The sequence below is a fragment of the Rubricoccus marinus genome (assembly GCF_002257665.1).
In the GTDB taxonomy this organism is placed as follows: Bacteria; Bacteroidota; Rhodothermia; order Rhodothermales; family Rubricoccaceae; genus Rubricoccus; species Rubricoccus marinus.
In genome coordinates this window covers 2,709,771-2,765,119 of the sequence record NZ_MQWB01000001.1, presented here as the reverse complement: position 1 = coordinate 2,765,119, position 55,349 = coordinate 2,709,771, and the positions used below count along the sequence as shown (strand labels likewise).

Annotated in this window: 42 protein-coding genes; 18 read left to right on the top strand and 24 right to left on the bottom strand. The window is 69.1% G+C overall.

All coding sequences use genetic code 11. The annotated features are described in order from the left end of the window. Positions 1-469 precede the first annotated feature (469 nt). On the bottom strand, positions 470-1,849 hold the full coding sequence (locus BSZ36_RS11665; RefSeq protein WP_094549130.1) for an acyclic terpene utilization AtuA family protein: 1,380 nt from the start codon (positions 1,847-1,849) through the stop codon (positions 470-472). 204 nt (positions 1,850-2,053) lie between these two features. On the opposite strand from BSZ36_RS11665, the gene BSZ36_RS19000 reads away from it, so the two are divergent. Further along, positions 2,054-4,675, top strand: coding sequence for a T9SS type A sorting domain-containing protein (locus BSZ36_RS19000; protein ID WP_143536878.1), 2,622 nt, complete (start codon positions 2,054-2,056; stop codon positions 4,673-4,675). A 100-nt stretch (positions 4,676-4,775) separates the two neighbouring features. Here BSZ36_RS19000 and BSZ36_RS11655 read toward each other — a convergent pair whose 3' ends face one another. The 4 genes from BSZ36_RS11655 to BSZ36_RS11640 all read right to left on the bottom strand — a co-directional run bounded on the left by BSZ36_RS11655 (position 4,776) and on the right by BSZ36_RS11640 (position 10,043). Further along, positions 4,776-6,548 (bottom strand): carbohydrate-binding domain-containing protein, encoded by a 1,773-nt coding sequence (locus BSZ36_RS11655; protein ID WP_094549126.1) that lies wholly within the window; start codon positions 6,546-6,548, stop codon positions 4,776-4,778. A 344-nt stretch (positions 6,549-6,892) separates the two neighbouring features. Beyond that, the gene (locus BSZ36_RS11650) at positions 6,893-8,413 is read right to left on the bottom strand and encodes a sensor histidine kinase (RefSeq protein WP_094549124.1); all 1,521 of its coding nucleotides are present in this window, start codon (positions 8,411-8,413) and stop codon (positions 6,893-6,895) included. After that, a complete protein-coding gene (locus BSZ36_RS11645; protein ID WP_094549122.1) occupies positions 8,413-9,090 on the bottom strand; it encodes a response regulator transcription factor in 678 nt (225 codons plus the stop codon). Before BSZ36_RS11645 ends, BSZ36_RS11650 begins: the two co-directional genes overlap by 1 nt. Before the next feature lie 179 nt (positions 9,091-9,269). Further along, positions 9,270-10,043, bottom strand: coding sequence for a DUF6503 family protein (locus BSZ36_RS11640; protein ID WP_094549120.1), 774 nt, complete (start codon positions 10,041-10,043; stop codon positions 9,270-9,272). A 132-nt stretch (positions 10,044-10,175) separates the two neighbouring features. Between BSZ36_RS11640 and BSZ36_RS11635 the strand changes: the two genes are divergently transcribed. Then, positions 10,176-10,646 carry a DinB family protein gene (locus BSZ36_RS11635; RefSeq protein WP_094549118.1) on the top strand — a complete coding sequence of 157 codons (471 nt, stop codon included), beginning with the start codon at positions 10,176-10,178 and terminating at the stop codon, positions 10,644-10,646. 46 nt (positions 10,647-10,692) lie between these two features. On the opposite strand, the gene BSZ36_RS11630 is transcribed toward BSZ36_RS11635, so the two are convergent. From BSZ36_RS11630 to BSZ36_RS11620, 3 genes are all read right to left on the bottom strand, one after another. Further along, positions 10,693-11,922 carry an acetate/propionate family kinase gene (locus tag BSZ36_RS11630; protein WP_094549116.1) on the bottom strand — a complete coding sequence of 410 codons (1,230 nt, stop codon included), beginning with the start codon at positions 11,920-11,922 and terminating at the stop codon, positions 10,693-10,695. A 130-nt stretch (positions 11,923-12,052) separates the two neighbouring features. Further along, positions 12,053-14,296 (bottom strand): PAS domain-containing protein, encoded by a 2,244-nt coding sequence (locus BSZ36_RS11625; RefSeq protein ID WP_179271160.1) that lies wholly within the window; start codon positions 14,294-14,296, stop codon positions 12,053-12,055. Between the two features lie 53 nt (positions 14,297-14,349). Then, positions 14,350-14,820, bottom strand: coding sequence for an NUDIX hydrolase (locus BSZ36_RS11620; RefSeq protein ID WP_094549111.1), 471 nt, complete (start codon positions 14,818-14,820; stop codon positions 14,350-14,352). Between the two features lie 53 nt (positions 14,821-14,873). Between BSZ36_RS11620 and BSZ36_RS11615 the strand changes: the two genes are divergently transcribed. Together BSZ36_RS11615 and BSZ36_RS11610 are read left to right on the top strand one after the other, a co-directional pair. After that, positions 14,874-15,062, top strand: a complete 189-nt coding sequence (locus BSZ36_RS11615; RefSeq protein ID WP_094549109.1) for a hypothetical protein — start codon at positions 14,874-14,876, stop codon at positions 15,060-15,062. Between the two features lie 117 nt (positions 15,063-15,179). Continuing rightward, positions 15,180-17,381 (top strand): RecQ family ATP-dependent DNA helicase, encoded by a 2,202-nt coding sequence (locus BSZ36_RS11610; protein ID WP_094549107.1) that lies wholly within the window; start codon positions 15,180-15,182, stop codon positions 17,379-17,381. 147 nt (positions 17,382-17,528) lie between these two features. On the opposite strand, the gene BSZ36_RS11605 is transcribed toward BSZ36_RS11610, so the two are convergent. Beyond that, on the bottom strand, positions 17,529-18,632 hold the full coding sequence (locus BSZ36_RS11605) for a hypothetical protein (RefSeq protein ID WP_143536876.1): 1,104 nt from the start codon (positions 18,630-18,632) through the stop codon (positions 17,529-17,531). A 112-nt stretch (positions 18,633-18,744) separates the two neighbouring features. Here BSZ36_RS11605 and BSZ36_RS11600 point away from each other — a divergent pair, with 112 nt between their 5' ends. Next, positions 18,745-20,283, top strand: coding sequence for an oligosaccharide flippase family protein (locus tag BSZ36_RS11600; RefSeq protein WP_179271159.1), 1,539 nt, complete (start codon positions 18,745-18,747; stop codon positions 20,281-20,283). An 86-nt stretch (positions 20,284-20,369) separates the two neighbouring features. Here BSZ36_RS11600 and BSZ36_RS11595 read toward each other — a convergent pair whose 3' ends face one another. Beyond that, the gene (locus BSZ36_RS11595) at positions 20,370-21,026 is read right to left on the bottom strand and encodes a hypothetical protein (protein ID WP_094549101.1); all 657 of its coding nucleotides are present in this window, start codon (positions 21,024-21,026) and stop codon (positions 20,370-20,372) included. A 216-nt stretch (positions 21,027-21,242) separates the two neighbouring features. On the opposite strand from BSZ36_RS11595, the gene BSZ36_RS11590 reads away from it, so the two are divergent. Beyond that, the gene (locus BSZ36_RS11590; RefSeq protein WP_094549099.1) at positions 21,243-23,084 is read left to right on the top strand and encodes a Xaa-Pro dipeptidyl-peptidase; all 1,842 of its coding nucleotides are present in this window, start codon (positions 21,243-21,245) and stop codon (positions 23,082-23,084) included. Positions 23,085-23,158: 74 nt separating this feature from the next. On the opposite strand, the gene BSZ36_RS11585 is transcribed toward BSZ36_RS11590, so the two are convergent. Genes BSZ36_RS11585 through BSZ36_RS11575 form a run of 3 tightly spaced genes read right to left on the bottom strand, consistent with a single transcriptional unit; the run spans position 23,159 to position 26,266 of the window. Beyond that, complete coding sequence (locus tag BSZ36_RS11585; protein WP_094549097.1) at positions 23,159-23,572, bottom strand: ATP-binding protein; 414 nt, start codon at positions 23,570-23,572, stop codon at positions 23,159-23,161. A gap of 4 nt (positions 23,573-23,576) precedes the next feature. Next, positions 23,577-23,984, bottom strand: a complete 408-nt coding sequence (locus BSZ36_RS11580) for an STAS domain-containing protein (RefSeq protein WP_094549095.1) — start codon at positions 23,982-23,984, stop codon at positions 23,577-23,579. 2 nt (positions 23,985-23,986) lie between these two features. Continuing rightward, positions 23,987-26,266, bottom strand: a complete 2,280-nt coding sequence (locus BSZ36_RS11575; protein ID WP_094549093.1) for a PP2C family protein-serine/threonine phosphatase — start codon at positions 26,264-26,266, stop codon at positions 23,987-23,989. A gap of 204 nt (positions 26,267-26,470) precedes the next feature. On the opposite strand from BSZ36_RS11575, the gene BSZ36_RS11570 reads away from it, so the two are divergent. The 4 genes from BSZ36_RS11570 to BSZ36_RS11555 are packed head-to-tail and all read left to right on the top strand — an operon-like array spanning position 26,471 to position 30,715. Beyond that, positions 26,471-28,303 (top strand): hypothetical protein, encoded by a 1,833-nt coding sequence (locus BSZ36_RS11570; RefSeq protein ID WP_094549091.1) that lies wholly within the window; start codon positions 26,471-26,473, stop codon positions 28,301-28,303. Next, on the top strand, positions 28,303-28,851 hold the full coding sequence (locus BSZ36_RS11565; protein WP_094549088.1) for a metal-dependent hydrolase: 549 nt from the start codon (positions 28,303-28,305) through the stop codon (positions 28,849-28,851). The genes BSZ36_RS11570 and BSZ36_RS11565 overlap by 1 nt, the downstream gene beginning before the upstream one ends. Positions 28,852-28,903: 52 nt before the next feature. After that, on the top strand, positions 28,904-29,767 hold the full coding sequence (gene prmA / locus BSZ36_RS11560; RefSeq protein WP_094549086.1) for a 50S ribosomal protein L11 methyltransferase: 864 nt from the start codon (positions 28,904-28,906) through the stop codon (positions 29,765-29,767). A gap of 45 nt (positions 29,768-29,812) precedes the next feature. Further along, a complete protein-coding gene (locus BSZ36_RS11555) occupies positions 29,813-30,715 on the top strand; it encodes a Ppx/GppA phosphatase family protein (protein WP_094549084.1) in 903 nt (300 codons plus the stop codon). 149 nt (positions 30,716-30,864) lie between these two features. Here the strand turns inward: BSZ36_RS11555 and BSZ36_RS11550 are convergent, their stop codons facing one another. The 9 genes from BSZ36_RS11550 to BSZ36_RS11515 all read right to left on the bottom strand — a co-directional run bounded on the left by BSZ36_RS11550 (position 30,865) and on the right by BSZ36_RS11515 (position 40,900). Then, complete coding sequence (locus tag BSZ36_RS11550) at positions 30,865-31,110, bottom strand: hypothetical protein (protein ID WP_094549082.1); 246 nt, start codon at positions 31,108-31,110, stop codon at positions 30,865-30,867. 59 nt (positions 31,111-31,169) lie between these two features. Continuing rightward, positions 31,170-31,658, bottom strand: a complete 489-nt coding sequence (locus BSZ36_RS11545) for a hypothetical protein (protein WP_094549080.1) — start codon at positions 31,656-31,658, stop codon at positions 31,170-31,172. Beyond that, complete coding sequence (locus BSZ36_RS11540; RefSeq protein WP_179271158.1) at positions 31,655-32,683, bottom strand: lysylphosphatidylglycerol synthase transmembrane domain-containing protein; 1,029 nt, start codon at positions 32,681-32,683, stop codon at positions 31,655-31,657. Before BSZ36_RS11540 ends, BSZ36_RS11545 begins: the two co-directional genes overlap by 4 nt. Positions 32,684-32,708: 25 nt before the next feature. Beyond that, on the bottom strand, positions 32,709-32,840 hold the full coding sequence (locus BSZ36_RS20020) for a hypothetical protein (RefSeq protein WP_281253151.1): 132 nt from the start codon (positions 32,838-32,840) through the stop codon (positions 32,709-32,711). A gap of 20 nt (positions 32,841-32,860) precedes the next feature. Further along, complete coding sequence (locus BSZ36_RS11535; protein WP_094549076.1) at positions 32,861-33,493, bottom strand: LolA family protein; 633 nt, start codon at positions 33,491-33,493, stop codon at positions 32,861-32,863. 197 nt (positions 33,494-33,690) lie between these two features. Beyond that, complete coding sequence (locus BSZ36_RS11530) at positions 33,691-34,869, bottom strand: energy transducer TonB (RefSeq protein ID WP_094549074.1); 1,179 nt, start codon at positions 34,867-34,869, stop codon at positions 33,691-33,693. A gap of 90 nt (positions 34,870-34,959) precedes the next feature. After that, positions 34,960-36,090: an alkaline phosphatase family protein gene (locus BSZ36_RS11525; protein ID WP_094549072.1), complete on the bottom strand. Its 1,131-nt coding sequence runs from the start codon at positions 36,088-36,090 to the stop codon at positions 34,960-34,962. 110 nt (positions 36,091-36,200) lie between these two features. Beyond that, positions 36,201-37,784 carry a glycoside hydrolase family 16 protein gene (locus tag BSZ36_RS11520; protein ID WP_094549070.1) on the bottom strand — a complete coding sequence of 528 codons (1,584 nt, stop codon included), beginning with the start codon at positions 37,782-37,784 and terminating at the stop codon, positions 36,201-36,203. 620 nt (positions 37,785-38,404) lie between these two features. Continuing rightward, the gene (locus tag BSZ36_RS11515) at positions 38,405-40,900 is read right to left on the bottom strand and encodes a glycoside hydrolase family 3 N-terminal domain-containing protein (protein WP_094549068.1); all 2,496 of its coding nucleotides are present in this window, start codon (positions 40,898-40,900) and stop codon (positions 38,405-38,407) included. A 210-nt stretch (positions 40,901-41,110) separates the two neighbouring features. Between BSZ36_RS11515 and BSZ36_RS11510 the strand changes: the two genes are divergently transcribed. The 8 genes from BSZ36_RS11510 to BSZ36_RS11475 all read left to right on the top strand — a co-directional run bounded on the left by BSZ36_RS11510 (position 41,111) and on the right by BSZ36_RS11475 (position 53,144). Beyond that, positions 41,111-42,727 (top strand): sugar porter family MFS transporter, encoded by a 1,617-nt coding sequence (locus BSZ36_RS11510; protein WP_094549066.1) that lies wholly within the window; start codon positions 41,111-41,113, stop codon positions 42,725-42,727. 54 nt (positions 42,728-42,781) lie between these two features. Beyond that, positions 42,782-44,149, top strand: a complete 1,368-nt coding sequence (locus BSZ36_RS11505; protein WP_143536875.1) for a glycoside hydrolase family 2 TIM barrel-domain containing protein — start codon at positions 42,782-42,784, stop codon at positions 44,147-44,149. A 161-nt stretch (positions 44,150-44,310) separates the two neighbouring features. Next, a complete protein-coding gene (locus BSZ36_RS11500) occupies positions 44,311-47,856 on the top strand; it encodes a hypothetical protein (protein ID WP_218827653.1) in 3,546 nt (1,181 codons plus the stop codon). A gap of 389 nt (positions 47,857-48,245) precedes the next feature. Then, positions 48,246-48,596: an ArsR/SmtB family transcription factor gene (locus BSZ36_RS11495; RefSeq protein ID WP_218827652.1), complete on the top strand. Its 351-nt coding sequence runs from the start codon at positions 48,246-48,248 to the stop codon at positions 48,594-48,596. Beyond that, positions 48,586-49,308 carry an MIP/aquaporin family protein gene (locus tag BSZ36_RS11490; protein ID WP_094549062.1) on the top strand — a complete coding sequence of 241 codons (723 nt, stop codon included), beginning with the start codon at positions 48,586-48,588 and terminating at the stop codon, positions 49,306-49,308. The genes BSZ36_RS11495 and BSZ36_RS11490 overlap by 11 nt, the downstream gene beginning before the upstream one ends. A gap of 19 nt (positions 49,309-49,327) precedes the next feature. Beyond that, positions 49,328-50,491 carry an arsenite efflux transporter metallochaperone ArsD gene (gene arsD, locus BSZ36_RS11485; protein WP_094549060.1) on the top strand — a complete coding sequence of 388 codons (1,164 nt, stop codon included), beginning with the start codon at positions 49,328-49,330 and terminating at the stop codon, positions 50,489-50,491. Positions 50,492-50,520: 29 nt separating this feature from the next. Next, positions 50,521-52,314, top strand: a complete 1,794-nt coding sequence (gene arsA / locus BSZ36_RS11480; protein WP_094549058.1) for an arsenical pump-driving ATPase — start codon at positions 50,521-50,523, stop codon at positions 52,312-52,314. Positions 52,315-52,340: 26 nt separating this feature from the next. Further along, positions 52,341-53,144: a metallophosphoesterase family protein gene (locus tag BSZ36_RS11475; RefSeq protein WP_094549056.1), complete on the top strand. Its 804-nt coding sequence runs from the start codon at positions 52,341-52,343 to the stop codon at positions 53,142-53,144. A 107-nt stretch (positions 53,145-53,251) separates the two neighbouring features. Here BSZ36_RS11475 and BSZ36_RS11470 read toward each other — a convergent pair whose 3' ends face one another. Continuing rightward, entirely contained in the window at positions 53,252-54,115 is an 864-nt protein-coding gene (locus tag BSZ36_RS11470; protein WP_094549054.1) for a glycoside hydrolase family 16 protein, read from the bottom strand. Positions 54,116-54,202: 87 nt separating this feature from the next. Further along, the coding region (locus BSZ36_RS11465) for a glycoside hydrolase family 2 TIM barrel-domain containing protein (protein WP_094549052.1) at positions 54,203-55,349 on the bottom strand (1,147 nt) is incomplete at its 5' end.

Here is a 55,349-nt window from a genome sequence, read left to right as displayed (position 1 = left end):
GGGCGTCGGCGGGGGAGAGGGGCACGGTGGGGAGGGGCAGTAGGGAGTGGCGAGTAGGGCGTTTCCAGTCGAGATGAGCTTCGACGCCTTACCCAAACCGGTTGTCATTGCGAGCGCCAGCGAAGCAATCTCGTGATGACGAGCGCTGAGCGGCGAGATCGCCGCGTCGCTGCGCTCCTCGCGATGACACCAGTGAGGCTTGGGTAGGCGCTCTTAGCCTCTGGCGGTGGACGCGGCGCCAAGGGAGCTGGGCGTGGCGGTGGGCGGGTATCGGTAGGGGACGTAGCGACCGGTTTCTCACCCCTCACGGAGCTACGCATCGCGTGCCGCCTCCAGCGCCAGAGGCCCGCGCTGCCGCCGTCCCTTTACGCAGTACGAATCACGCATCACCCCGCATCACCCCGGCGCCAGAGGCGAGCACAGGTCCAACAGAGAACTCCCTTACACCGTACGGACTACGCAGTACGGTCTACACCTCCAGGATCCGCACCTCCGTCTGGACGCGGTCTTTCGGGATCAGCGCGGGCCAGTAGGCGATCACCTCGCTGGGGCGCGGGCGGCCTCCGGCGAAGCCCGTGACCGCGCTCGGGCCGGTCAGGATCAGCGGTGCGATCTCGCGGCCGAACTGCTCGATGGCGGCCTTGTCCTGGCCGCGGACCGAGACGCGGAGCTGCACCTCGTCGAGGTCCTCTGGCGCGTCGATGTCGTCCACCTCGGAAAGCGCCGAAAGGCCGAGGATCTCGGCGCGGTACTCGTCGAACTGCAGGCCGAGGTTGTCCAGCCTCTGGCGGAGGATCTCGGCGGCGGCGCGGGCCTTTTGGGCGGCGTCGGGCCAGGCGTAGACGAGCGTGCTGGTGGACTTCCAGCCGTCGGCGTAGGCGCCGGAGACCTTGAGGAACGGCGTGTCCGCGAGGCCTTCGATGCCGTGGACGCGCACGCGGTCGCCGCCCTCGTCCTCCAGGTGGATGCTCGTAAAGTCCGCGATCACGTCCGGCGTGATGTAGTCCTTGGGATCGCCGATCTCGTAGAGGAGCTGCTCGCTCACCGTCCCGCGGTTGACGACGCCGCCGGTCCCCTCGTGCTTGGTGACCGTAAACGTGCCGTCGGGCTGCGCCTCCACAATGGGGAAGCCGATGCCGGCCATGTCCGGGACGGTCTGCCAGTCGGTGAAGTTGCCGCCAGAGGACTGCGCGCCGCACTCCAAGATGTGCCCGGCGACGGTCCCGGCGGCCATCTTGTCCCAGTCGCCGGCCTCCCATCCAAAGGCGTGCATCATGGGCGCGAGGGTCAGGCCCGTGTCGGTCGTGCGGCCGGTCACGATGATGTCGGCGCCCATCTCCAGCGCCTCCACGATGGGGCCGGCGCCGAGGTAGGCGTTCGCGCTCACGATCTGGTCCCGCACCTCCGCCAGAGGCTGGCCGGTCTCCATGTGCTTGAGCTCGACGCCGTCCGCGAGGAGCGCGTCCAACTGGTCCAGCAGGTCGTCGCCCGTAACGACGGCCACCTTCAGGCCACCCGCGCTGCGCGCACGGGCGCCCTCGACGATGGCCTCGGCGCAGGCGACGGGGTTCACGCCGCCGGCGTTGGAGATGATCTTGAAGCCCTTCTCCATGATGTCGGGCGCGAGCTCGGTGCAGACCTCGACAAAGTCCCGCGCGTAGCCCATCTCGGGGTTGCGCAGCTTCTGCTTCTGCATGATGGACATGGTCACCTCGGCGAGGTAGTCCATGACGAGCACGTCGATGGGGCCGTTGCGGGCTTGGTCGATGGGCGCGCGCTGCAAGTCGCCCCAGAAACCCTGCCCGGAGGCAATGCGGAGGGACGAGCGGCCTTTGAGGGAGCGAGACATGGGCGTAGAGGGGCGGATCGGAAGCGTTTCCGCCAAGCTACCGCGCCGCGCCAGAGGCCGCGTGGAGGACCGGGCGAAGACGGCCTCTGGCGTCGGGACTGTGAAATGACGCGCGCCCAGTGATTGTGATTTGACGGCGTCAGGGGATGACGTTTCTTCGGCCGCTTTTGCTCTCTCTCTGTCGCCCCCTTTCCCCCGGCGGTTATGACCCTACGCGCCTCTCTATTCGCTCTCGTACTGCTCGCCGCGCTCCCCGTCAGAGGCCAGGAGGACCGCTGGTCAGGCGTGTTCTCTTACCCAGGGATTGCGGGGTACGGCGAGGCTGTGTACGCCGTTGAGCCCGATGCGGCAGGAGGATTCTTTGTCGGGGGGCGGTTTGCATCCGTCGACGGAGTGGAGGTGCAAAGCCTCGCGCATTGGGATGGCTCTCGGTGGTCGCCGTTGGGACGAGGCCTGGGCGCGTCATCGGTGGACATGGTCTCGGTGTCAGATATCCTCCTCGCCTCGGATGGGTCACTGTACGTGGCGGGGTCGTTCCAGGAGGCGTACCAGAGCAACGGTGCGGCCGTCTCGGCCTCTGGCGTCGTGCGGTGGGCCAACGGACGATGGCACGCTGTCGGTGGAGGGCTCCGCATCGGCAACTCCCCAGGGTTTGGGGGCAAACTCACCGAGGCCCCCGACGGAAGCATCCTCGTTGCAGGAACATTCAGGAGCGTGGTTCAGCCTTCAGGTACATCCGTTTCGGCGTATGGTCTCGTCAAGTGGACCGGGTCCGAGTGGGTGGACTTTGGTTTCCGATCCGCCTCCGGGTACACGAGTTCTGGATCTGCAGTTGCCGTCCATCCCGATGGGCGCATCGCCTTCAGCATCAGCAGCGTGCAGCATTCAGACGCTCAGGGATTTTTCTCGGGCGTGCTCCTGTGGAATGGGACCTCGTGGACGCCTCTGCAGAGCAACGGTGGAAGCGACGTGCCTGCCGCGCTAGCGTGGGCGGGAGACGATCTATACGCGGGCGGGTTTTTTAACTGGAGCGAGCTCGGGGACGGGTTCCAAAACGCCGCGCGTTGGGATGGGTCCACATGGCACACTCTTGGGAGCGGTCTCAGTGCAAGCGTGAGGGATATCCTCATCGATGCAGACGGCTCCGCTGTGTTCGGTGGCTTCTTTAAGGCGGGCATTCAGAGCGGGAACACACCGGTCGTATCGGGAGGCATCATTCGATGGAGGGGCGGATCTTGGGAGCGCATCGGTGATGTTCTGCCTCTAGGTAGCAGCGAGAGCGCCTCTGGTGGGGGTGTGTACGTTCTCGCACGAAGCGCGAACGGGCTGGTAGCAGGTGGCGAGTTCGTCGGCGCTCAGTCCCACGATGGCCGCGTCGCCAGGTCATCTGGAATAGCGCAACTCGGACCCAGCGGGTGGAACTCACTCAGCGCCTATAGTGGGCAAGACGCGATCGGTTGGAGAGTCCGTGACGACGTGTATTCCATCGCCCACCAGATCGTCGCGTCGCCGTGCGGTGAAGGCGTCATTGTAGTGGGCGGGTTTGAAGGCGCAGGGGACGCGTTTGTGCACAGCGTCGCGCTGTGGTCACAAGGGGAGTGGCGCGCCTTCGGGGGAGGACTGCGCTCTATCGGCTGGAATCAGGACGCGATCGGGACTGTGGAGGCCATCGCCTCTGCAGGATGCGATGGGGGGCTCCCGCAGTTCTATGTCGCCGGGACGTTCACGTCTGCTATTCAGCCTGACGGGTCCATGATCGATGTAGACCGGATCGCGTTATGGGACGGGACGGCGTGGCAAGCCCTGAGTACACCTCTGCCTCAGGGCTACCCGCTGACGCTTGCGTATGGAAATGGAACGCTCTACGTCGGTGGCTCGATCTACAGCGAAGCCCAGTCGGAGTACGTCGGAGCCATCAAGATGTCTGACGGGCACACCTGGGAGGTCCTGGGTCGAGGAACCGTCGGGGTTGTGAACGAGATCGTAGCGGACGGTAACGGTGGCGCGTACGTCAGCGGTGGATTTCAAACCGTTCGGCAGTCCAATGGGTTGACGCTCGTCGTTAACGGTCTCGCACACTGGACTGGGACGGAGTGGGCGTGGATCGGTGGGCCTGAGGCGGATGGGCCATACTCTACCTCGACCATCACCGCCATGACGCTCGGACTCGATGGCGCGCTGTATGTGGGAGGAGACTTCGAGACATTCGCTCAGCCCAACCGTCCTGTCACACCGGCCCGGCACCTCGCGAAATGGTCCGGGAGTGTATGGGCGGACGCCGGACCGATGGAAATTTTGCCTCGCTCCATCGCCTTATTGCCTGACGGACGGGTCGTAGTTGGCGCTTCATCTGAGGTGTATCCACCCCGCCCACGTGACCACCTCTTTATCCATGGCGAGACGGGCTGGGAGACGCTGGGCAATGTAGGTGGCTCCGTCTACACGCTGGCACTCGCAGACAGCCGGCTCTACCTCGGGGGCGACTTCAGGGCAGCAGGTGGAATGCCCAATAGCACCGTCGCAGCGTACGAACTCGCTCAGGGTACGCCCACCGAGCGCCCATCCGCAGCCTCTGGCACCACCCTCCGCGCCACACCTAACCCCGCCAGAGACGCGACGACGCTCCGCTTCGATGCCTCTGGCGAGACGCGCCTTGCCGTGTTCGACGCGCTCGGCCGCGAGGTAGCCGTGTTGCTCGATGGGCCTCTGGCGCCGGGCGCGCACGAGGTTCGGTTCGCGACCGGCGCGCTGCCCGCGGGCGTCTACATCGCGCGGCTGGTGACGGGCGCAGGCGCGCAGAGCCGGACGCTGACCGTCGTGCGCTGACCGTCGTGCGCTGACCGTCGTGCGCCTCTGGCGCCAGAGGCCTACACGCGCCGCGCCCGCCTCTCATAAGGCGGGCGCGGACTCGGACGGGCCGTGCGGCTCAGGACGTGACGGCCGTGATGATGGAGGAGAGCGTGACGGTTTCGAGCAGCGTCGCGCCGTTTACCGCCCCGCCATCGAACAGGACCGGGGTGGCGCTGCCCGAGACGCTTCCGCCCCGGTAAAGCGAGACCTCGCCGCCGGTGGAGAGCCACGGCGCCGAGACCACGAGCGACTGGAACGTCTTGCCCGGCGCCACCGCCAGCGCGCTGCCGCCATCGAGCGCGACGACGGTCCCGGCCGCCTGCGGCGATGAGAACGTGACGGCAAGCGTGGGCTGCGTCGAGGCCGTGCCCGGCGTCTGCGCCATCCGGCCTGCCGCGCCTGCGGCGACGAGCACGCCGCCGGTGATCTCGAAGTCACCGTTGTAGTCGATCGCGCCCTGCTCCGGCCGCGTGCCCGGAACGGGGCCGCTGATGGCGAGGCACCCGCCGGTCATCACGATGGAGCCGTTGGAGTCGATGCCGTCGTTGCCCGACGTGATGGTGACCCGGCCGGCGTTGAAGACCATGTCGTACGGGTCGCCCTCGGACTCGACGCCGGGCTCGTCGTCGCCGTCGCCGGAGAGGTTGAAGCCATCGTCGCTCGCCACCACGTCGATGGTCCCGCCGTTGATGGTCAGGTCCCCGAGCACGGATTCGAGCCCCTCGTAGCTCTGCGTCACGTTGATCGTGCCGCCGTTGACGGTGAGGTCGAGGTCGGCGTGGACGGCGTCGTCGGCGGTCGCGATCTCGATGGTCCCGCCGTTGACGACGACGTCGCCGTCGGAGTGGAACCCGTCGTCGCTCGCGTTGACCGTGAGCGCGCCGCTGTCGACGACGAGGAGCGCGCCGGCCTTGAGGCCCTTGGTGGAGGCGTCGCCGGGCGCGACGCCCGCGCCGCCCCCGGAGCGGAGCGTGAGGGTGCCGCCGCTGACGAGCGCGTCGGTCTCGGCCGTGACGGCGTCGCCAGAGGCGTCGACCGCGAGGGTCCCGCCGGCGATGTGGAGGTAGCCGAGCTGGGCGTCGCCGTCCTCGTCGGACTTCAGGCCGTCGCCGCCGGCGGTCACGTCTAGCGTGCCGTCGCGGACGACGAGGTAGTCCTTGCCGCGGATGCCCTCGTCGGGCGCGGTCACGGTGATCGTGCCGCCCGCGATCACGAGGCCGTCCTTGCTCGCGATGCCGTCCTCGAAGCTGGCCGTGACCACGAGCGTGCCCGATCCGCCGATAGAGAGGTCGTCGTCGCTCCAGAGGGCCGCGTTCTGCTCGACCGCGTCGGCGTAGACCGCGCCATCGGCGACGGTGTTGACCGTGCCGGCGGCGAGGATGAGGACTGTTTTGTCGCCCTCATCCACGCGAATGGCGGAGTCGGACAGGTGGGTGATGCTCGCGCCCGCGAGGACGAGCTTGACGGTCCCGTTAGCGGGCGAATCGACGACGATCTGGCCGTCGGAGAGCGTCCCGCTTACGACGTAGGTGCCGGGCTCGGCCACGGTGACGACGCCGCCGCTGGCGCTCGCGCCGCCCCCGGTAACGGTGGCCGACGTGCCGCTCAGGGCGATCGTGGTTGCCGCTGCCGCGTCGTAATCGTAGTCGCCTGTGGCCTCGTGGTCGGCCGCGTTCTCGGCGAGGGCGTCGGCGACGGTGAACGGCGCGGCGTTGACGCCGTCGACGTCGCACGTAAGCGACGCGAGCGCGATGGACGCGTCGCTAGAGGCGCCTCCGCTGGAGGTGCTGTCGCAGGCGGCGAGGGTGACGAGGAGGGCCGGGAGAGCCCAGCGGACGAACGGGTGCATAGCGGGAGAGGTGGGGATGTCTCACCAGTCTCGGGAGCCGATGTCCAGATCCTGTGCATGCCAGAGGCCCTTTACGCCTCGCCTGCGCCCCTCCTGATGCCTCGAACCGCTCAGTCCTCTGGCGTCCCAGCCTCTGGCGCCAGAGGCAGTCACACGTCAGCGGCGTGAGGCGAGTACGCCCAAACCGGTGTCATCGCGAGCGAAGCGCGGCGATCTCGTGCACCCGAGCGCGGAATCACGAGAGCGCCACGTCGCAGAGCCTGCCCCGAGCGCAGCCGAACGGGCTCCTCGCGATGGCTCCACCTCGGGTTTTGGTCGACGGTTTAAGCCTGCGCCGGAGCTGTCTAGACCGAGTCCGGAGAGCCGTCCCATACCGGCAGCGTGACCGTCACCGTGGTCCCGGCCTCTGGCGCGCTTGCGGCGCCCACGGCGCCCCCCATTGCGTCGGTCAGCGAGCGGACGATGCTGAGCCCTAGCCCGGCGCCCTCGCCGGACCGCGACCCGTCGGCCCGGACCGAGCGCTCGAATATGTGGGGCAGCACGCCGGCCGGGATGCCGCGCCCCGTGTCGCGCACGGCGATCTCCACGCCAGAGGCCGCCTCTCGCGCCGAGAGGGTGACTCGCCCTCCGGGCGGCGTGTGTCGGAGCGCGTTCGAGATCAGGTTGGCGAGGATCTGCGCGAGGCGGTCGGGGTCGGCGCGGACGTCGGGGGCGTCGGCCTCGACGGCGATCTCGACCTCGGCCGCGTCGGTCTGGGCCTCGAAGGCGAGAGCGGCGTGGCGCAACGCCTCCGCCAGAGGCACGCGCGTGGGGTGAACCGGGAGCTCGCCGGCATCGGCGATGGCGAGCGTGTGGAAGCTCTCGATCAGGCGGGCCAGCCGCTCGGCCTGGAGGCGGGCCGTGCGGATGCGCTCCGGGGTGGGCGCCAGCGCCCCGCTCTCGATGAGTTCCAGCGTGCCGAGCACGGCCGTGACCGGCGTCCGGAGGTCGTGCGAGACGTCCGAGGTCATCCTCTGGCGGAGCGCCGTCGACTCCGCCAGGCGCGCGCTCATGGTGTTAAAGGCCTCCCCCAGCGCGCCGACCTCGTCGTCGCGCGAAACCTGGACCGACCGCCCGAGCTCGCCGCTCGCGATCCCGCGCGCGGCGTCGGTCAGCCGGCGGAGCGGGCGCACGGTACGCCCAGTGAGCCACACGCCGACCCCCAGCGCGACCGCGAGCGCGACGCCGAGCGCCACGACCAGCGCGGTGGTGGAGGAGCGGACAAAGCGCGCCTCGGGGCTGGTTTCGGGGAAGTCCGCGAGGCCCGCCGCCGCGCCGCTCGGCACAAAGGCCGTCCCGACCTGCTCGCCGCCGACGATGACCGCGCGGCCTCTGGCGAGGGTCTCCAGCGCGAGGGCGTCGCCAGAGGCGTACCCGTCGAACGGGCGAACCACGCGGCCCTCGGCGTCGGCCAGCCCGAAGGCGATGCTCCGGCCGAGGTCCGGGGGGCGCATGCCGCCGCCTCGGGGGCGCGCGCCGGGCCGTGCCGGAGGGGCGCCCTCCCCACGGGGCCTGTCCGGGCGCCGGGCGCCTGCCAGAGGCGCCTCTGGCGAGAGCGAGCCGTCTGGCGACTCCGCGCGCGGCGCCTCTGCGCCAGAGGCCGGCCGGGTGCCGAGCGTGGACAGCGCAGCGTTCAGGTCGCCCGTGCGCTGCACTGCCGACTCCACATCGGCCACGAACACCTCGAAGGACTCCTCCACGACAAAGCGGCCAAAGGCCCGCGACGTGGACACCCGGACGGCGACGGCGACCAGCGCGGCTTCGAGCACGCACACCGCCATCAGGGCAAGCGTCCACCGGGTGCGGAGCGACCGGAGCCCGCGCATCACGACCGGACCGGGGGCCCGAAGCGGTACCCGACGCCGAACACGGTCTCGACGTGGGTCGGCGCGCCGGGGTCGGCCTCGACCTTTGCGCGGAGGTTGCGGACGTGCGAGTCGACGGTCCGCTCGGAGCCGTGTTCGAGGCCGAGAACGTCGAGCAGGTCGGCGCGGGAAAGGACCCGGCCCGAGGCCTCCATCAGCGCGCGGAGAACGGTCTGCTCCGCACGCGTGAGGTCGACGGCCTGGCCTCTGGCGGAGGTCCGGTGCGCGCCTGTATCGAGGACGATGTCGCCGCCCCGGAGCACGTCGGCGCCCCGCCGAGCGCGCCGGAGCACGGCCTCGACGCGCGCGGCGACCTCGTGGAAGCTGAACGGCTTGGTCACGTAGTCGTCCGCGCCGAGGCCGAGCCCTTCCACCTTGTCGGCCTCGCCCGCCCGGGCCGTGAGGAGGATGACCGGCGTCTCGCCGTCGCGCCGCAGTTGGCGGATCACCTCGAAGCCGTCCATCCACGGCATCATCACGTCGAGCAGGACGAGGTCGGGGGCGGCCTCGCGGGCCGCGGCCAGCGCCTCTTGCCCGTCGGTCGCCGTTACGACGGCGTATCCCTGCCCCTCGAAAAAGTCTCGGAGGAGGTCCCGGATCGAGGCTTCGTCTTCGGCGACGAGCAGGGTGGTGGGCATCGGCGGGCTGGAGGGCAGGAGTACGATACGCCTCCCGGGAGGGGCCGGCGGCGAGCGGTGGGTCCTGCGCGCCACAGGACGCAGGGGAGACCCCAGTCTCGCCAGCGGATATCCAGAACCCATGCAGACACCGGTCTCACCTCTGGCGCCAGAGGCTGCCCCGTTCTTGGCGCGAGCCGCTAGCGCTCCAGGCGTGCCTGTTCGGTCCGCACCTCGGAGACCTCGCGCGTGACGCCTCTGGCGAGCGCGGCGGGGTATTCCTCCAGGGCCGACAGCGAGTCGGCGGTGAGGTTGGCGTAGTCCTGCACGCGGAAGCCGCCGGCGTCTGCCGTGCCGATCACGCGGCGGAAGCGGTGGCCGGTGTCGTTGGCGCCAGAGGCGCCGGGCGCGACGCGGTAGGAGTACGCGATGTAGTCCAGCGTGCGCCGCTCGGGGTGGAGCCAGTAAAGGTACCGGTCCTCCCAGTCATTCCCGCCGCCCTCTTGCGCGAAGGTGACCTCCAGGCGGTCGTACGGCTCGCCCGCGACCGAGTCCCGGCCCAGGCTCCGCGCTTGCACCGCGGCGTCGCTGAGCGCGGCGGGCAGCGTCGCGAAGTAGACGACGGAGTTGACCGCCGTCGTGATCGGCCCGATCTCCTCTGGCGCCAGACGCACCGCCTCGCCGCCCACGGTCCGCGAGAGGCCGCTGTTGTCCAGCACGTCCACGACCTCGCGTGCCTGCTCGTCGCGCGTGGTGCGGGTGTAGCGGAAGCGCCCGCCGTCGCGCCGCGCCGTGAACGCGTCGCCGCGGAAGGTGAAATGGAGTGTGGCGCCTTCCAGGTTGTCCGACCCGTGCGCCTGCTGGGCAGCGCGGACGAGCGCGACGGCCTCGGCGTCGCCCGAAGGGCCTCTGGCGGGGGCGTCGGAGCAGGCGGTGAGAGCGGCGGCGAGCGCCAGGGCGAGAAGGGTGCGCATACCCGATGGTACGAGCCGCCCCCGCGTCTGACTGCGGGCTCAGGCGCCAGAGGCGGCGGGGAGAGTTCATGCTCGCACCGCGAGAGGGTCTCTGGGTGCCCGTACACTCCCTTTCCGTTTGCCCTCGCTTCCATGCCTCTGCCCAACTTTTTCGACCGCTCGGTCGCTCGCGGCCTCCTCGCGCGGATCGACCGCCTGACGCCCGAGAGCCAGCCCGAGTGGGGCGTGATGAGCGTCGCGCAGATGCTCGCGCACACGGCGAAGCCGTTCGACGCGCTCTACGACCCGGCGTTTGCGCAGCGGCATCCGAAGCCGCGGGGGCCGATGAAGCTGGTCATGCGCTTTCTCGTCAAGCCGGTCGTGGTCAGCGAGACGCCGTACCGCAAGAACGGCAAAACGGCGCCGTCCTTTCTCGTCACCGACGCGCGCGATTTCGAGACCGAACGCCAGAAGCTGAAGGCCTACATCTCGCGGGCCTCTGGCGAGGGCGCCGCGGCGTTCGAAGGCCGGGAGTCTCACTCCTTCGGCAAGATCACGGCAGAGGAGTGGAGCGCGATGTTCTATAAGCACACCGACCACCACCTCACGCAGTTCGGCGTGTAGGCCCCTGGCGACAGAGGCCGAGCGGGGACAGGTCCCAGTCCCCGCCTTAAGCGTACGGCGATTGCTGCGCGGCGGTCGCGAGCCGGGCGGCGTCCTGCGCGATCACGAGCTCCTCGTTCGTGGGCACCACCCAGACCTGCGTACGGGACTCGTCGGTGGAGATGCGCGCCTCTTTGCCGCTAGCGTCGGCGTTGGCCTCAGGCGAGATCTCGATGCCGAGGCCTTCGAGCCCGGCGCAGATCTGCTCGCGGATGGGCGCCGCGAACGTGCCGATCCCGGCCGTGAACGCGAGCACGTCGCACCCGCCCAAAACCGCCATGTAGCGGCCGACGTAGCTTTTTGCACGGTGGCAGAACACGTCGATCGCCTGCTGGCAGCGGCGGTCGCCAGAGGCCGCCTCGGCGAGCAAATCGCGCATGTCGGCGGCGTAGCCGCTGAGGCCGAGCAGGCCGCTGTAGCGGTTCAGCATTGCGTGGATCTCGCTCAGCGAGGCGTCCTCCAACTCTACCAGCTCGAAGACGAGGCTGGGATCTAAGTCGCCGCAGCGCGTGCCCATCACCAGGCCTTCGAGCGGCGTGGCGCCCATGCTCGTGTCCACGCTGTGGCCGTCGCGGACCGCGCACGCCGAGCACCCGTTGCCGAGGTGCAGCGTGATCACGCGAGAGGCCTCTGGCGGCACGCCCGCAAGCTCGGCCGCGCGCCGGGACACGTAGCGGTGGCTGGGCCCGTGGAAGCCGTAGCGGCGGATCTTGTGGCGGCGGTAGAGCCGGTTGGGGAGTGCGTAGAGGTAGGCCTCGGGCGGGAGCGTTTGGTGGAACGCCGTGTCGAACACGGCCACCTGCGGGAGGTCGGGGAAGAGGGACTCCGCAGCCTCAATGCCGCGGAGGTTGGCCGGGTTGTGGAGCGGCGCGAGGTCGAACGCGTCGCGGATGGCCTCCTTCACCTCGTCGTCGATGCGGGCGGCCTCGGAAAAGGCCTCGCCGCCGTGGACCACGCGGTGCCCTACGGCCTCGATAGGCCCGAGCGGGACGCCGGCCTCCTCGCCCGCCTTCTGCGCGTCTTTTAGCGCGCCCAGCAGCACGTCCAGCGCCGCGCCGTGGTCGGGCGCTTCCACCGCCTTTTTCCGGGGCTTCTCGCCTGCAACCGCGAACCGCGCCAGCGACGTCACCGCGCCGATCCGCTCCACCATCCCGCCGGCGAGCGTCGCCTCGCTCTCGCTGTCGATGAGGTCCATCTTGAGGGACGAGGAACCGGCGTTGACGACGAGGACGATCATGGAGAGGGGGGAAGCGGAGACAGACGGAGCGCCGCGGCCTCTGGCGTAAACGCGAGCTGCCAGAGGCGAACGGCCCCTGGCGCCAGAGGCCGTGCAGGGTGGATTCCCGTTCCCGGTCCGCTGTTCCCGCTCAGTCGATGCCCATCACGGCCTCGCGGTCGGCAGAGCCGGCCGTTTGGGAGGTCTCCGCGTCGAACAGGCACACGATCTGCGTGCCGCGTTCGCCCGGCGCGCTCTCCACGCGCAACTCGCCGCCGATGGACTGCGCGCGGAAATGCATGCTCCGCATTCCGAGCCCGTTGCTAGAAGCCGAGCCGGCGTCGATGCCACACCCGTCGTCTACGATGGTCAGAGACGCGCCGAAACCGCTGGGGTGCGCCTCTAGTGCCTCCAAACGGATATCGATGCGGTGCGCGCCGCCGTGGCGGACCGCGTTGGTGGCGGCCTCTTGCGCGATCCGGTACAGGTGGTGCGAGTGCGAGGCCGGCGTTACGGTGAGGCCGCCCTCGAAGGAGCAGACCACGCTGTACGCCTGGCTCACGTCACGCGCGAGCTCGGCGATGGCCGTCGGTAGGTCGTTGTTCTCCAGATGCGTCGGGAGGAGGCCGTGCGCGATGGTGCGCGCCTGGTTCAGCGCCACCCCGATCTGGTCCGCTGCCGCGCGTACGGTAGAGGCCTCGCGGTGGTCCTCTTGCGTCAGCGAGCCGGCCACCGCCGAGAGCGCGTAGCGCGTGCCGGCGAGAACCTGCCCGAGTCCGTCGTGGAGGTCCCGCGCCATCCGCTCTTGCTCACGGGCCGTCGCTTCCAAAACGGCGCGCTCCAGACGCCGGCGGTCGGTCACGTCGCGCATCGTCGCCACGAAGTGAACCACGCGGCCGGTCTCGTCCTTGACGGCCGCGACTTCCCACTGGAGCAGGAACGGCGTTCCGTCCTTCTTATAGTTGATGACCTCGCCGCTGGCGGGCTTGCCAGCCTCCAGTTTCCGGCGCATGCGCGCGAGGACCGAGTGGTCCGTGGCGGCCCCTTGGGAGATGCGCGGCGTCTTGCCGATCACCTCTTCGGCCTCGTAGCCAAACACGCTGGTGTAAGCCGGGTTGACGTAGAGGACGTACGGACCAGGGCGGTTCAGGGTCGCGTCCGTGATCATCACCGGGTCGCGGAGGGACTCCACGGCGGCGTAGAGCCGCCGCCGTTCGGCTTCCAGCGCGCGGGTGCTCGTCTGGTCCTCCATCACGTACGCAAACAGCGGCCCGTCCCCGATGGGGCTGATGAGCACGCGGAAGTGCGTGGCGCCGGGGTCCTCGGACGAGGCGTCCCACGGGAAGCGCGTCTCGAACGCGACATCGTCGCCGGAACGGAAGGTGCGCACGTGCTCATACCACCTGCGGGTCTCGGCGTCGGTGAACCCGAGGTCTTTTGACGTCGCGCCGTCCACTTCCTTTACGCCGAACAGCTCGCAGGCGGCCCGGTTGGCAGAGCGGTGGACGAGTTGCTCGCCGTCCACTTCGAGGATGCCCATGCGGAGCTCCGCGCGGTTGTAGAACGCGCCGAGCTCTTTTTCGCGGTCTTCCAGCGTGGACTGGGCCTCAATCCGCGCCGTGATGTCGTTCTGCACCCCCACGAACGCGAGGGCCTCGCCGTTTTCGTCGAGGACGGCCGTGAGGAAGAGTTCGTTGTAGAACATCTCCCCACTCTTGCGGTAGTTCCGCAGCACGACCGTGATGTCGCTCCCCGTCGCGATGGCTTCGCGCAAGGCGTCGAGGCCTGGCTTTCCATCGAACCCCGGCTGGTAATCGTCGCGCACGCCATCGGGGCCGATTTGCAGAAAGCGGCAGTTCTGGCCGACGATCTCTTCCCGCTCGTAGCCCGTGGCCTCCAGGAAGAACGAGTTGACGAACACGATGGGGTTGTCCGGCAAGCACGGGTCGGTGACCACGATGAGGTTGTTCGAGGCGTCCAGCGCGCGCCGGTACAGCATCGTCCGGTCTCGCGGAAGCTCGTTCTCGCGGATCCCGCGCACGAGCACGATCATGTCCCCGGTATCCAGCACGCCGTTGGCCGTCGGCGCGAGAACCGACACGTTGGTCCACATCGGCACCCCGTTCGGGTTGAGGAAGCGCGCATCCCACGCGCCGCCCTGCACCTCGCTGAACCGGTGCGGGAGACCGGACCGGTCGCCTTCGTGGATAAGTTCGCGGAACGCTTTCCCGAGGATGTCCTCTGGCGCGTGCCCCAACATGGGCTCCACTTTGTCCCCCACGTACGTGATGAATCCGTCGGCGTTCACCACGAAAACGGCGTCGGGCAACGCCTGTGCGATAAGCTGGAAGCCGTCGTTCTGATGGAGTCGGGTAGCCGAGGACGAATCGTTCATTCTCGCGTAGGGGACGTTCTTTTGGTTAATGTACATCGCACATAGGGGAAACCCTACCGGGTGCCTTTTGGGAGGGCGATGAAGAGTTCTGGGGCGATCCGGCCAGAGGCCACGGTCGCGGCGGCGAGCCGTAGCAGCCGGCGCTGCTCCGGCCACGCGAGCCGCTCGGCCGCTTCCTCTGGCGGGAGCCATTCCGCGCGGTCGTGCTCGCCGTCCAGCACGACCGCGCCAGAGGCCTCTGCGGCGAACGCAGGAATCAGCGCGACGACATCGCGCTGCCATTCGTAGAACGCGTTCACGCTCGGGATGGCCCAGAATCGGTGGACGGCGAGCGACGTTTCCTCGGCCATCTCGCGGATCGCGGCCTGCCACGCCGTCTCGCCCGCGTCAATCTTGCCGCCCACCATGCGCCACGTCCCCGCGTAGGCGTGGCCCGCCGCGCGGCGCAGAACCAGGAACTCCAGCGCGCCCTCGCGCCACCGGTACGGGTACACATCGACAACACGGACAGTGGCTTGGGGCATATCTGGAGAACGCGGCGGCCTCTGGCGGGTTCACCAACCACGCCCTCGCTTTCATGGAAGACACCAACTGGACCTTCGTCATCATCGCCACGACCGTCGGGTTCTTCGCCCTAGCGTTCATCCTGCTGTATCCGGTGTACCGATTTATGCGCAAAGAGGAGGACCTGGAAAAGAACTGGACGAAAGATGCCATCGCGAAGCGCCAGAGGCGGGAGCCGCCGTCCGGCGATGGGGCGGGGTAGGGTCGGCGCGGCCTCTGGCGCCAGAGGCCGGATGCACACTCTCCGTGGTCCTTTTCTCCCCCTCTTCCGCACGGGTGTGACGCCCCGATGGCGCAGGGTGGCGTGGTATCGTGAGGCATGAACGAGACGGCTCCCCATCTTCCCGACGTGCTCCTGCGGACCTTTGGCCACGTGGGCCTGCGGCCGGGGCAGGAGCGCGCGCTCGCGCCAGTCCTGGAGCGCCGGGACTCCCTGGTCGTGATGCCGACGGGAGCGGGCAAAAGCCTTATCTACCAGCTCGCCGCGGTCATGGACCGGCTGGCGGGGCGTGGCACGACGGTCGTCGTCTCGCCGCTTATCGCGCTGATGAAGGACCAGGTGGACGGCCTCCAGGCCAAGGGCATCGCCGCGGCGGCGGTCCACTCCGCGATGACGATGGAGGAGCAGAAGGCGGTCTTGGACCTCCTCGCCAGAGGCGGGCTGGACATGATCTACGTGGCTCCGGAGCGGCTGCGGCAGCGGGGCTTTTTGCGCGCGCTAGACGCGTGCAAGGTGGCCCGGTTGGCCGTGGACGAGGCGCACTGTGTGAGTCAGTGGGGCCACGACTTCCGCCCGGACTACCGCAACATCGGCCCCGCGCGGGACCAGATGGGCAACCCGCCGTGCGTGGCGCTGACAGCCACGGCCACGCGCGACGTGCAGCGCGACATTTGCGCCAACCTCGAACTCCGCGACCCGGAGGTGGTGGTGACGGGCTTCGACCGCCCGAACCTGCTCTTCGAGGTCGTTTCCACATCCGGCCGCGCGCAGAAGCGGCGCGCGCTGCTCGACGTGCTGGACGAGTACGCGAGCGACGCCGAGGCCTCTGGCGCCAGAGGCGCAGGGCTGGTCTACGCCTCCACGCGCAAGGACACCGAGGAGCTCTCGCAGTACATCCGCGCCGAGATGGGCTTGGCCTGCGAGGCATACCACGCCGGGTTGCCCGACCGCGAGCGGGCGTTCGTGCAGGACCGGTTTATCGGCGGCGAACTGGATCTCGTCGTGGCGACAAACGCCTTCGGCATGGGCGTGGACCGAGGCGATGTACGCTTTGTGGCGCACTGGTCGATTCCGTCCACGTTGGAGGCGTATTACCAGGAGGCGGGGCGCGCAGGGCGCGATGGGAAGCCGTCTCGCGCCGTCTTGTTCTACGCGCCGCAGGACCGAGGCCTCCGCGAGTGGTTTATCGAGCAGCAGGCGCCGGAGCAGACCGACGTGAACACGACCTACCGCGCGCTCGCCCGCCGCGCGGATGAGAACGGCATCGCGCGCGCCGAGCCCGACCAAATCGCCGATGCCTCTGGCGTGCACCCCGTCCTCGCGCGCGTCGCGCTGAGCATTCTGGAGCGGAGCGGCCTGGCGCAACGGCTGGACGACGAGGGCGCGACGCGCGTCTGGCGCGTGCAGGCGTGGGACCGCTCCCGCGTGCAAGACGAGTTGGGCGGTAGTGACCGGCACAAGCAGCACAAAACCGACCAGCTCCGCGTGGTGGTCAGCTACGCCGAGGCCGACCGGTGCCGCCGTCGCGTGCTGCTGACGCACTTCGGCGACAAGGCAGAACCGTCCGTGGAAGGCGCCGAGTGCTGCGACGTGTGCGCCGTGGAATCGCGGATGCAGGACGCACCGGACGAGATCCCGGAGTGGGACCAGATCCCCATGCACTCGCGCATCGCGCTGGGCCTGCTGGATGCCGTGACGCGACTCAAGTGGCCCGTCGGGCGCAAGACGATGACCAAGATCCTCGCCGGCTCCAAAGCCAAGGGCATGGACAAGTACGAGGGGCACCCGTACTACGGCCGCCTGGGCATGATGAGCCTGGACGACGTGGACGCGCTCTACAAGGGGCTACTCCTCAAGGGCTACCTCAAGACGGTCAGCGTGGAGGGCTCGGGCGGTAACCAGTTCCAGGTTCTGGACGTGGCGCCGTTGGGCCGCCAGGCGCTCGCGCATCGCGAGGCCATCGACGTGGGTCGCGATGGGCTGGCGGACAAGCTGACTCGCGGCGCCAGAGGCTCTGGCGGATCGGCCTCTGGCGCCAGAGGCGGCTCGGACGACATCGAGTTGGACGACGACGCCGGCGAGGTCTTCCAGTTGCTCCGCGCCTGGCGCTCCGACCTCGCCATCGAAAAAGGCGTGCCGCCCTACGTCGTGTTCAACGACAAGACGCTCCGTGCCGTGGCCCTTGCGATGCCGGAGTCCAACGACGACCTGCTGGCCGTCAAGGGCATCGGCCCGGCAAAGCTGGAGCAGTACGGGGAGGCCGTTCTCGCGATTGTAGCGGGGGAGGAGCCGCCGGAATAGCCTCTGGCGCATCAGGCCGCCGTGTCTCGGAGCGTAGGTCTCGTGCGACTACGGGGGGGGCTGCGGCTGATGTCGCGGCATTCAGGACGGAGGACACACCAGCGGTGTGTCCCTACGGGTGGTCTGGCGGCTTCTGGCGCCAGAGGCCTACGCCGTTAGCACCGCGCTCATCTCGCGCCGGAAGGCTCCGTGCTCCATGCCGATAGGGATTCGTGCGACGACGCACTCCGCCGTGCCCAGCGCCTGTGCGAGCCCATCGCGCCAGCGGCTGATCGTGGCCTCTGGCGTCGCGAAGGGCTCCAGGCCGAGGAGGCCACGGTTGTAGGCGTGCCACTGAAGGTGTGTCAGGAACTGCGCGAACTCAGTCTGGAGCACGCGGACCGATAGCTCAGCGGCTTCGTCGGCGCCGACAGAGTCCACGGCGATCTCGTCGCGCGCCTCGCGCATGAGGATCACGTAGCGCGCCAGAGGCCCGCCCTCGGAGACGGGGCCGTAGAGGGTTTCGGGCGCGGCGCGGCGGCGCACTTTGTCCAGGCCTCGCGCTTTGTGGAGGTGCCAGTGCAGACGGTCCAGCGCGCCGCGGCCTTTGAGCACGGAGTCGCGCAGGTCGTCGTGGCCGACCATGTTGTACCCGTAGACCTTCGGGTACGCGAGGTTGGGGAAGACGCGGCCTCTGGCGTCGAGAACCGCGATGTCATCGGCGAGGAAACGGTAGCCCGCGCTGCGGCCGAGTTCGAGGCAGAGCGAGGTCTTGCCCACGCCACCGGTCCCGCCGAGGAGCAACACGCCGCCATCGGGTGATTGCAGGCCGCTGGCGTGGATGGGCAGCCGCTCGGGATCCAGGAGCATCGCGGGGACGAGCGCCAGCTCGTGCGCGATCATGCCCGCGCGCGCCTCGCGGGTCGCAAACTGCATGTCGGCCGCGCGCTGCGCCTGGCGCCAGAGGCCGCTGGCGGGCCGGTTGACGCGCACGCCGAGCGCGCGGAGCCGCCCGGCGCCCCACGAGTAGTCGACTTCGGCCATCGTGAAGCGCGCCGTGAAGCCGCCCTCGTTCTCCACCTGCGCCGACGGGTTGGCGGCGATCACGCGCCGCGGGTGCGGGGCGTCAAAGCTGAGCGTGAGGTCGGGCGAGCTATCGGGAGCCGCGGCGGGGTAGTGCGCGAGCTCGTCGCGGAGCACGCGGCCCGCCACGCCGCTGCCGGCGTGGACGGCGACGGTGCGGCCGAAGATGTGGAGGCGGAGTGGGTCCATGCGGCAAGCTAGCGGGCTCGCGGCGCGGGCGAGGGCGAATGCAGGGTGCAGACGGCGCGGGCCTCTGGCGCCAGAGGCTCTGTCCCTCCCACCAACCGGTACCTTCGCGGCCGTGCCCGACGCTCCCGCCCCCGACTCCGCCGACGCCGCGCCAGAGGCCCAGACCGCCTCTGGTGGCGGGTGGCGGCTGATTCGCCAGTCGGGGCTGTACGCGCTTTCGGGCGTGGCGCTCAAGCTCGGCGGGCTGCTGCTCGCGCCGCTCTACCTCGATACGGCGCTGCTCTCCAAAGCGGAGTACGGCCAGCTCTTCCAACTGGAAGTGACCGCGCAGATCGGCGTGCTGCTGGGCGGGCTGGGCCTCGCCAGCGGCCTCTTGCGCTTTCTCGCCGACCCCAAGCACGCCGACGACCACGCGGCGCTGCCCGGGACGGCACTCGTGGCCTCTGGCGCCGTCGCCGCGCTGGTCGCGCTGGGGTTCGGGCTGCTTGCTCCCGTCCTCGCGCCGGTCTTGATGGCGCCCCAGGCGAACCCGGCGATCATCTGGTGGCTCGGGCTATACGTCGCGATGAAGGTCATCGGCGGGGTGCCGTATGCCGTGCTGCGCGCGAAGGAGCGGGCAGGCGTATTCGCGCTGGGCGTGGCGGTCGAGATGGCGGTTCTGGTGGCGGCGGTGTGGTACTTCTTGGGGACCGAGGGGCTCGGGCTAGAGGGCGTGATGCGGGCTTACGCGATGTCGGCGGGCGCTTCAGCGGCCATCCTCGTGGCCGTCGTGCTCGCCAGAGGCGGGTGGCGGATCCGCACGCGGCTCATCCGGCCTCTGGCGGTGTACGGCGTGCCGCTGGCGCTGGGTGGGCTCGGTGGGCTGATGCTGAACGCGGGCGACCGCTACCTGCTGGGCTGGATCGCGGGCGACGAGGCGCTGGCCGTCTACGGCTGGGCGGCGCGGATCGGGGGGATCTTGAACGTGCTGCTCGTGCAGAGTCTGCAACTGGCGTTCCTCGCAATCGGCCTGAAGACGCTCTACGGTGCCGATGGCAAGCTGACCGATAGCACGCTGCACCCGCGCGTCTTCCGGCACTTCGCGGCGCTGGGCGGCTTCGCCGCGCTCGGCCTCTCGCTCGTCACGTTCGACGGCACGCGCATCCTCTCGTCCGAGCCGGCTTACCTCGGCGCCAGCGGCCTCGTGTTGCCCGTCGCCCTGGGCTACGTGGGCTACGGGCTGTACTTCGTCGTCGTGAACGTGCTGTACGCGGCGGGGGAGACGCGGCGGATCTCGCAGGGCGTCATCGGCGCCGCGGTCGGGAACGCGGTCCTCAACCTACTGCTGATCCCGCCGTTCGGCGCGATGGGCGCGGCCCTCGCTACGGTCGCGTCGTTCGCGGGACTGGCGCTCTACGCCGAGCGCGTCGCACGCCGACACGCGCCGATCCGCTACCCGTGGGGCGCGGCGCTCGCCTCTGGCGTGATCGCCGCCGTCTTAGCGCTCGCAGCGATGCCGTCTGAGGCATGGGGCCTGTGGCCGCGCGTGGCGCTCCGGGCAGGGCTTCTGGCGTGCTACCCAGCGGCGCTATTCGCGCTGGGGCTGTACGAGGTGCGTGAGATCCGCAACGGGCTGGCGATGGCGCGGGGCTGGCTCCGCCAGAGGCCCTGAGCCTCTGGCGCTAGAGACGAGGAGGCCCGTGGCGTCGGCGCTTCCCGATGGGCGCGCGGTCGTACGGCGCCAGAGGCCCCTGCTGTCTAGTTCGAGGCGGGCAGAAAGTCCGTCTGGGTAAACGTCTCGATTAGAACGACGCGCATCGAGTCTTGCCCTTCTGTGTAAAAGGCGTAGGCTTGGTCATACCGCTGGAAGCCCCCACCTGCCACGAGGGTGCGGATGTACTCGGGGCTCCCAGGCGTGAAAGCAAAATCTCGAGCGGCCTCCCCCGTCGACGGAATACGAAGGCGGCGCAGGCTAAATGCGTATTCGTAGAGGTCACCAGAGTTCTGGACGGTGACAGAGGCATCGTAGGACAGCCTGTTCACAGCATAGGAGCTCTCGTCTCTCGAGAATAGCAGATAGGGATCATTATTCCTCGGATCGGACGAGTGCCAGATATCGCCGTCGATGTCTGCATAGAAGCCACCCATGTTTTGGTCTAGCGCGTGGTAGTTGGACCGCATTTCGACCCAGCGAACACCGTCTTCCTCGATCTCCGACACGATTCGCAACGTGTCTGCCGTGCGTCCAGGGAACGTGGTCCCGTGGTACGAATACGTCCTCTCCATGTCGAACACCCACTCGTTGCCTACCTCTAGCGGGATCAGCGGCGCCTTCTCTTCAGGAGGCGATTGCGTATCGCAGCCTGCGAGGGCGATGAGGGCAAACAGCGAGACGAACAGGGCACGGTACAGCATAGCGCGTGGGGTGAAGGGGGGCGTACCGATTGTGTATAGGCGCTGTAGCGCAGGTGAGAATGACAGCGTACGCATCCGCGCGTGAACTGACAAGGGCAAACGCATAGCCAGACGCTTCCGCGAATGCAGAGCGCTAAGTGCCAGAGGCTCTGTTGAGCACGCCCGCGCGCAGTGGTTACGTTCGATGCTGCCCCTGCACCACCAGCCTCCGACGCGATGCGTTTGCTTCTCCTTCCCCTGGCCTTTCTCATCGCCCTTCCCGCCAGCGGCCAGGCGGGCCCTCGGTTCGAGGATGGGCAGGCGCAGGTCGTCCCCGCGTTCGAGGACGCCGAGGCGTGGATCCAGGAAGAGCTCTGGGTCGAGACCGAGTTCGACTCCGACGGCGATGGGATGATGGACCGCGTGCACACGGCCGTCGTGCGCCCTCAGCAGACCGAGACCGAGGGGCTTAAGGTGCCCGTCATCTACGAGACGAGCCCCTATTTCGCGGGGACCGCCGGCGACTCCCCGGGCCTGTTCTGGAACGTGCAGCACGAGATCGGCGAGACGCCCCCGGCGCGCACCATGGGGCCGGATGTGCCGCTTCGCCTCCGGCCCGGCATTTCCTCCAGCCACGTGAGCACGTGGGTGCCGCGCGGGTTCGCCGTTGTCCACTCCTCCTCGCCCGGAACGGGTCTCTCCGAGGGCTGCCCGACCGTCGGCGGCATCAACGAATCGCTCGCGCCCAAAGCCGTGGTGGACTGGCTGAACGGCCGCGCCAGAGGCTTCACCGCAGCGCGAGGCGGCGAGGAAGTCACGGCGGACTGGAGCACCGGCAAGGTGGGCATGACCGGCACATCCTACAACGGCACGCTGCCTCTGGCGGCGGCGACGACCGGGGTGGAGGGGCTGGAGGCCATCATTCCCATCGCGCCCAACACGTCGTACTACCACTACTACCGCTCCAACGGGCTCGTGCGCAGCCCCGGCGGCTACCTCGGCGAGGACATCGACGTGCTGTATGACTTTATCCACAGCCGCGACTCCGATCTCCGCGCCACCTGCGACGCCTCGGTCCGAGACGGCGAGATGGGTCCCAACCTCGACCGCCTCACGGGCGACTACAACGAGTTCTGGGCCGGCCGCGACTACCTCAACGTCGTCGAGAACGTGCAGGCCGCCACGCTCATGGCCCACGCCTTTAACGACTGGAACGTGATGCCGGAGCACAGCACCCGCATCAGCGAAGCGCTCAAAGCGCGCGGCGTGCCCGTGCAGGAGTACTTCCACCAGGGCGGCCACGGCGGGCCGCCGCCTCTGGCGCAGATGAACCGCTGGTTCACGCGCTACCTCTACGACGTCGAGAACGGCGTCGAGAACGACCCCAAGGCATGGATCGTCCGCGAGGGCGACGAGCGCGACAACCCGACGCCCTACGCCGCGTACCCGAACCCCGACGCGTCGCCCGTGATGCTGTACCCCCGCGCGGGGCAGGTCGTGAACGACATGAACGGCGTCGGCGCTTTGGCGCCAGAGGCCTCTGGCGGACAGGGAATGGCGACGGTCGTGGACAACGTCTCCTTCGGGGGGCAGGCGCTTTCCGCAGCGGAGTGGACGCAGCACCGGCTCTTGTTCGTCACACCTGAACTGGCGGCGCCGCTGCACCTCTCCGGCACCTCCACCATCCGGCTTCGCGTGGCGTCCAACAAGCCGGCCGTGAACCTCTCGGTCTGGCTCGTGTCGCTGCCGTGGACCGAAGGGCGGGGCGCCAGAGGCGGCATCGTGACACGCGGCTGGGCCGATCCGCAGAACTACGTCTCGTCGGTGGAAGGCACGCTCACATCGAGCATGCCTCTCACGCCGGGCGAGTACGTGGACATGCAGTTCTACCTCCAGCCCGACGACCAGATCCTCGCCGCAGGTCAGCAACTCGGCCTCCTCGTCTTCTCCAGCGACCGGGAGTTCACGCTCTGGCCGCAGCCGGGCACGGAGTTGATGGTGGACCTCGACGCGCTCGCGCTCGAACTGCCCGTGGTGGGTGGCGCCGCTGCGCTCCAGGCGGCTATGGGGCAGAACTAAGCCTCTGGCGGACGCACCGGGCCTCTGGCGCCAGAGGCCCGGGACAGATTGCTTCCAGTCCCCAGTTCCCAGCGCTACCGCTTCCGCTTGTACAGCCGCACTTCGTTGGCACCCCGGACGAAGCGGTAGCTCAGGCTGTCGACGAGCGTTTTGAGCAGGTGCAGGCCGTAGCCGTGCACGGCGCGGGCCTCGCGGGCCTCCGCCAGAGGCACCGGCGGAAGCGTGGGGTCGAATCGGTCGCCGCGGTGGCGGACGGTCACCGCTAGACCGCTGGCATCGGACGCGGAGCGGATCGTGATGTGATCGCGCTGGTCATCGAGGCCGTGCTCGATGGCGTTGGCGACGGCTTCGTCCACGGCCGTCCGCAACTGGCGCGTCTCTTTAGGAGAGAGCCCCGCCTCGCCCGCCCAGTCCTCGACGTGCCGGCGCACTCGTTCGAGCTCGCTCGTCTGGCCTGGAATTCGGAGGGTGTGGGCGCGGCGCGGCATCGGGTCAGGCGGTCGGGGAGGACTCGCCAGCGGCGGCGCCTGCGGCCTCTGGCGCGAAGCGCGCGACGGCCTCGTCCACGCTTGGCGCGAGGTCGAACAGGAGCGGGAAGCCGAGCAGGTCGAACACTTCGAAGACCTCCTCGGAGAGCGCCGCGATTTTGAGGTCCCCGCCGCGCTCCCGGACGGGCTCCAGAAACGCCATGAACACGCCGAGCCCCGCCGAGGACACGTAGCGCAGGTCGTCACCGGCGACGATGAGGCGCGCGTGGCCCTCGTCCAGGCAGGACTGGAGCGCGTTCTCGAACTCGGGGGCGGTGTGGGCGTCGAGCTCCCCCGCAAGGTCGAGCACGCGGATGTCGGCGCCGGAGGCGGGCGCGGGGAGCGTGCGGAACGAGACGGAAAAGGAGGGCATGATCAGGCGGGGGTGAGGCCGTCCCACGCGACGACCACGACGGTCACGTCGTCGTCGGTTTCGGGATGGCCGGAAAAGCGGGCGACGTCGTCCAAGAGGGCGTCGCGGAGCGCGGCGGGATCGCAGTGGTCCATGCGTGCGCACAGGCGCGCGGCGGCATCGGCGAGGCGGTCGTAGCCGTAGCCCTCGCCCGAGGCGTCGCGGGCTTCGACGAGTCCGTCGGTGAAGAGGATCACCACGTCGCCAGCGGCGAGCGTGATCTGGGTCTCCGCGAGCGTGCGCTCGAATAGCGGGCCGCGGTCCAGGCCGAGTGCGAGGCCATCGGGGCGGACGTATTCGGTGCGGCGCGCGACATCGGAGGAAGGCACCGCGCTCTCGCCTGCGCCCGTCCTCGTAGGTTCGCCAGAGGCCTCTGGCGCCGCGCGAACGACGAGGGCGGGGCAGTGGCCCGCGCGGGCGAGCGAGAGCGTTCCCGCCTCGGCGTCCAGCACGCCGTAGATGGCGCTTACGAAGGCGCCACGCTTGAGCGACGGCGAGAGCGCCTCGTTGGCGCGGCAGAGGAACTCCGAGGGCGAGCGCGTCAGCCGGCTCGCGGCCTGGAAGATGCCCTTCATCTCGGCCATGTAAAACGCCGCCCCCGCGCCCTTGCCGCTCACGTCGGCCACGATGATGCCGAGGCAGTGGTCGTCGATCGTGACGGCGTCGTAGTAGTCCCCGCCGACGGTTTGGGCGGGCTTCTCGATGGCCGCGAGCCGAGCGCCCGCCACCTCGGGGAGCGTCTCGGGGAGCAGCCGTTGCTGCACCTCGCGGGCGAGCGCCATCTCGCGTTCCAGGTTCTCGCGCTCCAGCGCGCTCGCAAAGAGCCGCGCGTTGGCGAGCGTGAGGCCGGCGTGCGCCGCAAACGTCTCTAGCGCCGCCACATCGTCCGGCTGGAAGGCCTCTGGCGACCGGCGCGCCACGATCAGCGTCCCGGCCTCCGGGCCCGTCCCGAGGCGGAGCGCGACGAGGCTGCCGAGGTCGCTCCCGGGCCGGGTGCGGATGCGGTGGTCCGCCGCCGCGTGCTCGATCACCAGCGGCTCGCCAGAGGCCCCGTCCGCCAGCGCCCGGTGGTCTGCGGCGCCAGAGGCGGCTTGGGTCGAGAGCGGGTGCGCCGAGGCGATGCGCGGCGTGAGCGTGCCCGAGTCCGGATCGGGCAGCGCCACCCAGGCGGCGTCGGCCAGTCCCGCCTCGACGGGCGCGAGGGCGACGGCCTGCGAGATAGAGTCCACGTCGAGGCCCTGGCCGGAGAGGTCCACGAGCGAGCGCATCGCGCGGCGCTCTCCGGCGCGTTGCGCAAGCGCCTCGCTCGTGGGCAACTGAAACAGCAGGACAAGCGTGGCCGTGAGCGTGTAGAGCACGCCCGCGATGAGCACGAGCCGGATGACCAGATCGACCGGGACGCTGACGGAGGCGGAGTACGCCAGCGTGCGCCCGTTCATGAGCGCGTCCGCGATGGGGAAGCGCGCGGCGCCGCCCGTCACGCGCAGCGCGAACAGGCCCGTAAGCGCGCCGCCGAGTAGCGCCGCCGCCGCCGCCGCGATCGCCCTCTGGCGCAGCGAGAGCGCGCCGACCCAGCCCTGCCGGAACGCGCACGCGAGCGCGAACACGCTGCCGAGCATGAGCACGAACGCCGTCGCGAGGCGGCGCCCGTCGTCGCTGGGCAGCATCCCCGCGGTGATGAGGCCGAGTAGCAGCGTGGCGAGCAGGAGCCCGCGCCAGAGGCCTACCGCCAGAGGCTTCCGACGGTACAGCACCAGCGTGCGCAGCCCGGCCAGAAGTGCGGCCACGAACAGCGCCTCAGTGACGAGCGCGCTCCCGGCCACGAGGGCTGTCGGGAGGTCCATCGGCAGGCGGGACTTCGCGTCCACGGCGCCTTCGACGAGGAGCGAGAACGAGAACTCCGCGCCCAATAGGAGCACCGCCAGCAAAAGCAGGCGCCAGAGGACGCGGATCGGCTCTGTCGGCGTGCCGAGCCTCTGGCGCCGCCGCCCCGTCAGGAGCAGGTACGCCAGCGCGACGGAGAACACCGCCACCAGGTCTAGCCCAATGCGGACGCCGACCGACGGCGGCGTCCGCGCGATCCCGAGCGAGCCATTCGCGAACGCCACGCCGCCGAGCCCGAGGGCCACTACGGACCAGAACGCCACCTGCCGCACCCGCGACGACACCATCACCGACGGCAGCCGCGAGAGCCGCGCGCCCAGCGAGGGCCGGTCGGAGGCAGGGGCGGTCGTGGTCGGCACAGGAGGGGGGAAGGGCCTCTGGCGCGAGGGCGGCAGAGGGGCGCGCCGTCGCCGGCGCCGAGAAAGAGCGGGGCGTCCCTACGGGGTTCGCCAGAGGCCAAGTTGCACGGCGCCGCGCCCGGCCGCTGCCGCGCGGTGCGAATATACCCGGCGAGCAACACTCCCCGAGGTCTCCCGTAGCCCGCCCTCCCTCCGGTCTATCCCGTGCGACGTTTCGCCTCCCGCTTTCTCCTCGTCGGCCTCGTCGGCGCCATCATCGTCTTCCTGATCGTCCGCGCCGACGAGCGGGGCGGGACGCTCGCCTCTATCGAGAGCATTTCGGCCGAGGGGGAGCCCATCCACCGCGCCTTCCGCGTGGACGAGGCGATGCGTGTCGCCATCGAGGCCTCGGGCTCATTCGAGACGGGCGGCGGCGACAGCACCCTCGCGGCGCAGGGATGGCTGGTGCACCGCGAGACCGGCCGCGTCGTCTGGCGCATGCGCCCGGCGGAGCGTCCCGCCAGAGGCTCCTACGTGCTCATGCGCGACACGCTCGCGCTCGCGCCCGGCACCTACGACGCCGTCTACGCCGCGCTCGGCGACCCGCTCGTGCGCCAGACGCGGTCCTCTGGCGACGGCATCGGCGCGCGCTTCAACGACTTCCTGAGCAGCGGCGGGCGCGGCTGGCTGGGCGATTCCGGCCGCTGGCGCTTTATCGTCACGCCCGCAGCGGCCGAGGACCGCGAGCGCGCCCACGGCATCGACTCCGACTGGCCGGACGACCCCGAAGGCCTGGTGTGGAGCAGCGGCGCGGCGCGGAGCCGGACGGAGTACGGGACCACGCTCCGCGCGACGGCCCCGGTCACGGTCCGGCTGGATGCCGTGTTCGAGGCCACAGGCGGCTCGGTCGCCGACAGCGCGTTCGTGCTCTCGGCCTCTGGCGATACGCTGTGGGTGGCGCGTGGGGAGGGCTCCGAGTGGGCCGGGGGCTCTATCAAGAACCGCCGCCAGAGCGAGACGCTGCGCCTGGAGCCCGGCCTCTACCGCGTTGCGTTCCACACCGACCGGGACCACGCCAGCGGCTCGTGGACAGCCAACCCGCCGTGGGAGCCGTGGAAATGGGGGCTCCGCATCGCGCCCGCCGATTCCGCCGCCGCCTCTGGCGCCATCGCGCCGCTGGACCCGCTGCAGGACTTCCCGCGCATCGCCGAGATCGAGTGCGCAGGCGAGGACGCGGACGAGCGGGTGCGTTTCGAAGTGGTGGAAGCGCTGGACGTGCTCGTCGTCGGCGTGGGCGAGATCGTCGGTGGCACGAGCTACGACTATGGCACGCTTTCCCGGTTCGGCGAGGTGATCTGGGATATGCGCACGGTAACCACGATGCCCGCTGGCGGCGACGAGGATAACCGCCGCGCGGAGCAAACGCTGACGTTGCAGCCTGGCACGTACTCTCTCGCCTACCGGACTGACGACTCCCACCACTGCGGTGACTTCAACCGCCGCCCGCCCGACGTGGAGGACTTCTGGGGTGTGGTTGTTCTCTCCGCCGATGGGAACGAGCCCGGCGACCGCGTCCGGCTGCTCGCGCCAGAGGCCGCGCCCGCCTCTGGCGGCGAGACCCCGGCGCCGCCCGGAGAGATCCTGGCCTCGCTCACGCAGATCGGAGACAACCGGGAGGCCTCCGGCCAGTTCACCCTCTCTGAACCCACCGACGTGTGCGTGATGAGCCTCGGCGAGATCACAGACAGCCGCCGCAGCGACGCCGCGTTCATCAACGGAGACGACGGAGACCTGATCTGGGAGATGACCTACGCCGATTCCCAGTCTGGCGGCGGCGCCGATGACAACCGCCTCGCCGTCACCCGCCTCCGCCTCGCGCCGGGCCGCTACACCGCGCGCTTTATAACGGATGGTTCGCACGCGTGGGGGGACTTCACGATGGACGAGCCCACCTACCCGGACCTCTGGGGCGTGCAGGTCTGGGCTACGCCAGAGGCCGACGACGACGCCTCTGGCGTGGAGGCGTGCGTGCTGCCGGGCATCGCGTTCGACGCGTAATGGCGTCGGTTTTTGGCCACGCGGTCGCGGCGGGAGCGCTCGGAACGGCGGTGAAGCCGTCCTGGCGCGTGTTCGCGCTGGGCGCGTTTTGCTCCGCGCTTCCGGATGCCGACGTGGTGGCGTTCGCGCTCGGCATCCCGTACGAGCACCCGCTAGGGCATCGTGGCGCGACGCACTCCGTCGCGTTCGCCCTTTTGGTGGGCGCGTGTGTGTGGGCCGCCGTCCGCCTCTGGCGCGCGCGCAGGCCTCTGGCGCCAGCGGCGGTTTCGGCGCGAGCGCTGGGCGTTTACGCGGCGCTCGCCACACTCTCGCACGCCGTTCTGGACGCGATGACGACGGGCGGCCTCGGCGTCGGCTTTTGGATCCCGTTCTCGGCGGAGCGGTTCTTCTTTCCGTTTCGCCCCATCGCGGTCTCGCCCATCGGCGCGGGCGCGTTCTTCTCCGCCAGAGGCGTGGCGGTCGTGGCGAGCGAGGCGGTGTGGATCGGCCTGCCTGCGCTGGCGTTCGTGGCGGCGGTCTGGACGTGGCGACGGGTTCGGGCGGCGTAGCCTCTGGCGCCAGAGGCCGGGCACCGCAGCCCGCTTCTGGCGTAGGCGCCCCATGACCGATACGATCGCGCTCACGCTGCGCCTCCCCGACGACGCCCACGACCTGATCATCGCGGAACTGTCCGACCTCGACTTCGACGCCTTCGAGTCCGACGCCGATGCGCTCCGCGCGTGGATGCCGGCGCCGCGCTGGAGCGAATCCGTCCGCGAGACCGTCGCCCGCGCGCTCGCCGCGCACGGCGCCTCGCCAGAGGCCATGACCGTAGAGGTGATGCCGGGCCAGGACTGGAACGCGACGTGGGAAGCCAGCCTCCAGCCCATCGAGGCCGGCGCGTTCGTCGTCGCGCCGACGTGGGCGGACATCGCGCCGACCAACCGCTACGTTCTGCGCATCGACCCAAAGATGAGCTTCGGGACGGGCTACCACGAGAGCACGCGGCTGTGCCTGCGCCTGCTCTCGGAGCACCCGCCAGAGGCCTCTGGCGGCGCCGACGCAGCCTCTGGCGCTCGCGTTCTCGACGTGGGGACCGGGACGGGCGTGCTCGCGCTCGCGGCCCTCGCGATGGGGGCGGGCGAGGCCTGGGGCGTGGACATCGACCCGTGGAGCGTGCCCAACGCCGAGGAGAACGCCGAGCGCAACAGCATGAGCGCGCGGTTCACCGTCCGCGAGGGCGACCTCGGCGCCGCGCCCGATGGCCCGTACGGGCTCATCTTCGCCAACATCCTCAAAAGCACCATCCTGCCCATGCTGCCTGATCTCGTGACGCGGATGGCCTCTGGCGGCGCGATGATCCTCGCGGGCATTCTCCGCACGGAGCGCGACGAGGTCGTGGCCGCTTGCGAGGCGCATGGCCTGGCCCTCAGCGCGGAGAAGACCGAGAACGAGTGGTGGGCGGGCCGCGTCGTGAAGGGCTAGCCTCTGGCGCCAGAGGCCTTTCATTCCCATTTATCCTCGTTTCCCATGCGCATCTGCGCCATCGACGTCGGCACCAACACGGTCAACAGCCTCGTCGCCGATCTCGCGCACGGGCGCCTCGTCGTCCTCGCGGACGACGAGCGCTTTGCCCGTCTCGGGCAGGGCGTGGACCGCGCCGGGCGCCTCGCGCCAGAGGCCATGGACCGCGTCGTGGACCGCCTCGCGCAATCGCTCGCGACCGCCAGAGGCCTGGGCGTGGAGCGCGTCGTCATCGGCGCGACGAGCGCGAGCCGGGACGCTTCCAACGTGGGCGAGCTACAGGCGCGCGTGCGCGACGAACTGGGTCTGGACTACGCCGTCATCACGGGGGCGGACGAAGCGCGGCTGAGCTTTCTCGGCGCCCTCGCGATGTTGCCAGCCGTGCCCCGCGCCGTCGTGTTCGACGTCGGCGGTGGCTCCACCGAGATCGCCTCTGGCGCCAGAGGCGCGGCCCCTGCGTTTGCGCGCAGCCTCAACGTGGGGACCGTGCGCCTCACCGAGCGGCACGGCGCCGTCCCGCCCGTCGATCCGGGACTGGACGGCTCCGGGCCTCTGGCAGCGGTCGCGGCGGATGTGCGTGCGGCGCTGGCGGAGATCCCGCCGGAGGTCTGGGTGGATGGCCCACTGGTGGGCACGGGCAGCACGGCCAAGGTGATCGCGCACCTCGCGGGCGGCTCAGACGTGCCTCTGGCGCAGATCCGCGCCTCGCGCGAACGGCTCGCCACGCTCTCGCCAGAGGCGATCACGGCGCTCGCGCCCGACGTGATGACGGGCCGCGCCGACGTCGCGCTTTCGGCGCTCGTGATCGTGCAGACGATCCTGGAGGCCTCTGGCGCCGAGCGCTTCGTGGCGTCGGCGGGCGGGCTGCGGCACGGCCTCGCGCTGGAGGCGGCGAGCGCGGCGCCCTAGCCCACCACGCCAGAGGCCTGAGCACAAAAAAGCGCGGCGGCCCGTCTGGACCGCCGCGCTTCCCTCTGAACCGCACGGGGCATGGGCACCCCGCGTGGCTTTCTCACCCAACCCGGGAGAGACTCGGTGGCCGCTGGCGCGGCCGGGATCTAGGACCTCCGCCGGAGGCCGTACACGATCTTGCGGATCGTATCGAACTGGAGGTAGGGGTGCTGCTCGCGGAGCTCCTCGATGGCCTCGTAGGCCGGGACGTTCTCGCGGCGCATGGACTGGAACTGCTGCCGGATCTGGTAGTCGCGCACGCCCTTCTCGTTGAGGAGGTTGTGCTGCTCCAGGAGTGCGTACACGTTCTCCGGGACGAGTCCTTGAAGGGGATTGGCGGCGTGGATTTCCATGATCGGCGAGGGGCGTCGGCGTGGCTACAACAGACGGTACGCACCCAACCGCCGCGTCCCTAGCGTAGCCCTCCTGAACGGTCCGATCCATCCCCCGAACGGTCCGACTCGGTGCCGAACCGCGTCGAATCCGGAAGCACGCGGACCGAGTCCGGCCCGTCGAACGAGGGGACAGTAAAGCCCTCGACCTCCGCCCACGAGACGGCGTCCAGCCGCCGGGGCGCTCCCTTCTGCTCCCGCACGCGCCCGACCGCGAGAAGCGTCGAGCCCTGCTGGATGTCGTGCTCGTCGTCCAGCCGAACGGTGATCGCGCCGTCCCCGTCGGTCAGGAGAACGTCCACGTCGCTCTCGCTCTCAATCACCCGCCCAGTCACGCTCGCGGTCACGATGCGGCGGCGGAGCGAGACCGAGTCCAGCCGCGCCAGAGGCCCCGCGCCGATGTCGACGCGCGTGGGGCCGCCGATGGACTCCGGGCCGAAGGACCACACGGCCCAGCCTGCCGCGCCCAGCGCGAGGATGCCTGCGAGTGCGAGGAGCGCGCGCTTCATGCCGAGGCGTCTCGGGCGGAGCGCGTAACGGCGCGGAACGAGGTGCCTTGCCAGACTAGCGCGATCACGCCCAGTACGCACATCAGCACGAGCTGGGAGGCGTGCGTGAGGATGGCGTAGGCGGCCGCTGGCGCCTGCGCGACGCCGAGCAAGAGCACGAGGGTCTGCACCGCGATGTAGTGGTAGGAGCCCGTCCCGCCCGGCGAGGGCAGCGACATCCCCACCGCGCCGAGGTTCATCAGCGCCCACGCGTCCGCGAAGCCCAGCCCGTACGCGTCGGTCAGGCCGAGCAGCGCGAGCGGGATGTACGTCATCACGCCGTAGAGCACCCAGATGCCCAACGTGCTGCCCACGAGCGCGAGCCTCTGGCGGACGCGCAAGAGGCTCGCGAGGCCGTCCTTGAAACCCATCAGGACGCCGCGGACCTTTTCCCCGCCTCTGGCGAAGGCGAACCACGCGAGCGCGAGAAGCGCCGCGCCAGAGGCCGCGAGGAGCAGGACCAGCACGGTCCCGCTGATGGGCAGTGCTTCCAGCGCGGCCATCGTTCCGGCCACGAACCGCTCCGTGATCACGCCCACACGTGAGCCGAACAGCAGTACGACCGAGAGCAGCGCGATGGCGAGCGAGACCACGTCCAGCACGCGCTCGGCCACAACGGTCCCGAACACGCCGGAGAACGTGTGGTCCGAGCGGGACGAGAGGTTCGCCGCGCGCGCCACCTCGCCCAGCCGCGGAGCGGCCTGATTGACGAGGTACCCGATCAGCAGGCTCGCGAACGCGTTGCCAAAGCCGACGCGCTCGTGCTCGCCCGGCATCGCGCCGAGCAGCAACTGCCACCGCCACGCCCGCAGCGCATGCGAGGCGACGGTCACCAGCACGAGCGGCAGCGCCCATCCCCAACGCGCATCCGCTAATGCCGTCCCTACCGACGAGAGGTCCACGCCGCGGAGCGCGAGCCACAGCAGCCCGCCGCCGAGCGCGAAGCTGCCCACGAGGGCGAGAGCGGTCTTGAGGCGGGGGTTCACGAGTCGGCGGGGAAGTCCGAAAAAGCTACGTCGCGGCCTCTGGCGTCCACGTGCGCTTCTCGCGGAGGGCCGGCGCCTGGGGCGTCCGTTGCCCCTCGCCAGGGGGCCAAAGAGCGCACACAAAAAACCGGGCCTCTGGCGCCAGAGGCCCGGTCATGCGGAGTGCTGCCGCAGGCGTTAGCCGCGCAGGTCGACGGTCTCCGTGCCGCGCGGGGCGGTAAAGCGGAACGTGCTCGCGGGCAGGCTCGGGTTGAGGCGCACGTTCTTGAGGTCGAACGCGAGCGTGGCGCCGTTCACGTCGTGGACGCGGATCCGCGTCGGGACGCCATCGGACGAGCGGGCGTAGACCGTCACGTCGCGAACGGAGGAGCCGGCCTCTCGCGGACGCAGCGCGAGCACGTCGTGGTCGACGCCGCCGATCTTGGCGCGGCTGGCGCCCGTGGCGCGGAACACGCTGAGGTAGTCCGTGAACAGCTGGCCGATCTGGAAGCCGACGTCCGAGGGATCGTAGTCCTGAATCACAACCTGCTCCTCGGACTCGCTGTAAGACCACAGCGTGGAGCCGTCGGTGACGAGGGTTTGGCCGGGAAGCTGGAGGCGGAAGGCCTCATCGCGGACCGAGATCTGGCCGCGGAGCGTCTGGCCACCGGCCGTCTGCGTGAAGTCCGCCGCGAGCGTGTTGATGTTCGCGTACTTGGACTGGAGGCGGCGGGCGACAGCGTCGGCGTTCTGAGCCGATGCCTGTCCAGCAAAGAGGACGCCGGCGGCGAGGACGAGGGCAAAAAAGCGGGGAGGGGAGAGCGTACGCATCGGTGGGAGGGGCGGAGGCGCCCGGAGAGTGGGTGTACCCGTATGAGGTCCAAAGCCCGTGCCGCTGGCGCGGGGCGCAGCGTCACGCGCGAAAGATCCGAACGGGCGTCGCGTGCGTTCTCGCGTCCGTGTGCAAGTGTCGGGCGCGCCAGAGGCGGAGCCGTCGCTACGGCGCCTGTCGCCTCTCGCGCGAGAGTCTAGCGGAGGCGGAAGTTCATCGGGATCGTGAACAGCACCTTGACCGGCTGTCCGCGCTGCGTGCCCGGCTCGAAGCGCGCTACGGCGACGGCACTAAGCGCGTTGCGCTCCAGAAGCCGGGCGGCCTCACGCTGCTCCGCGGAGAGGCCGCCGCGCGGGATGCCTTTGGCGATGCGGAGGTCCACCGGCACGCCGCGCTCGTCTACGACGAACTGCACGAAAACCTGCCCCTCCACGCCTTGCTCGATGGCCTCTGGCGGATAAACGGCGCGCCGTTGCAGGGCCTCGAGTCCACCAATGAGCACGGGCGGTATCTCCACCGTCTCGTAGATCTCAGAGGCCTGTGGGCTTGGAGCCGGCGATGGTGGCTCTTGGTCTCGCGGACTCTCCGGCTCAGCCGCCAGAGGCGAATACTCAATGATGACGCGGTTTTCCTGCGGCAAGAATTGGATGCGTCTGGGCTCGCCGATGGAGTGCATGGAGAACCACCCGCCTTCCGATTCGCTGTACTCCGCGGCGTAGAACGCGCGGTCGGTTTCGAGCTGCTCCGTCGCGCCGATGAGCCGGACATCGAGCACGCTGAGGCGGCCAGATCGGACGGTTGCGAGAACGCGGTCCAACTCCGGGTCGGAAGGCGCTTCGTAGATAAGCGTCCCGTTGCCATTTTTGACCTGGCCGAAGACGGGAGCCCCGATAACGGCATCGGTACGCGGCCCGTCCCATACGTCGCCGAGCACGTCCGAGAGGTAGCCCAACGGGGAGGCCTCTTGCGGGGTGCTCTCGTCCGCGTCGCGCAGCTTGAAGTCAATGGGGATCGTAAAGCGGACCTTGACCGGGACACCCTGGTGGCGACCGGGCGCGAAGCGGCTTTCCCGCACCGCTGATACCGCGGCGTCGCACAACAACTGGTTCGGGCACATTACGGCGGTCGCGTCGGTCACGTACCCCGACTCGTTCACCACAAACTGCACGAACACCTTTCCTTCGATGCCCGCGCGGCGTGCCATCTCCGGGTACACGATGCGCCCCATGAGTCCCTCCAACCCGCCGAGCAACTCGGGCTTTTGCTCCACCACCTCGAAGACCTCGCCAGAGGCGTCAGGTGCCTCTGGCGCCGGGTTCTGCGCCATGACAGGCGCAGACATCACAAAACTGAGAACGAGAGCGGCGCGGCGCATGTGTAGCCAGAGAGCGGAGGAAGCCGTTAGGTACGGCCCCTGGCGCCAGAGGGCAACTCTATCGCGCTGGACCGGCCGCGCCAGAGGCGGTCATTTCACGTCCTCTGGCGCCACGGCGCGGCCTTGCTCGACGCCCAGGCGCAGCGGCTTCGAGCGGTTGATGGTGGAGCCGGGGACCGGGTCTAGGCCCAGGAGTTGCAGCGCGAGGTTGGCGGCCTCGCCGTTGCGGATGGGCTGCGGGTCCGCATCGTAGCCCACGTTCTCGGTACCCGGGTCTGCGCGAATGCCCTCGTTGAGAGCGTAGAGGTTGGCCGCGGGCACGCCGGGGCCCCAGACGTAGAACGGGATCGTGTAGTTGAGTGGGTCCTCGTCGTAGTGGATGCGCCCGTCGCCGCCGTGGTCGGCGGTCACGATGAGCGCGGTGCGGCCGACGTACCGCGGATCGGTTTCGATAAAGTCCAGGATCTTGCCGATCTGCGCGTCCGCGCGGCGCACGGCGCGGAGGTAGCGGCTCCCGTTGCGGACGCTCCACGTGTTGACGTGGCCCGATGCGTCGGGGTCTCGGATGTGGATAAAGGCGTATTCGAACGGCTGCCTCTCCAGGTCCGAGAGCATGCGCGTGGTGAGAATCGCGGTGTCGGGCTCGTACACGTAGCGGTCAATCTTGTCCCGCCCGTTGTCCTCCCCGCTCTCGTCCTCGGCGCCGTGGCTGCCGTCGTAGCTGACGTCGTAGAGCGAGAACTTGGATTTGCTGACCCAGGCGCCGGTGCGCAGGCCCGCGTCGTGCGCCACGTCGAACACGCTTGCGATGTAGCTGCCTTTGTTGGAGTGGAGCGTGACCCCGGGCGCGGGGTCCACGTTGACCGTCCACTGGTGGCCGTCGTCCCCGAAGACGCCCCGGCCGGTGAGTTGCGCGGTGTGGTTGGGAAGCGTTTTGCGGACGTCCGCGTCGGTCCTCGCGTTGTACGTGCTGGCGCCCTCGCGGCGCAGACGCGCAAACGCCGGAAGCGCCTCTGGCGCCTGGCGCGAGATCGCGTCGGGGCGGAGGCCGTCCACGCTGACGTGGATCACGTAGCGGACCGAATCCAGCGAGCCGGGCCCGCCGGGCCGCGCCTCCAGGCTCTCAGGCTGCGGAGGGAGCCGGACGATGGGGGAGGTGGGGCCGAACGGGATGCATCCGGCGAGCACGAGCAGGCCGAGCAGGAAGGAAGGGCGGCGCATCAAGCGTAGAGGTGGGGCGAGCGGCACGGCGAAACGCCGCAGACCCACAAAAACGCGCCGACCCCCGAAAGGATCGGCGCGGTGCGAACATTCCCGCAGGCGCCAGAGGCCTACCGGACGACCGAGAAGCGCGTGGCGGAGACGCCCGTCTCGGTCTGCACCCGCACGAGGTACACGCCGGGCGCGAGCGAGCCTGTGGGCATGTCCAGGCGGACGGCGCCCGCAACGCGGGCGCCTCTGGCGACGGTTGCCACGCGCCGGCCGAGCAGGTCCACCACGTCGACCGTGACTTCGGATGCCTGCGCGAGGCGGAAGGCGACCGTCGCCGCGCCAGAGGTGGGGTTGGGGTAGACGCGGACCTCGGCCTCTGGCGCGAGGGGCTGGGCTTCGCCGGCGGTGGCGCTCCCGGGCGCGAAGGTGATCTCGTCGAACGAGAGCGAGTAGCCGGGGCCAGTCGGGCCGACGATGGCGACGACGACCTCCAGCAGGCGCGAGTAGTCGAAGCCGTCGTTCGTGCCCTGGAACACGCTGTTGTCGTCGGTAAAGGCCGAGAGCGGGATGGACACGTCAGTAAAGCCGGAGCCGCCTGTGACCTGGTAGGTTGCCTGGTATTCGTCCTCCAACGCGCCCTCGTACGTGCCGTTGCCGTTGGTGTCCTCGTGGAGGTTGATCTCCAGCGTGAGCGGGAGATTGGAGGCCTGCACGCCGGGGCGCAGCTTAAACGTGAGCGCACTCGCGCCAGAGGCGTCCACGGTCCCGGGCGCGCCGGCCAGGACCACGCCCGCATAGCCGCCCGTGCCCGCCGGGTCGATGCCGACGTTGAGCGCGCGGTCGGGCACGCCGTTCGCGTCGGCATACGGGCCGACGCCGATGCCGCCCTCGGTCTCGCTAAAGGTGAACACGTTGCTCACGTCGCCGTCGTCGAACGTGTCGAAGACGAGCCCGGCGTTCTCGCGCCTGTAGACGCGCACCCAGTCGTACTGCGCCTCGGTGGGCAGCGCGCCGGGGTCCAGCGGGCCGGCCCAACTCAGGTTCGTGTTCCAGATGTTCATCATGATCTGCTGCGGCAGGTACGGCACCTGCGCCGGGTCCTGGCTCTCCAGCACCTGCTCGCCGTCCACGAACCAGCGAATGATCCCTGGCTCCCACTCGAAGGCATAGACGTGGAACTCGTCGGCGGCGTCGTACGCCAGAGGCGAGTCGCGGGGGAACGGCGGGACCTCGTATGGCGCGTTGTCGCCGGGGCGGTTGTAGAAGATGTTGGCCTGCATCGCGCGCGTGTCGCGGCCCTTGAACTCGATGTCGATCTCCTGCCACGGGTCGTAGCGGAAGGTGAAGAGCGACGAGATGACGCCTGAGCCTCTGGCGGCCTTCATGCGCGCCTCGAAGCGGCCGTAGGTGAAGAAGCCCGTTTGGTTGTCCGTACGGAGTTCGGCGCCGGAGTACAGGCGCGAGCCCGCGGCCTCTGGCGTGAGCCGAAGCGTGAGGAGCCCATCTTCCACGACCACGTTGTCCTCCACGAACTGCGCCTCGTTGCCGTCGAACGTGTGCGTGCCGATGTCCCAGCGCGCGTCGAAGGCGGCATCGCGGGCGTCGAAGTTCTCTTCCCAGAGAAGGACCCAGCCCTCGGGCGTGTCCTGGCTGCTGGCGCCAGCGGCCAGGGTGAGAAGAAGGGCGAGAAGAGGCAGACGCATAGGAGGTGGAGCCGAGGCCCCGGAAACAGGATGAGGTGTACCGCTGACCACGTTCGCGGTTTGGAGCGGCGCGGCCCGCGCTTGTCGGATGGGGCCGCCAGAGGCTTCCGTCCAGGTGGGAAATCGGCGCGCGCGAGCGGCTTGGGATCAATGGGTCGGGCGTTCTCGGCGCCTCTTGGCAGTGGAAGGAGGCCCGGACCAAGGCTCGGCGACGGCTCATGCAGACAGGAGGGGAAGGGTGGAAGCCCTCCCGGAAGCGCTTCGGTGTTAAGTCATTGCACAGGAAGGGCTTTCAGGAGCCGAGCGGTGCGACAACCACCGCGTAGCAGCGTTGATAGGGGGAATCAGAACGACACGTGCACACCGCTCCCCACTCCCATGTGGATTCTCAGCATCCTGCTTTTCCCGCCTTTTCTCTTCCTCATCCTTGGCATGGCCATTCGCGGCCTTGTGTACGTCGGCGAATCGCTAGAAGCGGTCATCGAAGTGGGCAAGACTCCATCTCGCGCCTAGCCTTACCGCGGCCGTCCGGATTGGCGCAAAGGATCTCGCCGCCAGAGGCCCAGGATGGAGCGTAGCGGAAGTGAACGGAGCGTCTGTTCCAGGCGATAGGTGAGGCGCTATCGCGCGGGCGTGGAGAGGACGAGCGGCGCGTCGCCGGTGAGCACGAATTCGGCCGTCTGATCCGCGACGCGGACCGAGAACGCGCCCGGCTCCACCAATCGGCGGCCTCTGGCGTCCACGAACGAGAGCGCGGCGGGATCGAGCGAGAACGTGAGCGTGCGGCTCTCGCCGGGCTCCAGGTAGACCTTCGCGAAACGCGCGAGTCGCTCAGTCGCGGGCGCGACGCTCGCCACCGTGTCGGAGACGTAGAGCAGCACGACTTCGTGTCCGGCCACGGCCCCGGTGTTTTGGACGGTGACCGTTACCGCCAGAGGCTCGCCTATCTCGGCCTCTGGCGCGACGGTGAGGCCCGAGGTCGCAAACGTCGTGTAGCCAAAGCCGTCGCCGAAGCGCGCCAGAGGCTGGAAGCCGGTAAAGCCGTAGCTCGTGTCCACGTCGTCCGAGAGCGTGCGGTCGTACGCGACGAGCATGTTGGGGCCGGAGGGGTAGGTGAACGGCAGGCGCCCGCTCGGGTTGACGCGGCCGAACAGCACCTCGGCAATGGCCTGGCCGCCCTCGTGGCTCGGGTTGTAGGCCATCACGAGCGCGTCGGCGCCCGCTTCGTGCTCGCCCAGAATGCGCGGACGGCCCTCTACCAGAACCAGCACGACCGGCGTGCCCGTCGCGGCGACGGCGTCCAGCAGCGCGAGTTGGGCGTCGGGCAGCCACATGTCGGTCACGCTGCCCGGCACCTCGGCGTACGATTCCTCGCCTAGCACGACGACCGCCACATCGGCGGCGCGGGCACCAGAGGCCGCAGCCTCCAGGTCCAGGCTCCCGTCGAATCCTGCGCCCGGCTCGTAGGTGGCCTCTGGCGCGATGGCGCGGATGCCGTCTAGGACGGTCCGGCCTTCGGGCATGTAGAGGTCGGCGCGGCCGTCGCCCTGCCACGTATAGGTCCAGCCGTTGTTGAGCGCGCGCATGGACGTGGCGGCTGGGCCAGTCACGAAGACGTTGGCCTCTGGCGAGAGCGGCAGGAGCGGGGCGCCAGAGGCGTCCGGTCGGTTACGGAGGAGGGTGATGGACTCGCGAGCGGCTTGGAGCGCGAGCGCGCGCGAGGCGGGCGCGGTCACGGCCTCTGGCGTCGACCCGGTGGCGGCGGGCGCGTCCAGCAGGCCGAGGCGGCTCTTAAGCGTGAGGATGCGCCGCACGGCCTGGTCGATGCGCGCCAGAGGCACCTCGCCGTCGCGCACGAGGCTCACGAGCGTGGTGTGGAACGAGAAGTCGTTGGGCACCATGCTGAGGTCCACGCCCGCGAGCACGGCCATCTTGGTCGCCTCGCGCTCATTCTCCGCGACGCGGTGCAGGGTCGCGAGCTTTTTGATGTCCTCCCAGTCCGTGACCGCTACGCCCTCGAAGCCCATCTCGTCGCGCAAGAGGCCCGTGAGGAGGTCATGGCTGGCGTGGACGGGGACGCCGTTGATGTCGCCCGAGTTGATCATGATCGTCGCCACGCCCGCGTCGATGGCGGCCTGGAACGGCGGGACGTAGTACTCGCGCAACTCGCGCTCGGTGATAAATGCGCTGCTGCGGTCGCGGCCTGTTCGCGGGCCGCTGTAGCCCAGGAAGTGCTTGCCTGTGGCCGCGGCGCGGACGCCAGAGGCGAGGTCGTCGCCTTCGAGCCCACGCACCTGGGCCACACCCATCACGCTCGCGAGGTGCACGTCCTCGCCGAACGTCTCGTAGAAGCGCGACCACGCGACGTGGCGACCGATGTCGAGAACGGGCGCGAAGTCCCACGGCAGACCGCCCGCGCGGATGTCGCGCGCCGTGACCGCCGCGGCCTCTTGCACGAGCGCCGGGTTAAAGGTGGCCGCGAGCCCGATGTTCTGCGGCACGAGCGCCGCGCCGCGCGTGTAGTTGGCGCCGTGCACGGCGTCGATGCCGTAGAGGACCGGCACGCCCAGCCGCGAGGCGCGCGAGAGGCTGTCGACGACGCCCGTGATCTCGCGCCACTCGTCTACGGTGTAGGCCTCGTCCACCACGTTGAGCACGCTGCCGACGTGGAAATCCTCCACAGCGCGGCGCAGCTTGGCGCGGTCCACCATGTACGGCCTCTGGCGCTTGTCCGCGATGACCTCTAGGGTGATCTGCGTCATCTGGCCCACCTTCTCCTCCAGCGTCATCTGCCCCAGCAGCGCGTCGACGCGGGGATCGGCCTCTGGCGCCGGGTGGACGCTCGCCTCGCGGAGGTAGACCTGGGAGTCGGCCAGATCGGTCTGGACCGGGCCACGCGGCGCCAGCGACAGGCGCGAGGCGTCGGGCGCGACGCGCGTCGAGTCGCCAGAGGCGAGGCCGGGCGCCGTGTTCCCGGCTGCGCTCGGCGTCTGGATCTGCGCCGGCGTGTCGGGCGCCGGTTCGCCAGAGGCCGGGCGGGGCGCCTCTGGCGCGGGCACGCGGGCGCCACCGCAACTGGTGAGGACAAGCGCGAAGGCCAGGAAACAGAGACGCATCGGGGGGCGTGGCAGGTGGGCTGAAGGCCGGTCTATGGGCGCCAGAGGCGGCTGGAAGCGCTTGCGCCCGTAGCCTTCAGGGTTCTATCATGCTGAACGTCTGAAAACGTTTTCAGGTCCGCAATCTACGCCTCCGCCAGAGGCCCCCGGCGCGGTCCGGGGGGGCAGAGGAGGGGACCCAGGCGCTCTCCCACATCTTCCTGAGGGTCTATGCCGAATCGCTTCTACGTCGTCCGAACCGCGCTCATCGTAGCGCTCGGCGGCTTCCTCATGGGCTTCGACGCCTCCGTCATCTCGGGCGTCGTCGGGTTTATCGAGACCGAGTTCGCGCTCACGAAGGGCCAGCTCGGCTTCTCCGTCGCCTCGCTGACGCTCACGGCGACGCTCGCGATGATGGTATCGGGGCCGCTCAGCGACCGCTTTGGGCGCCGGAACGTGCTGTTCGTGGCCGCGACGCTGTACGCCATCTCGGCCATTGCGTCGGCGTTTGCGCCCTCGTTTGTGACGCTTGTGATCGCGCGCATGATCGGCGGCTTCGGCGTTGGCGCCTCGCTCATCATCGCGCCGCTCTACATCGCGGAGATCGCGCCGCCGGAGTCGCGCGGCCGGATGGTGTCGTTCAACCAGCTCAACATCGTTCTCGGCATCACCGTCGCGTTCTTTACCAACTACCTCATCCTCCAGCTCGCGGACTCCCCCGCCGAGTGGGCGCAGTCGATGGGGTTTGTGGAGAGCCCCTGGCGCTGGATGCTCGGCCTAGAGGCGCTCCCAGCGGTCCTGTACTTCGTCGGGCTGTTCTTCGTGCCGCAGAGCCCGCGCTGGCTGCTCATGAAGGGCCGCAAGGACGAGGCGCTGCCCATCATGCAGATGGCCGTCGGCAACGTGGCGGCGATGCAGGAGATGGACGAGATCCAGAAGAGCATGGCCGCGGATGCGCAGAAGGAGAAGGGCAGCCTCCGGGAGCTCTTTATGCCCTCGCTCCGGCTCGTGGTCACCATCGGCGTCGTGATCGGCATCGTGCAGCAGGCGACGGGCATCAACGCCGTGTTCTTCTACGCGCCGACCATTTTCGAGCAGTCCGGCATCGGGACCGACGCGTCGTTTGTGCAGGCCATCTTCGTGGGCGTCATCAACCTCGTGTTCACGCTGATTGCCATCGCGCTGATCGACAAGCTCGGGCGTAAGCCGCTGCTCATCGGCGGCCTGATTGGCATCACGCTCGCGATGGGACTCCTGGCGTACGGCTTCGGCCAGGCCACCTACACGCTCCCCGACCTCCAGGCAGCAACAACCGAGACGGACTCTGGCGTCCCAGAGGGCATGACCGGTGAGCAGGCCGCCGCGCTGGCGCCTCTCGTGGGGCAGACGTACGGCAACGACGTGGCCTTTAAGACGGCGCTCCAGGGCGCCCTCGGCGAGTCCGCGGCGACGGAGTACGAGGCGCCGCTGATCACCTCGGCGATCACCATCAACCCGACGCTGATCCTGATCGGCATCCTGGGCTTTGTGGCCGCCTTCGCGGTCTCGCTCGGGCCGGTGATGTGGGTGCTCTTTTCCGAGCTGTTCCCCAACCGCATCCGCGGCATCGCCATCTCGTTCGTGGGGCTGATCAACTCGGCGGTGAGCTTTGCCGTGCAGCAGATCTTCCCCGTCGAACTCGCCGCCCTCGGCGCTGCGACGACGTTCGCCGTCTTCGGCGTGATCGCCGCCTTTGGCCTGGTGTTCGTCCTGTTCGTCGTCCCCGAGACCAAGGGCAAGTCGCTCGAAGAGCTGGAGGCCCAACTGGTCCGCGCGCCCGAGGCGCCGCAGGTCTCACCGGCCATCTAGCCTCTGGCGCCAGAGGCCCGGCTTCTGGCGCCATCCACGCATTCCCGCTCTCCCATGCTGTTCCGCTCCTGCTGCGCCCTCCTGGGCCTCTTCGCTCTCGCTGCGTGCAACCCGTCCGCGCCAGAGGCCTCTGGCGAGACCGCCGTGGCCGCCACCGAGGGACCCGCGAAGGTGGAGGTCCGCGGCGACAGCACCGGCTACGGGCTGTTCGTGGACGGCGAACCGTTCTACATCAAGGGCGCCGGGCTGGAATTCGGCGACGTGGAGGCCCTCGCGGCGCACGGCGCCAACTCGTTCCGCACGTGGCGGACGGACAACGGCGAGGCCACAGGCAAGGAGGTGCTGGACCGCGCTCACGCCGCGGGCCTGATGGTCACGATGGGCCTGGAGATCGCCCGCGAGCGCGAGGGGCAGGGGCGAGGCGTGTTCGGCTTCGATTATGACGATGAGGAAGCGGTCGCGGCGCAACTAGAGCGCGTGCGCGCCGAGGTGATGGAGCTCAAGGACCACCCGGCGCTCCTCATGTGGGGCATCGGCAACGAGCTCAACCTGGGCGCCGACAACCCGGCGGTCTGGGACGCCGTCAACGGCATCAGCGAGATGATCCACGAGGTGGACCCCAACCACCCGACCACGACGATGCTCGCGGGCATCGGCCCCGAGTTGGTGGAGGACATCCGCGAGCGCGCGCCGAGCCTGGACCTGCTCAGCATCCAGATGTACGCCGACATCGAGAACCTTCCGCAGCGCATCGCGGACGCCGGCTGGGACGGCCCGCTCGTCATCACCGAGTGGGGCGCGACGGGCCACTGGGAAGTACCTACAACACCCTGGGGCGCGCCGATCGAGAACAACTCGTCGGTCAAAGCCGACCTCTACGGCTCCCGCTACCGCACGGCCATCCTGAGCAACCGCGAGCAGATCCTGGGCTCCTACGTGTTCCTCTGGGGCCAGAAGCAGGAGCGCACGGACACGTGGTACGGCATGTTCTTGGCCTCTGGCGAAGAGACCGAATCCATCGGCACGATGGAGGAGCTGTGGACCGAGAAGGTCCCCGCCAACCGCGCTCCCCGCCTCGATGCCGTCACGCTCGACGGCCGCGGCGCGCTCGACGCCATCCAACTCGACCCCGGCCAGACCGTACCCGCGGCCGTCTCCTCGTCCGACCCCGACGGCGACGGCCTCCGCTACCGCTGGGAGGTCCGCGAGGAGCAAAAAGACCTCAGCGAAGGCGGCGATGACGAGTCCGTCCCGCAGCTCATCCCCGGCTCCATCGACGCGCCAGAGGCCGCCGAGGTAGCGGTAACTGCGCCCGAGACGCCCGGCGCCTACCGCCTCTTCGTGTACGTCTTCGACGGCCAGAACCACGCCGCGCACGCCAACATCCCCTTCCACGTCGGCGACTACGAGCCGGTGGACTAGCCTCTGGCGCCAGAGGCGCCGATCACGCGCCCACTCTGAGACGCGGGACCCCGCCGGCTTCTTTTCCTGATTTCCCGAGACCTGATTCCTCTCTTGCTTGCCGCTCTGAATTCCCGCTTTCGCGGGGAGAACGCCCGGGCGAGAGGGGAGGCGAGACCACGATGACACGCACGAACAAGACGACGGACGCGCCGCTAGCGCCAGAGGCCGACGCGCTAGGGGTTGCCATCGGAGACCGCGCGGTGCAGCGCAACGCGGGAGCCGTACGGGGGGAGTTCGTGACCGTCGACGGGGTGGAGAGCTACCGGATCGAGAACGTCGACCGGATGGCGCCCTTTTTCGTCAGCGTCGTCAGCGACGCCGACCATTGGCTGTTCGCGAGCAGTCTGGGCTCGCTCAGCGCCGGGCGCCACTCGCCGGACCACCCGCTGTTCCCCTACGAGACCGTCGACCGCATCCACGACGCGCAGGGCCAGACGGGCAGCAAGACGCTCCTCCTCGTCACGCCAGAGGCCTCTGGCGACGGCGAGAGCGCCGCGCGCGCCAGGCTCTGGGAGCCGTTCTCGGACCGCTACGCGGGCGTCTACCGCACGCGGCGGAGCCTGACCAAGAGCCTGCAGGGCGACCGCCTCCGGTTCGAGGAGACCAACGACGACCTCGGCCTGACGTTTGCCGTCACGTGGTGCACGAGCGAGCGGTTCGGCTTCGTCAAGCGCTCCGAGCTCACCGCGGAAGCGGGCGCGCGCGTCCGCGTTTTGGACGGGCTGCAGAACCTCATGCCGTACGGCATCAGCCGCGAGATGCAGGCGACGCGCAGCGTGCTGACCGACGCCTACAAAAAGAACGAACGCGTCAGCGGCACCACGCTCGGCCTGTTCACGCTGAGCGCGATCCCCGTCGACAAGGCCGAGCCCAGCGAAGCGCTTAAGGCCACAGTCGTCTGGTCCGTCGGCCTCGACCCCGACACGATCCTGCTCTCCTCGCGCCAGCTCGACCGCTTCCGCACGGGCCAGCCTCTGGCGCCAGAAGACGCCGTCCGCGCCGAGCGCGGCGCGTACTTCATCGAGGCCACCGTCGAGCTCGGCGGGGGCGAGTCGAAGAGTTGGGAGACCGTCGCGGACATTGAGCAGGACGCGGCGGACGTGATCGCGCTTGTCGACCTGCTGAGCCCCGAGGCCGGCAAGCTGGACTACTTGAGAACGGCCGTCGCCGCGGACGTGCAGGCGGGAACGGAGCGGCTGTGCCGCCTGGCCGCTGGTGCCGACGCCGAGCAACTGACCGCCGAGCCGATGACGACCGCGCGCCACCGCATGAACGTGATGTTCAACATCATGCGCGGCGGCGTCTTCGACGAGGGCTACAGCCTGGTCCGCGACGATGTGCGCGCGTACGTGGCGCACCACAACCGGCCTCTGGCGGACGCCCACGCGGACTTCTTCGATAGCCTCCCCGAGCGCGTAACCGTCCAGGCGCTGCGCGAGGACTCGCGCGCCAGAGGCCCGCAGCTTGAGCGGCTGTGCGCGGCGTACCTGCCGCTGAGCTTTAGCCGGCGCCACGGCGACCCCAGCCGCCCGTGGAACCACTTTACCATCGACCTCAAAAACGAGGACGGGAGCATCAAGCGCGGCTACGAAGGCAACTGGCGCGACATCTTCCAGAACTGGGAAGCGCTTGGCCGCTCGTACCCGGAGTACCTGGAGGGCTTTATCGCCACGTTCCTCGGCGCCTCCACCGCAGACGGCTACAACCCGTACCGCATCACCGACGAGGGCATCGACTGGGAGACCATCGAGCCCGACGACCCGTGGAGCTACATCGGCTACTGGGGAGATCACCAGCTGATCTACCTCCTGCGGCTGCTCGTCCTTTCGGGCGCGCACCACCCGGGGCGTCTGGATGCGCTCCTCTCGCGCCGCCGGTTCTCGTACGCCAACGTCCCGTACCGCATCAAGCCGTACGCCGACCTCTTGCGCGATCCGCACGACACCGTCGAGTTCGACGCCGAGTTGGAGGAGGAGATCGAGCGCCGTGTCGAGGCCATCGGCGCCGACGGCAAGCTGCTCCAGGATGCCTCTGGCGATGTACTGCTCGTCACGCTCGCGGAGAAGCTGCTCGTCCCACTCCTCGCGAAGCTGACCAACTTCATCCCCGAGGGCGGCATCTGGATGAACACGCAGCGCCCCGAGTGGAACGACGCCAACAACGCCCTCGTCGGCTACGGCGTCTCCATGGTGACGCTGTTCGCGCTCCGCCGCTACCTCGACGTGCTGCGCGAGATCCTCGCGCCGGCCTCTGGCGAGAGCGTCGAGCTCTCCGCCGAGGTCGCCGACCTGCTCAATGCCGTCTCCGACGCGTTCGGGCGCTTCGCGGACCGTGCCGACCGCGACCTGACGGACGCCGAGCGCAAAGAGGTCGTGGACGCACTCGGTGAGGCGGGCAGCGCCTACCGCCAGAGGCTCTACGCCGATGGGCTCTCGGGCGACGTCCGCGAGGTGCCGCTGAGTAACGTCCGCGCGCTGCTGGACCGCGCGCAGGCCTTCGCGGACCACACCATCGCCGTCAACCGCCGCGAGGACGGGCTGTACCACGCCTACAACCTCATGACGGCCTCTGGCGACGAGATCGGCGTGGGCCATCTCTACGCCATGCTCGAAGGGCAGGTCGCCGCGCTGGACGCGGGCGTGCTCTCGCCCCAGGCCTCGCTGGACGTGCTCCGCGCGCTCCGCGCCAGCGGCATCTACCGCGCCGACCAGCACAGCTACCGACTCTACCCGGACCGCGAGCTCCCGAGCTTTCTGGAGAAGAACAACGTCCCGCCAGAGGCCGTCGAGTCGTCACCGCTGTTGCAGGCGCTCCTCGATGCGGGCGACACGAGCGTCGTCGTGCGCGACGTGCGAGGCGGCGTCCACTTCAACGGCGCCTTCCGCAACAAAACCGACCTCGAAGTCGCGCTCGACGCGTTACGCACCGGCCCCCACGCGGACCTCGTCGCGCAAGAGGCCTCTGGCGTGCTGGCGACCTTCGAGGAGGTGTTCGACCACCGCGCGTACACCGGCCGCTCCGGCACATTCTTCGGCTACGAAGGGCTGGGCAGCATCTATTGGCACATGGTCTCCAAGCTCGCGCTCGCCGCGCAGGAGACCTTTCTTCGCGCTCACGACGCGGGCGCCGATGCTGGCACGCTGGATGCGCTCGCCGAGGCGTACTACGACATCCGCGCTGGTCTCGGCGGCAGCAAAACGCCCCAGGCCTACGGCGCCTTCCCGACCGACGCGTACTCCCACACGCCGGGCCACGCGGGCGCCAAGCAGCCCGGCATGACCGGGCAGGTCAAAGAGGACATCCTGTGCCGTTGGGGCGAGCTCGGCGTGCACATCGAAGGGGGCCGGATCGTGTTCCGCCCGAGCCTCTTGCGCGCGGACGAGTTCCTGACCGAGAGCGCCACGTTCCACTTCGTGGACGTCCACGGCGACGCCCAAACGCTCGCGCTCCACGCCGGCTCGCTGGCGTTCACGTATTGCCAGGTGCCGGTCGTCTATACGCGGTCCGAGGCGCCGTCGCTCCGCCTCGTCGCAGCCTCTGGCGAAACGACGGAGGTAGACGGTGCGGCGCTTTCGCCAGAGGCCAGCGCAGAGGTCTTCGGCCGCACGGGCTCCATCGCGAGGATCGAGGTGGGGCTTATGCCATCGCTACCAAGCGCCGCGTAGCGCTGCGGGTGCACGGGCGGGAATGGGGGCGTGCGATTACGCATGGTCTGGTTGGGGCTGCTACTTGCGCGATCGCGATGCGGGTGAGCTGCGACATCTAGCGTCCATCGCTCTGCGGTCTCGCGCCGCGCGAGGTCGCTAGCGACCTGCCGGGTGAGGCGGACTGGACTGGAGGCCTTGTGACCACGCGCCAGCGGCTCCTGAACCGCCCGGCTATCGTGCGCTCGCGGTGCCATGTCTCGGTCCAGTCGGCGCCAGAGGCAGGTCACGTTCTGGTCTGTCTACGGCCGGAGCCTCTGGCGTTCGTTCGCAAGTAGGAGGGAGAGCGGTCCTCGAGGTTGACAGGGAAGGACATTGTAGCTATCGTATATCTACGATAAGCGATGACTATGCAAGCCAAGACAGACCTCTTCCCCCCCGACCTCGTGCGCCTCGCTCAGGCCGCTAAAGCACTTGGCCACCCGGCGCGGCTCGCCATCATGCAGACGTTGGCCGCGCGCGGAACGTGCGTCTGCGGCGAGGTCGTCGACGAACTCCCCCTGGCTCAGGCCACGGTCTCCCAGCACCTGAAGGCGCTCAAAGCGGCGGGCCTCGTCCGCGGTGAGGTCGATGGACCACGGTCGTGCTACTGCATCGACGCAGACGCGCTTCGCGGGCTCGCCGATGGGTTCTTGGGCTTTCTCGGCCCCATCCTCGACTCCCTCGCCAGAGGCGGCGACTGCTCCGACAATGGCTGCTGACGCCGCACGGGCCTTCCCTCCATCTACCTGGCGGGCGTCGCTTGCAGAGGGGTTCGGCACGTTCGCCCTCGTCTTCGCAGGCACTGGCGCCGTCGTAGTTGACGCTCAGACGGGGGCGCTTGGCCACACCGGCGTAGCGCTCTCGTTCGGGCTCGCGGTCATGGCGGTGATCTACAGCGTCGGTGAGGTGTCTGGCGCCCACATCAACCCGGCTGTCACCATTGCTTTCTGGGCTGCCGGGCGGTTTCCCGCTGCTCGCGTCGTGCCGTACGCGCTCGCTCAGGTCATGGGTGCCCTCGTCGCCAGCGGCTTGATCGCGGCCCTTTTTCCGTCCTCCACCACGCTGGGCCAGACGGTCCCGGGTGGGACGGCCCTTCAGAGCGGAGTGCTCGAGGGCGTGCTCACGTTCCTGCTCATGTTCGTCATCCTGGGCGTAGCCGTTGGTGCGCGAGAGGTCGGGCTTCTGGCGGGCGTCGCCATCGGGGGGACCGTCGCGTTCGAGGCGTTGATGGGCGGCCCGATCTCGGGGGCATCTATGAACCCGGCGCGCTCCATCGGGCCGGCCGTCATCGGCGCGGCGACCGGCGCGGGCGGGCTGAGTGCTCTCTGGGTCTACCTCGTCGGCCCCACACTAGGTGCGCTCTTGGCTGTCCCGGCGTACCGCGCGGTTTACGGCGACCGCGCGCCCTCACCCTTTGCTCTCCCTCTCTGATACGGCTCCTCGCCCCGACATGACCAACACGCTCTCCGACGCCGCCCTCCGCCAGTCCGTCCGCGACAAGTACGCCGCTGTCGCTCGCGGCGAAGCTCTCTCGTGCTGCGGTCCAGACAACTCATGTGAAACCGAGATCGAGATGATCGGCGACGCCTATGACGGTGTTGATGGGTACGTCAGCGCGGCCGATCTGCGACTCGGGTGTGGGCTCCCGGTCGAGCACGCTGGGCTCGCGCTGGGGCAAAGGGTCCTCGACCTCGGCGCCGGTGCAGGCCTCGATGCCTTTGTAGCTCGACGCGTAGTCGGCGACAGCGGGCAAGTATTCGGCGTCGACTTCACGCCCGGAATGGTCGAGAAAGCTCGCCAGAACGCTGCTGCGCTGGGGTACACCAACGTCCGATTTGAGTGCGGTGACATCGAGGCGCTCCCGTTCCCCGACGCGGCAGTCGATGTCGTCATCTCGAACTGCGTACTCAACCTCGTTCCCGACAAGGCCCAGGCGTTTGCCGAGACGGCACGCGTGCTCCGTCCGGGCGGCCACTTCTGCATTTCCGACGTCGTGAGCCGGGGGGAACTGCCGGCATCCACCCGAGCTTCCGCCGAACTCTACGCCGGCTGTGTGGCCGGCGCGCTGGACCAGGACGACTACCTCGCACTCCTGGCTGACGCCGGGTTCGACGGAGTCGAAGTCGTCACCGAGCGGCCGATCGCTCTGCCAACCGACCTCCTGCCCGGCGGCGCCGAAGCCTCACTCTTCAGCATCACCGTCCGCGGCACGCGCCCGGCGACAGATGCCGCCCCCCCGGCGACTACGGGCGCGACCACGCTCCGTGTCTATGACCCACCACAGTGTTGCTCCACAGGCGTATGCGGGCCCGATGTGGACCCAGCCCTCGTCCAGTTTGCCGCTGATCTTGTGGCTCTGCAGGCCTCTGGCGTCGCTGTCGAGCGGTTCAACCTCGCTCAGCAGCCCGAGGCGTTCGTGGCCGAGCCCTCAGTAGTGCAGGCCGTGAACGTCGTTGGAACGTCCGTCTTACCGCTTCTCGTGATTGGGGGGCGCATCGTCTCGCACGGTCGGTACCCGAGCCGCGCTGAGCTAGCGTCGATCGTGTGTGCCGACCCCATGCCCGTCATCGGTCTGGGCGTCGCCAATTTTGGCCCCGGCTCGTCGTGTTGCTAGCCCTGTACTTGCCCCCTCGCTCCTCCACCATGCTGTCCTTTATCGAGTCCCCAACACCCACTCTCTTCTTTACGGGCAAGGGCGGCGTTGGCAAAACGTCTCTGGCGTGCGCGACGGCTGTTGCGCTCGCCGACGCCGGCCGCCGCGTGCTTCTCGTCTCGACCGATCCTGCCTCCAACCTTGCCGACGTGCTCGGTGCGCCCGTAGGGCCGACGGCCTCTGACGTCGCGACGGTTCCAGGCTTGCGAGCTCTCAACGTAGATCCCGAAGCGGCCGCCCGCGAGTACCGCGAGCGCGTCGTGGGCCCCATGCGAGGCGTGTTACCTGATGATGCCTTGAGGGGCATCGAGGAAGGCCTCTCAGGTGCCTGCACGACTGAAATCGCCGCGTTCGACCGCTTCGCATCGATGTTGGCAGGTGAGGGCGAGGCCTCTGGCGCCGACGTGGTCGTGTTTGACACGGCTCCAACGGGGCACACACTCCGGCTTCTCGAACTGCCTGCGGCATGGAGCGGCTTTATCGATGAGAACCCCGGCGGGGCTTCGTGCCTGGGACCTGCAAGTGGGCTGGAAACTCAGCGCGAGAGGTATCAGGCAGCGGCCCAAGCGCTTCGCGATCCCGCGCGAACGATCCTGGTGTTGGTGGCACGGCCCGAGCCGTCAGCGCTCGCAGAAGCGGCGCGATCCGCGGCGGAGCTCTCCGCGCTTGGCGTGGCAGGGCAGCGACTGGTCGTCAACGGCATGTTCCAGGCGACAGACCCAGGAGACCCTCTCGCAGCGGCAATCGAACGTCAGGCACAGGTTTCGCTAGAAGAGTTCCCTGCGTCACTCGCGGCGCTTCCAGTTGAGACCCTCGCGCTCCGGCCTCATAACTTGGTCGGGTTGTCGGCGCTCCGGGACTTGGCCTCCGGTCACGAAGCTCGTCCTCTACCCCAAGAGGTGAGTTCTTCAGTGCTCCCGAGCGAGGTTGGCGACCTCGCGGCAATCGTAGACGAAGTGGAGGCCGACGGAAAGGGGCTCGTCCTCGTGATGGGCAAAGGCGGCGTGGGAAAAACGACCGTTGCCGCAGCTGTTGCCGCCGAACTCGCCGGGCGAGGCCACGCCGTTCACCTCACGACGACCGACCCGGCGGCGCACCTGAGCGACACACTAGGTGATGACGTGCCAGGCCAGATTTCCGTGAGCCGGATAGATCCGGCCGAGGAGACTCGCCGCTACACCGAGCGCGTGCTCCGAACAAAGGGGGCGAGCCTCGATAGCGACGCCCTACAGATCCTCTTCGAGGATCTGCGGAGCCCGTGCACCGAGGAGGTCGCCGTGTTTCACGCCTTCAGCCGCGCTGTTGGTCAGGCCGCGCGTGGGTTTGTGGTGATGGACACAGCGCCGACCGGCCACACTCTCTTGCTCCTCGACGCGACGGGCAGCTACCACCGCGAGGTCTTGCGGTCGAGCGGGCTTCCCGACGGACGCGTGACGACGCCGCTGATGCGCCTCCAGGACCCTGCGTTTACTCGCGTTTTGGTCGTCACCCTTGCGGAGACCACGCCGGTTCGTGAGGCCGCTGCGCTTCAAGCGGACCTCCAACGTGCTGGCGTTGAGCCGTTCGCGTGGGTTGTCAACCGCTCGCTCGCTGCCGCCCGTCCAACCGATCCGCTGCTCGCGGCCCGGGCTGCGGCAGAGGGACCAGAAATAGAGGCGGTGGCGCGCGATCACGCTCCGACAGGGCCCGACGGTCCGCGCCTGGCGGTCCTCCCGTACTTGCCCGAGCCGCCAGTTGGTGCGAGCCGCCTTCGCGCGCTCGCCGGCGACGCCGTTCTCGTCTAGACCCTCTCATTCCTCCACTCCCTCTCATGACTACAACGTTTGCCGTCTTTTCCGATGTCCACGCCAACCTTCCCGCCCTCGAAGCGGTCCTGCGCGACATCGACGCGCGGCTTGGCCGCGGGGAGGTCGACGCCGTGTACTGCCTCGGGGACCTTGTTGGATACGCGACGTGGCCCAATGAAGTCGTGACCGCCGTTCAAGAGCGGGGTATTGCGACGATCGCTGGCAACTACGACGAGGGCGTTGGGCTGGGCTCCGACGACTGTGGGTGCGCCTACCTGACCGACGAGGACAAAGCTCGCGGAGCTGAGTCCATCGCATATACCAACGGGGCCGTTACCGACGCGACGCGGCGATATCTCCGGAGTCTCCCCCGGCATCTTCGCGTGACACTGGCGCCGCCGCGCGAGCGGAAAGCTGAACCCATCGAGGTGCTGATGGTCCATGGCAGTCCGCGTCGGATCAATGAGTACCTGTTCGAGGACCGGCCTGACGATTTGATCCTAAAGCGGATGACCGAGGCTAGAGCCGACGTGATGCTCGTAGGCCACACCCACAAGCCGTACCACAAGGCTCTCGCGGTCGAGACCGAGACGGGCGAAACGCTGTACCGACACGCCGTCAACATCGGCTCCGTTGGCAAGCCCAAGGACGGCGACCCGCGCTCGTGCTATGTACTGCTGACCGTCGATTCAGAGCGCCCGAAGACAGACCCTGGATACTGTTCTGCCGAGTTCATCCGCGTGGAGTACGACGTGGAGGAGACAGCGCAGGCTATCGAGGCCAGTCCGCTTCCGAACGACTTCGCCCAGATGCTCCGCGATGCCTAAGGAGGCACGAAGCCGCCCGTTCGCGAACGGCATGGCTGCGGAAAGCGCCAGAGGCTCGGGCCGGCAACGGCCCTGCCTCACCCAGCCGCCAGAGGCCTCTGGCGGCGCTACTCGGAGCGCTCGTACACGCGGACGTAGTCCACCTGCATCGTCTGCGGGAAGACCGTCGTCTCGTCCGGCGGGCCGGGGAGGTTGCCGCCGACGGCGACGTTGAGCAGCAGGAAGAAGTCGTGGTTGAACGGCGCCGCCGGGTCGTCGCTGCCCGTCGTGTACCAGTCGTCCGAGGTCTGGGTCTGGTAGAGCACGTTGTTGACGTACCACCGGATCTCGCCTTCTTCCCACTCGATGGCGAACACGTAGAAGTCGTCCGCGAACGTGCTGCCGTCCCGTAGTTGGAGCTCGTCGCCCGAGAACACGTTGGCCGGCGCCGGGCCGCCGTAGTGCAGCGTGCCGAACACCTCGTCCGGGCGGCTGCCGATGTTCTCCATGATGTCGATCTCGCCAGAGGCCGCCCAGCCGCCGTAGGTGTCCTCGGAGAAGAGCATCCAGATGGCGGGCCAGATGCCCTGCGTCTGAGGGAGCTTGGCGCGGATCTCGAACCGGCCGTACGTCCAGTCGCCCTTGCCCTTGGAGTCCAGCTTGGTCGAGGTGTACCCGCCGTCGGCCTCCTGTCGCGCCGTGATCGTGAGGAGCCCGTCTGCGACCGTGTGGTTGTCCCGGGTGTAGATCTGGAGCTCGTTGTTGCCGAACCCGCACAGCTCCGGGCAGCCGTCGCCCGACGTGATGCTCCACTTGGTCTCGTCGACTTCGCTCCCGTCGAACTCATCGGACCAGACCAGAGCCCACCCGTCCGGGGTAGCCATCGGATCAGGGACGACCTGGTCGACGGAGTTGTCACAGCCCACCGCGACGCCCGCGCCGATGGCGAGGAGCCCGAAGGCGAGAAGAAGGGGGCGGATGCGGGACGTCATGATGGGGAGAGAAAGGCGTCGCCAGAGGCCTCTGGCGATGGGCAAGGCAAAGCCGCGATGCGGAAACCGCAGGGGCCGCGCCAGAGGTTAGTTGGCGGGCTGGCCGACGTAGAACGGGAAGTTGGCCGTGGCCACGTTTCCGTTGCCGTCGTAGGCGTAGACGAACATGCGGTACGGGCCGTCGGTCGTCGGGGCGCGCATTTCGAGCGTGCCACCGTCGCGGCGGACGGCGTCGATGCGGACGGCGTCGGGGCGGGCCTCGGCGTCGCCGCCGGCCCGGATGTCGGTGCTCTCGGGCAGCAGCTCCCATTCGTAGCGGAGGTTGTCGCCGTCGGGGTCCGTAACCGTCGCCTCGAAGGTCACGCGGGAGCGGGCGTCGGCGTAGACGCTGGCGTAGCGGTCCTGCCCATTGGCGGTGTACGCCGTGATGGCGGGCGCGCGGTTGTCGGGGTAGGCGCCCGTCCAGAGGTACTGGAGCTCGTCCAAGACCTCAGTCTCGAAGCCGCCCGGCGTGAAGATGCCGTACCACGTCGGCGTGGTCTCCTGCTTGTCGCCCCACAGGAACGCGTAGGAGCCGATGCCGCGCGCCTTGTCGGCCGCGATGCCGCGCTCGTAGCGGATGCGGTACATCTGCGCCTTTTCGTGGCTCGTCTGCTCGATGGGTGTGCCCCACGCCGTCTTGGGGACTTCCCAGTGCCCATCCGGGCCCCACTCCGCGATCACGTACGGGCCGTCCCAGCCGGCGCGCCGGAGCGTGGTGCCTACGCTTGGGCCTTCATACCCGTAGGAGCGGAGCTCGCTCGTGCCGCCCACGAGCTCGCCGTACGTGTTGATGCCGTACACGTCGATGGCAGGCGCGCGGTCCATGATGAGTTGCACCTCGGCCACGTCCAGTCCCGCCGTGACGTGCATGACGGGGTGGTTCGGGTCCTCCTCGTGGATCATCTCCGCGATGTCGTTGATCGCGTCCCATACCTTGAAGTCGGTGTAGAACAGGTCGTTCTCGTTGCCCAGCCCCCACATGAGGATCGCGGGGTGGTCCTTGTACTCGCGCACGACCTCGCGAAACTGCGCGAGCTGCGCCTGCACGGCCTTGCTGTCGTTGTAATCGAAGCCCTGCCGCTCCTGCCCGGTCCACAGGCCGAAGACGACCGAGAGGCCCTTTTCGTGCGCCTCGTCCAGCACGCCGATGGCTTCGCCCGCGCCCCACGTGCGGATCGAGTTGGCGCCAGCG

Coding starts and splice junctions, on each gene's coding strand:
- BSZ36_RS11535 (WP_094549076.1), bottom strand. CDS start 33,493: ATGCGTACGCTCTCCCCTCCCCGCTTTTTTGCCCTCGTCCTCGCCGCC.
- BSZ36_RS11520 (WP_094549070.1), bottom strand. CDS start 37,784: ATGCGTCTGCCTCTTCTCGCCCTTCTTCTCACCCTGGCCGCTGGCGCC.
- BSZ36_RS11545 (WP_094549080.1), bottom strand. CDS start 31,658: ATGAAGCGCGCGCTCCTCGCACTCGCAGGCATCCTCGCGCTGGGCGCG.
- BSZ36_RS11585 (WP_094549097.1), bottom strand. CDS start 23,572: ATGCCGCGCCGCGCCCACACCCTCCGAATTCCAGGCCAGACGAGCGAG.
- BSZ36_RS11525 (WP_094549072.1), bottom strand. CDS start 36,090: ATGCGCCGCCCTTCCTTCCTGCTCGGCCTGCTCGTGCTCGCCGGATGC.
- BSZ36_RS11495 (WP_218827652.1), top strand. CDS start 48,246: ATGCAAGCCAAGACAGACCTCTTCCCCCCCGACCTCGTGCGCCTCGCT.
- arsD (WP_094549060.1), top strand. CDS start 49,328: ATGACCAACACGCTCTCCGACGCCGCCCTCCGCCAGTCCGTCCGCGAC.
- arsA (WP_094549058.1), top strand. CDS start 50,521: ATGCTGTCCTTTATCGAGTCCCCAACACCCACTCTCTTCTTTACGGGC.
- BSZ36_RS11580 (WP_094549095.1), bottom strand. CDS start 23,984: ATGCCCTCCTTTTCCGTCTCGTTCCGCACGCTCCCCGCGCCCGCCTCC.
- BSZ36_RS11490 (WP_094549062.1), top strand. CDS start 48,586: ATGGCTGCTGACGCCGCACGGGCCTTCCCTCCATCTACCTGGCGGGCG.
- BSZ36_RS11640 (WP_094549120.1), bottom strand. CDS start 10,043: ATGCGCACCCTTCTCGCCCTGGCGCTCGCCGCCGCTCTCACCGCCTGC.
- BSZ36_RS11500 (WP_218827653.1), top strand. CDS start 44,311: ATGACACGCACGAACAAGACGACGGACGCGCCGCTAGCGCCAGAGGCC.
- BSZ36_RS19000 (WP_143536878.1), top strand. CDS start 2,054: ATGACCCTACGCGCCTCTCTATTCGCTCTCGTACTGCTCGCCGCGCTC.
- BSZ36_RS11645 (WP_094549122.1), bottom strand. CDS start 9,090: ATGCCCACCACCCTGCTCGTCGCCGAAGACGAAGCCTCGATCCGGGAC.
- BSZ36_RS11550 (WP_094549082.1), bottom strand. CDS start 31,110: ATGGAAATCCACGCCGCCAATCCCCTTCAAGGACTCGTCCCGGAGAAC.
- BSZ36_RS11630 (WP_094549116.1), bottom strand. CDS start 11,922: ATGATCGTCCTCGTCGTCAACGCCGGTTCCTCGTCCCTCAAGATGGAC.
- BSZ36_RS11505 (WP_143536875.1), top strand. CDS start 42,782: ATGCTGTTCCGCTCCTGCTGCGCCCTCCTGGGCCTCTTCGCTCTCGCT.
- BSZ36_RS11510 (WP_094549066.1), top strand. CDS start 41,111: ATGCCGAATCGCTTCTACGTCGTCCGAACCGCGCTCATCGTAGCGCTC.
- BSZ36_RS11635 (WP_094549118.1), top strand. CDS start 10,176: ATGCCTCTGCCCAACTTTTTCGACCGCTCGGTCGCTCGCGGCCTCCTC.
- BSZ36_RS11620 (WP_094549111.1), bottom strand. CDS start 14,820: ATGCCCCAAGCCACTGTCCGTGTTGTCGATGTGTACCCGTACCGGTGG.
- BSZ36_RS11605 (WP_143536876.1), bottom strand. CDS start 18,632: ATGGACCCACTCCGCCTCCACATCTTCGGCCGCACCGTCGCCGTCCAC.
- BSZ36_RS11555 (WP_094549084.1), top strand. CDS start 29,813: ATGCGCATCTGCGCCATCGACGTCGGCACCAACACGGTCAACAGCCTC.
- BSZ36_RS11610 (WP_094549107.1), top strand. CDS start 15,180: ATGAACGAGACGGCTCCCCATCTTCCCGACGTGCTCCTGCGGACCTTT.
- BSZ36_RS11530 (WP_094549074.1), bottom strand. CDS start 34,869: ATGCGCCGCGCCGCTCTCGTTCTCAGTTTTGTGATGTCTGCGCCTGTC.
- BSZ36_RS20020 (WP_281253151.1), bottom strand. CDS start 32,840: ATGACCGGGCCTCTGGCGCCAGAGGCCCGGTTTTTTGTGTGCGCTCTT.
- BSZ36_RS11470 (WP_094549054.1), bottom strand. CDS start 54,115: ATGACGTCCCGCATCCGCCCCCTTCTTCTCGCCTTCGGGCTCCTCGCC.
- BSZ36_RS11665 (WP_094549130.1), bottom strand. CDS start 1,849: ATGTCTCGCTCCCTCAAAGGCCGCTCGTCCCTCCGCATTGCCTCCGGG.
- BSZ36_RS11475 (WP_094549056.1), top strand. CDS start 52,341: ATGACTACAACGTTTGCCGTCTTTTCCGATGTCCACGCCAACCTTCCC.
- BSZ36_RS11650 (WP_094549124.1), bottom strand. CDS start 8,413: ATGCGCGGGCTCCGGTCGCTCCGCACCCGGTGGACGCTTGCCCTGATG.
- BSZ36_RS11590 (WP_094549099.1), top strand. CDS start 21,243: ATGCGTTTGCTTCTCCTTCCCCTGGCCTTTCTCATCGCCCTTCCCGCC.
- BSZ36_RS11625 (WP_179271160.1), bottom strand. CDS start 14,296: ATGAACGATTCGTCCTCGGCTACCCGACTCCATCAGAACGACGGCTTC.
- prmA (WP_094549086.1), top strand. CDS start 28,904: ATGACCGATACGATCGCGCTCACGCTGCGCCTCCCCGACGACGCCCAC.
- BSZ36_RS11655 (WP_094549126.1), bottom strand. CDS start 6,548: ATGCACCCGTTCGTCCGCTGGGCTCTCCCGGCCCTCCTCGTCACCCTC.
- BSZ36_RS11595 (WP_094549101.1), bottom strand. CDS start 21,026: ATGCTGTACCGTGCCCTGTTCGTCTCGCTGTTTGCCCTCATCGCCCTC.
- BSZ36_RS11515 (WP_094549068.1), bottom strand. CDS start 40,900: ATGCGTCTCTGTTTCCTGGCCTTCGCGCTTGTCCTCACCAGTTGCGGT.
- BSZ36_RS11615 (WP_094549109.1), top strand. CDS start 14,874: ATGGAAGACACCAACTGGACCTTCGTCATCATCGCCACGACCGTCGGG.
- BSZ36_RS11565 (WP_094549088.1), top strand. CDS start 28,303: ATGGCGTCGGTTTTTGGCCACGCGGTCGCGGCGGGAGCGCTCGGAACG.